Origin of the sequence: Mucilaginibacter pedocola (assembly GCF_002013915.1) — a bacterium.
Lineage (GTDB): Bacteria > Bacteroidota > Bacteroidia > Sphingobacteriales > Sphingobacteriaceae > Mucilaginibacter > Mucilaginibacter pedocola.
Genome location: NZ_MBTF01000012.1, coordinates 172,829 through 230,499, shown reverse-complemented (window position 1 = coordinate 230,499; position 57,671 = coordinate 172,829). Strand labels below are relative to the sequence as shown.

At 47.4% G+C, this 57,671-nt stretch carries 39 protein-coding genes and 1 tRNA gene (2 of these 40 running past the window's edge); 27 read left to right on the top strand and 13 right to left on the bottom strand.

Going from position 1 to position 57,671, the window contains the following annotated elements:
* Window positions 1-745 carry the 5' portion of an acetyl-CoA C-acyltransferase gene (locus tag BC343_RS13430; RefSeq protein ID WP_078348300.1) on the bottom strand. The gene continues 434 nt to the left of window position 1, outside the view, so only the first 745 of its 1,179 coding nucleotides appear in the window; its start codon is at window positions 743-745; its stop codon lies beyond the left edge, outside the window.
* A gap of 283 nt (window positions 746-1,028) precedes the next feature.
* Between BC343_RS13430 and BC343_RS31020 the strand changes: the two genes are divergently transcribed.
* From BC343_RS31020 to BC343_RS13420, 3 genes are read left to right on the top strand one after another with little or no spacing between them, the layout of a single operon-like run.
* Complete coding sequence (locus BC343_RS31020) at window positions 1,029-1,202, top strand: hypothetical protein (RefSeq protein WP_156088753.1); 174 nt, start codon at window positions 1,029-1,031, stop codon at window positions 1,200-1,202.
* The gene (locus BC343_RS13425) at window positions 1,202-2,575 is read left to right on the top strand and encodes an SAM-dependent methyltransferase (protein ID WP_078348298.1); all 1,374 of its coding nucleotides are present in this window, start codon (window positions 1,202-1,204) and stop codon (window positions 2,573-2,575) included. Before BC343_RS31020 ends, BC343_RS13425 begins: the two co-directional genes overlap by 1 nt.
* Entirely contained in the window at window positions 2,560-3,921 is a 1,362-nt protein-coding gene (locus BC343_RS13420) for a sulfatase-like hydrolase/transferase (protein WP_143822173.1), read from the top strand. Before BC343_RS13425 ends, BC343_RS13420 begins: the two co-directional genes overlap by 16 nt.
* Window positions 3,922-3,941: 20 nt before the next feature.
* On the opposite strand, the gene BC343_RS13415 is transcribed toward BC343_RS13420, so the two are convergent.
* Genes BC343_RS13415 through BC343_RS13405 form a run of 3 tightly spaced genes read right to left on the bottom strand, consistent with a single transcriptional unit; the run spans window position 3,942 to window position 5,509 of the window.
* On the bottom strand, window positions 3,942-4,109 hold the full coding sequence (locus BC343_RS13415) for a ribbon-helix-helix domain-containing protein (protein WP_078348296.1): 168 nt from the start codon (window positions 4,107-4,109) through the stop codon (window positions 3,942-3,944).
* Window positions 4,110-4,116: 7 nt separating this feature from the next.
* Window positions 4,117-4,650, bottom strand: coding sequence for a hypothetical protein (locus BC343_RS13410; protein ID WP_078348295.1), 534 nt, complete (start codon window positions 4,648-4,650; stop codon window positions 4,117-4,119).
* Between the two features lies 1 nt (window position 4,651).
* Window positions 4,652-5,509 carry an SPFH domain-containing protein gene (locus BC343_RS13405; RefSeq protein WP_078348294.1) on the bottom strand — a complete coding sequence of 286 codons (858 nt, stop codon included), beginning with the start codon at window positions 5,507-5,509 and terminating at the stop codon, window positions 4,652-4,654.
* 113 nt (window positions 5,510-5,622) lie between these two features.
* Here BC343_RS13405 and BC343_RS13400 point away from each other — a divergent pair, with 113 nt between their 5' ends.
* From BC343_RS13400 to BC343_RS13380, 5 genes are all read left to right on the top strand, one after another.
* Window positions 5,623-7,692: an HD family phosphohydrolase gene (locus BC343_RS13400; RefSeq protein WP_078348293.1), complete on the top strand. Its 2,070-nt coding sequence runs from the start codon at window positions 5,623-5,625 to the stop codon at window positions 7,690-7,692.
* 180 nt (window positions 7,693-7,872) lie between these two features.
* A tRNA-Ser gene (locus BC343_RS13395) sits at window positions 7,873-7,959 on the top strand.
* A 112-nt stretch (window positions 7,960-8,071) separates the two neighbouring features.
* Window positions 8,072-8,656 carry a Crp/Fnr family transcriptional regulator gene (locus tag BC343_RS13390; protein ID WP_078348622.1) on the top strand — a complete coding sequence of 195 codons (585 nt, stop codon included), beginning with the start codon at window positions 8,072-8,074 and terminating at the stop codon, window positions 8,654-8,656.
* Window positions 8,657-8,766: 110 nt separating this feature from the next.
* Window positions 8,767-9,624: an SDR family oxidoreductase gene (locus tag BC343_RS13385; protein WP_078348292.1), complete on the top strand. Its 858-nt coding sequence runs from the start codon at window positions 8,767-8,769 to the stop codon at window positions 9,622-9,624.
* 11 nt (window positions 9,625-9,635) lie between these two features.
* Window positions 9,636-10,040, top strand: coding sequence for a nuclear transport factor 2 family protein (locus tag BC343_RS13380; protein WP_078348291.1), 405 nt, complete (start codon window positions 9,636-9,638; stop codon window positions 10,038-10,040).
* Window positions 10,041-10,123: 83 nt separating this feature from the next.
* Here BC343_RS13380 and BC343_RS13375 read toward each other — a convergent pair whose 3' ends face one another.
* From BC343_RS13375 to BC343_RS13360, 3 genes are all read right to left on the bottom strand, one after another.
* A complete protein-coding gene (locus BC343_RS13375; protein WP_078348290.1) occupies window positions 10,124-10,336 on the bottom strand; it encodes a hypothetical protein in 213 nt (70 codons plus the stop codon).
* 108 nt (window positions 10,337-10,444) lie between these two features.
* A complete protein-coding gene (locus tag BC343_RS13370; RefSeq protein ID WP_078348288.1) occupies window positions 10,445-10,999 on the bottom strand; it encodes a dihydrofolate reductase family protein in 555 nt (184 codons plus the stop codon).
* Between the two features lie 588 nt (window positions 11,000-11,587).
* Window positions 11,588-13,609, bottom strand: coding sequence for a M13 family metallopeptidase (locus tag BC343_RS13360; RefSeq protein ID WP_238381771.1), 2,022 nt, complete (start codon window positions 13,607-13,609; stop codon window positions 11,588-11,590).
* Between the two features lie 303 nt (window positions 13,610-13,912).
* On the opposite strand from BC343_RS13360, the gene BC343_RS13355 reads away from it, so the two are divergent.
* The 6 genes from BC343_RS13355 (at window position 13,913) to BC343_RS13330 (ending at window position 30,292) form a co-directional block, all read left to right on the top strand.
* The gene (locus tag BC343_RS13355) at window positions 13,913-16,843 is read left to right on the top strand and encodes a ligand-binding sensor domain-containing protein (RefSeq protein ID WP_078348283.1); all 2,931 of its coding nucleotides are present in this window, start codon (window positions 13,913-13,915) and stop codon (window positions 16,841-16,843) included.
* 55 nt (window positions 16,844-16,898) lie between these two features.
* Window positions 16,899-17,546, top strand: coding sequence for a response regulator transcription factor (locus BC343_RS13350; protein ID WP_078348281.1), 648 nt, complete (start codon window positions 16,899-16,901; stop codon window positions 17,544-17,546).
* Window positions 17,547-17,844: 298 nt separating this feature from the next.
* Window positions 17,845-19,329, top strand: a complete 1,485-nt coding sequence (locus BC343_RS13345; RefSeq protein ID WP_078348280.1) for a collagen-like domain-containing protein — start codon at window positions 17,845-17,847, stop codon at window positions 19,327-19,329.
* 66 nt (window positions 19,330-19,395) lie between these two features.
* Entirely contained in the window at window positions 19,396-21,075 is a 1,680-nt protein-coding gene (locus BC343_RS13340) for a hypothetical protein (protein WP_078348279.1), read from the top strand.
* Between the two features lie 6 nt (window positions 21,076-21,081).
* Window positions 21,082-28,302 carry a hypothetical protein gene (locus tag BC343_RS13335; RefSeq protein ID WP_078348278.1) on the top strand — a complete coding sequence of 2,407 codons (7,221 nt, stop codon included), beginning with the start codon at window positions 21,082-21,084 and terminating at the stop codon, window positions 28,300-28,302.
* A gap of 1 nt (window position 28,303) precedes the next feature.
* Window positions 28,304-30,292, top strand: coding sequence for a fibronectin type III domain-containing protein (locus tag BC343_RS13330; RefSeq protein ID WP_078348277.1), 1,989 nt, complete (start codon window positions 28,304-28,306; stop codon window positions 30,290-30,292).
* A gap of 89 nt (window positions 30,293-30,381) precedes the next feature.
* On the opposite strand, the gene BC343_RS13325 is transcribed toward BC343_RS13330, so the two are convergent.
* The 6 genes from BC343_RS13325 to BC343_RS13300 all read right to left on the bottom strand — a co-directional run bounded on the left by BC343_RS13325 (window position 30,382) and on the right by BC343_RS13300 (window position 37,463).
* Window positions 30,382-30,636 carry a CHC2 zinc finger domain-containing protein gene (locus BC343_RS13325; protein ID WP_078348276.1) on the bottom strand — a complete coding sequence of 85 codons (255 nt, stop codon included), beginning with the start codon at window positions 30,634-30,636 and terminating at the stop codon, window positions 30,382-30,384.
* Window positions 30,637-30,800: 164 nt separating this feature from the next.
* Window positions 30,801-31,463, bottom strand: coding sequence for a collagen-like triple helix repeat-containing protein (locus BC343_RS31380; protein ID WP_202909786.1), 663 nt, complete (start codon window positions 31,461-31,463; stop codon window positions 30,801-30,803).
* 44 nt (window positions 31,464-31,507) lie between these two features.
* On the bottom strand, window positions 31,508-32,116 hold the full coding sequence (locus BC343_RS13315) for an RNA polymerase sigma factor (RefSeq protein ID WP_162276869.1): 609 nt from the start codon (window positions 32,114-32,116) through the stop codon (window positions 31,508-31,510).
* A 48-nt stretch (window positions 32,117-32,164) separates the two neighbouring features.
* Window positions 32,165-32,791: a response regulator gene (locus BC343_RS13310; protein ID WP_078348274.1), complete on the bottom strand. Its 627-nt coding sequence runs from the start codon at window positions 32,789-32,791 to the stop codon at window positions 32,165-32,167.
* Window positions 32,792-32,847: 56 nt separating this feature from the next.
* Window positions 32,848-35,877: a sensor histidine kinase gene (locus BC343_RS13305; protein WP_078348273.1), complete on the bottom strand. Its 3,030-nt coding sequence runs from the start codon at window positions 35,875-35,877 to the stop codon at window positions 32,848-32,850.
* A gap of 233 nt (window positions 35,878-36,110) precedes the next feature.
* Window positions 36,111-37,463 carry a Gfo/Idh/MocA family protein gene (locus BC343_RS13300; RefSeq protein ID WP_078348272.1) on the bottom strand — a complete coding sequence of 451 codons (1,353 nt, stop codon included), beginning with the start codon at window positions 37,461-37,463 and terminating at the stop codon, window positions 36,111-36,113.
* A 431-nt stretch (window positions 37,464-37,894) separates the two neighbouring features.
* Here BC343_RS13300 and BC343_RS13295 point away from each other — a divergent pair, with 431 nt between their 5' ends.
* From BC343_RS13295 to BC343_RS13235, 13 genes are all read left to right on the top strand, one after another.
* Window positions 37,895-38,989 carry a LacI family DNA-binding transcriptional regulator gene (locus BC343_RS13295; RefSeq protein ID WP_078348271.1) on the top strand — a complete coding sequence of 365 codons (1,095 nt, stop codon included), beginning with the start codon at window positions 37,895-37,897 and terminating at the stop codon, window positions 38,987-38,989.
* A 76-nt stretch (window positions 38,990-39,065) separates the two neighbouring features.
* The gene (locus BC343_RS13290; protein WP_078348270.1) at window positions 39,066-39,710 is read left to right on the top strand and encodes a carbohydrate-binding family 9-like protein; all 645 of its coding nucleotides are present in this window, start codon (window positions 39,066-39,068) and stop codon (window positions 39,708-39,710) included.
* Window positions 39,711-39,965: 255 nt separating this feature from the next.
* The gene (galE, locus tag BC343_RS13285) at window positions 39,966-41,006 is read left to right on the top strand and encodes a UDP-glucose 4-epimerase GalE (protein ID WP_078348621.1); all 1,041 of its coding nucleotides are present in this window, start codon (window positions 39,966-39,968) and stop codon (window positions 41,004-41,006) included.
* A gap of 3 nt (window positions 41,007-41,009) precedes the next feature.
* A complete protein-coding gene (locus tag BC343_RS13280) occupies window positions 41,010-42,974 on the top strand; it encodes an alpha-galactosidase (RefSeq protein WP_078348269.1) in 1,965 nt (654 codons plus the stop codon).
* Between the two features lie 51 nt (window positions 42,975-43,025).
* Window positions 43,026-44,222: a phosphotransferase enzyme family protein gene (locus BC343_RS13275; RefSeq protein WP_238381770.1), complete on the top strand. Its 1,197-nt coding sequence runs from the start codon at window positions 43,026-43,028 to the stop codon at window positions 44,220-44,222.
* A 1-nt stretch (window position 44,223) separates the two neighbouring features.
* Window positions 44,224-46,149 (top strand): glucosamine-6-phosphate deaminase, encoded by a 1,926-nt coding sequence (gene nagB / locus BC343_RS13270; protein ID WP_078348268.1) that lies wholly within the window; start codon window positions 44,224-44,226, stop codon window positions 46,147-46,149.
* A 183-nt stretch (window positions 46,150-46,332) separates the two neighbouring features.
* Window positions 46,333-47,718: a phosphoglucosamine mutase gene (gene glmM, locus BC343_RS13265; RefSeq protein ID WP_078348267.1), complete on the top strand. Its 1,386-nt coding sequence runs from the start codon at window positions 46,333-46,335 to the stop codon at window positions 47,716-47,718.
* Between the two features lie 336 nt (window positions 47,719-48,054).
* The gene (locus BC343_RS13260) at window positions 48,055-49,206 is read left to right on the top strand and encodes a phosphotransferase enzyme family protein (RefSeq protein ID WP_078348266.1); all 1,152 of its coding nucleotides are present in this window, start codon (window positions 48,055-48,057) and stop codon (window positions 49,204-49,206) included.
* 65 nt (window positions 49,207-49,271) lie between these two features.
* On the top strand, window positions 49,272-52,475 hold the full coding sequence (locus BC343_RS13255) for a SusC/RagA family TonB-linked outer membrane protein (protein WP_078348265.1): 3,204 nt from the start codon (window positions 49,272-49,274) through the stop codon (window positions 52,473-52,475).
* Between the two features lie 23 nt (window positions 52,476-52,498).
* Entirely contained in the window at window positions 52,499-53,962 is a 1,464-nt protein-coding gene (locus tag BC343_RS13250) for a RagB/SusD family nutrient uptake outer membrane protein (RefSeq protein WP_078348264.1), read from the top strand.
* A 41-nt stretch (window positions 53,963-54,003) separates the two neighbouring features.
* Entirely contained in the window at window positions 54,004-55,410 is a 1,407-nt protein-coding gene (locus tag BC343_RS13245) for a DUF4832 domain-containing protein (RefSeq protein WP_162276868.1), read from the top strand.
* Window positions 55,411-55,429: 19 nt separating this feature from the next.
* Window positions 55,430-56,293 (top strand): PKD domain-containing protein, encoded by an 864-nt coding sequence (locus BC343_RS13240; protein ID WP_078348262.1) that lies wholly within the window; start codon window positions 55,430-55,432, stop codon window positions 56,291-56,293.
* A gap of 196 nt (window positions 56,294-56,489) precedes the next feature.
* Window positions 56,490-57,671, top strand: the 5' portion of a protein-coding gene (locus BC343_RS13235) for a sugar MFS transporter (RefSeq protein ID WP_078348261.1). 93 nt of this gene lie beyond the right edge of the window; the window shows 1,182 of its 1,275 coding nt (coding positions 1-1,182); it begins with the start codon at window positions 56,490-56,492; the stop codon falls past the right edge of the window.

Here is a 57,671-nt window from a genome sequence, read left to right as displayed (position 1 = left end):
TCAGGGTAGAAGCATTGGCCGCGGTAACAGTGCCGTCTTTTTTAAATACCGGTTTTAGCGAGGGTATTTTATCGAACTTAACCGTGGCGGGCTCCTCATCAGTATCAAATAAGGTTATCTCGCCTTTTTTATCTTTCAGTTCAACGGGTGTTATCTCAGCCTTAAACTTGCCTGCTGCTTGCGCTGCCTGTGCGCGTTTGTACGATGCTATAGCAAAAGCATCCTGCTCCTCGCGGCTAATGTTGCAGTCTACTGCGCAAAGCTCAGCTGCGCTGCCCATGTGGTAATCGTTATAAACATCCCAAAGCCCGTCTTTAACAAGCCCGTCGGTTATTTGGCCGTGCCCAAGACGGTAGCCATTGCGGGCTTTATCAAGGTAGTAAGGTACATTGCTCATGCTTTCCATTCCGCCGGCCAGTACAATATCGTTATCGCCATTGGCAATGCTTTGGGCGGCGAGCATAATTGCTTTCATGCCCGATGCACATACTTTATTGATAGTAGTAGCGGGTAGGTGAGGCAGCCCGGCAAAAATGGCGGCCTGGCTAGCAGGCGCCTGACCCAGGTTGGCCGAAAGTACATTGCCCATAAATACCTCCTGTATGTCGGCGGGTTGTAACCCCGCTTTTTCTACGGCTGCTTTAATAACTACAGCCCCTAACTGCGTGGCCGATAAACTTGCCAAACTGCCGCCAAAACTGCCGATAGGAGTGCGTGTTGCCGAAACGATGTATACTTCCGTCATGATGCCTGAAATGCTTTATAATGGTGCGGCAAATTTATAGGTTTTAAGGAAAGAACAATGCCTTTTAGATAATTTATTATGCATGCATAGTATTTGCCAGCGCGTAGCTCACTTAGCTGCAATGGCATGGTGCGTATATCTAAAGCCGTTTTTTAAAGTAACAATTTTGATATAGTGGAGTGGTTTGGTGACTACATGAAGCCATTATTAATAAATTATTAAGCTATCAACAATAAAACATGTACTTTTACAACCGTAACTGCTAATACATTAAAATATAGTTATGCTAAACCATCTATCACTTATACTCGCCTACATCGATCCCGGATCGGGAAGTTTAATTTACCAGGTAATTTTATCTGCTGTACTTACGCTTTCTGTTTTTTGGAAAAATATTAAGCTTTATGTTTCTGCAATATTAAACCGCTCCAAAACACCAAAAGAGGACGAAGAATAATGGGGTTGCAGCAAACTATCTCTTATAAAGATCCCTCCGGTTTTGTTGTTAAGTTAGATGATGGCTATCACAGAATAGTTTCTAACAGCTATAAAAAAGAGTTTGACCATCTTGAAAATTCCGGGCTTTACCAGGAATTGATTGATAAAGGTTTGATGGTAAAGCACCAGGCTGTTGAATTGGCCGACGCTTACGCAGGTAACTACAAACAAATATATCCCGAGCAACTCAGCTTTATATCCTACCCGTTCGAGTGGTCGTACGGGCAATGGCGCCAAATGATAATTGCCTATTTGCGTATAAACGAAATGGCAATGGCGCATGGCATGATATTGAAAGATGCATCGCCCTACAATTTTACCTATGTAAATGAGCGCTGCGTACTGATAGATACGCTATCCTTCGATTTTTATGAGGATGGCACGCCATGGAAAGCGTACAGGCAATTCTGCGAAGAAATATTGTCGCCCTTTTTGTTAATGCATTATAAAGACCCACTTTGGGCAAGGTTATCGCGGGCGAGCATAACAGGGCTTCCGCTTCCGTTTGTAAGTGCGCAATTGCCTTTTTCTACCAGGTTTAACAACTTATGTTTAATGCACATACACCTGCATGCGAGGTTTAAAACCAAAGGCGGTAGCGGTTCCACAGCTTCGGCCGGTGGCGGCTTTAATAAACAGAAATTAAACTACCTGTTTGGCTCTATTAAAGATGGCGTAAAAAAATATAAGGCCCCTTTGCTTAGAAATAGCATTTGGGACGAGTATTACGAAAACGATATTGAGAGCGAAAAATATATGGCCGATAAAATATCGGTTATTAAAACATGGCTCGGAAACGCGAAACCGAAAGCAACCGTAGATATTGGCGCAAATACAGGTAAATTCTCGGTAATAGCAGCGGAGTTTTCTGAAAAGGTTTATGCGCTGGAGGGTGATATATATTGCGTAGAAGATATTTACAAGGCTATAAAAAAGATACCCGGCAATAAAATTACCACCGTGGTTGCCGATATTGTAGACCCATCGCCGGGTTTAGGATGGGCCAATACCGAAAAGGCATCGTTATTACAGCGCATTAATGGTGATATGATAATGGCCTTGGCCGTAATTCATCACCTGTGTTTAACCAGGAATATCCCGCTGCATTTTGTGGCTAAGCTTTTTGCGGATATGACTACCCGCTATGCTATTGTTGAATTTGTGCCGAAGGAAGACAATAAATCGCAATTGTTACTGAAAAATAAAGGTGATATTTTTGACGAGTACACCGAAGCGCATTTTGTTGAATGCTTTTCGCAACACTTTAAACCGGCTGCAGTACATAGCTGCGAAGACTCGTTAAGGAAGTTGTATTTATGGGAAAAACTGTAAATAGTTGGGCAGATAGGCCATTGTTTGTTTACTTATTTGGTTTGTTTTTCCTGTTGTTTAAAACAAGCCAATTTTTTCCTTCGTTTCAGCCGGCCGTATTTTTATTGCTGTTGTTAGCTTACTCAGCCATAAATTTTATCGTCATTTCAGTATTAAGACGCATTCCATCTTATAAATACGGGCTGAGCTGGCTACTTGTTTTATGGGTTGCCGTTTTATTTACCTATCCGATATTAGGCTACCTCGCCGGTTGGCTACCCGCTTCGTTTATCCATGCAAAATACCTGCTTATTGCTGCTGTTGCGGTTGGTCTTTTGCTGGGTTATTTTTATACACGCATACCTGCCGGCAAAATTATGATGCTTAACCGCGGCGCCAATGTATTTATCCTCATACTTACAGGCATGGTGGTGTTTTCGGGGCTTAAAACTGCTGGCATCGAAGCTAAGCATAAACAAGCCATCGAAGCCAAAAGCAATATCAAGGTATCGCGCAATAATAAAAGCGATATTATATGGATAATGATGGACGAGTATGCATCGCCATCGAGCCTTAAAAACGAATTGGGCTTTACTAATCCGCTTGTGGATTCGTTGAAGAAACTGGATTTTTTTGTATTCGATTCGCTTAAAAGCCGCAGCGATACCACCATTTACTCGGTTAGTTCTCTGTTTAATTTCGATGACAGCTTAAAAGTTTCTAACTATAATTATGCCGCCGGCTATTTACGGGATAGTAAATGGCCCGGAGTTTTGCAGCGCGACGGCTACTCGTTCATCAATCTGGAGTTTTTAGATATTGCCGGGCAGGATAAGGTATGGGCCTTGGGGATCTTCCCCGATGACTACCTTGGGCAGGTATTGTTTAACTCGATGTTTTATACCGGGTACAATAACTCTATCGACCCCGAGAAAAAACCTATCGACCACTACAATCAGTTTGTGATAAAGCAACTGGAAATAAAAGCTGCAGAAAAAAGGCAAGCGCCTGCCTTTATTTGGGCTCATCTTTTAATTCCGCATGCGCCTTTCTTTCGCAATGCAGCAGGCGATCCCAATAGCAACCCCATACAAGAAACGTCGGGTTACCCTAAGGATGAGTTAATAAAGCAATATATACCTTACCTGCTGTACGGTAACAAGGTGATATTAGATATACTGAACCACATACCCGACTGGCGTACTAAAACCATTGTTATATCGGGCGACCATGGCGCACGGATGCTTTTAAAAGCGGATGATGCCCGTAGGAAGGAAACTTTTGCCGCCGTGTATTACCCGAGGATGGATAGTGCCGAGTTGAGCCGTGTTAAATTCCTGCAACAAATTCCCCTGCATTTGCATTAACAGTTAAAAAGGAGAGCCCATTAGCTCTCCTTTTTCTTTCGCGCAGCTTTTTTGCGCCCGCTAAGCGCTTGCTGCAGCAGGTATTCTATCTGCCCGTTGGTGCTCCGGAACTCTTCCTCCGCCCAGGCTTCTATCTCCTTCAGCACATCGGGGTTTATCCTTAAAACAAATGCTTTTTTCTCTGCCATTATAAACTTATGCCGAAGCTGCTGCCGCCGCTTGCGCCTGCCTCAATAAAATTAAATTTACGCCTGCCAATACCAGTAACGGTATATTCAGCTTCACCTTTTTTGGCGATGGATCTACCTCTATGGTAAAAGGTTTTTTAATGCCGAAAGCTTTGGTAGCTATCCGCAGTATATCGCCCTCGGTATCGCTAACTAACGTAACCGCATTGGTAAATAGTTTTTTGTACAGGTAATTGCCTTCAAAACCATCGTCCAGCTTTATCAGTGTATCGCGTTTCCAGGTTTGCGGCTCCATGGTGCCAATGGTTTCGTCCTCGTTACGGTTAATGAGCATAGCGCGCTTGAACCAGCCTTTTTGCTTAACGGTCCATAGGCCGTCCGCTGTTTCTATAACGGCATGCCTGCGCCAGTGCCCCTTATAGCTTAGCTTACCGTAAATAAATTGCCCGTCGGTAAGCTCGTAGTAGGGGTAAAACCATTTGTTCTTGGTGATAAACAATTCGGTGGTTTTTACCTGTTCAAATTTTCTGTAGTCGTTCATCTTAGTGGTATAAGGTGCCTGTATTTACAATTGGCGATACTGCCTTTTCGCCGCAAAGCACAACCAGCAGGTTGCTCACCATGGCTGCCTTGCGTTCTTCGTCAAGCTCTACAATGTTCTTTTCGGTCATTTTAGCCAAAGCCATTTCTACCATGCCTACGGCACCTTCTACAATAAGCCTGCGGGCAGCAATAATGGCCGATGCCTGCTGGCGTTGTAACATGGCCTGGGCAATTTCCGGCGCGTAGGCCAGGTGCGATATACGGGCCTCTATTACTTCTATACCGGCGCGGCCAAGGCGTTCGTTCAGTTCTTTCTCCAGCATGTGGCTTACTTCTTCGGCGCCGCCGCGCAGGGTAATGCTGGCGGTTTCGTCTTCAATATGGTCGTAAGGGTACGAGTTTGCCAGGTGGCGCACAGCAGCCTCGCTTTGTATGTTTACGTATTGCAGGTAGTTTTCTACAGCAAAAACAGCCTGTGCGGTTTCTTTTACTTGCCAAACAATTACCGCGGCTATCTCTATAGGGTTACCCACACTATCGTTCACTTTCAGTTGCTGCCCGTTAAGGTTGAAGGCTTTTAACGATACCTTCTTTTTAGAAGTAAAGGGGTTCACCCAATAAAAGCCGCCCGATTTTACGGTGCCGAGGTAGTTACCGAACAGGATGAGCACGCGCGATTCGTTAGGGTTTACAATGATAAGCCCCGATAGCACTATTATGATGTCGAACAGGGTGATAGCCGCCCCAATGATCGGATGCCCCATAGCAAAATAATATCCGGCGGCGCCGCCTAAAACAAAGAATAGTAACAATGCAAAATAGCCCGAAGGCGCTGTGATAATTTTTTCAGAGTTCATGGTTTATGATGATTTAAAATGATATCATAAAGATATCAACTTTGAATTGAGAAAAGCAAGAAAAAATACATTTAACCGAAACTTATATTATTTTTGATAGGTTAAACTCGTCAATGGCAAAATTATCCACGTCGCGGCAGAAGGCATTATTGCGTAAATACGCCTTAAATGTTAAGTTTTTTATGGTGATAGCCAGCGTGAGCCTTATTGTTTACGCCCTGCCCAAACAAGCCAAATTTGGCTACGAATACGAGAAGGGCCGCATCTGGAACCAAAAGGACTTAATATCGCCCTATAACTTCGCTATACTGAAAACCGACCAGGAGATAGCTGCCGATACTAAAACGGCTTTATCAACCATTACGCCCATTTATCAACTGAACCCGCAGGAGGGCAAGCAATTAACAGAGGGCTTTAAAACCGACCTGGAGATAAAGTGGCATACCGCCGGCATTGCCGATAAGTTTAAAAACCAGTACCTGCAAACCGGCGTTAACTTGCTTACCGATATTTATAACCGCGGTATTTTTAAACCTAATGCCAAATACCAGCAGGGTAACCCCAACTATAAGATAACCATACTGGATAACAATGTTGCCACAGAACGCAATACCGGCGACTTGTTTACCCGCGAAAGCGCCATTACTTATTGCGATAACGCCATTAGCAAAGTATCCTCGTTAGACCGCGCATTTTTGTTGGACTTATTGCAAGACCGCCTGCAAACCAACCTTACGTACGACCAAAAGCTTACCCAACGCCTGGAGCAGGAGGTGGTAGATAACCTATCTATCACCCGCGGCATGGTGCAAAAAGGGGAGGTTATTATCAGCAAAGGCTCAGTGATAAATGATGAGGCTTTTCAGAAGCTAAACTCGTTCAAAAAAGCATTTGAAGATAATGCCCGTATCAACGGTAATTATAAACTGGTGCTGGGAGGGCAGTTCTTGTTGGTAGGCATGGTAATTACCTTGCTGATGATATTCCTGTACCTCTTCAGGCGCGACATTTATGAGGATAACCGTTTGGTGAGCCTGATATTATTGGTTGTTACCGCTATGCTGGCCACGTTATCGCTGGCTATTAAGCTGCAGTGGCCCGGCAATTTGTACTACATTCCTTATTGTATAGTGCCCATTATCGTGAGGATATTGTTCGATACCCGTTTGGCTTTGAACATCCACCTGCTGGTGGTATTAGTAGCAGGTTTTTTTGTGCCCAATAGTTTCGAATTTGCATTTTATGAGGTTACTGCCGGCATGGTATCTATCTATAGTATTAAGAACCTGCTGCGCCGCGAACAATTCCTTATTTCGGCGCTCATTATCACCTTTGCCTACTTTGTGTCGTTCACGGGTATATCGCTGGTGCGCGAGGGCACATTTAGCACTATCGACTGGACAGACTTTTTACCTTTTGCTGGCAGCGTAATGCTTACCCTGTTGGCCTATCCGCTCATCTACGCCTTCGAAAAGATGTTCGCCATTACGTCCGATATTACGCTTATCGAGTTGACCAATACTAACGCACCATTGCTTCGGGAGATGGCCTTTAGTGCGCCGGGGACCTTTCAGCACTCGCTGCAGGTGGCCAATTTGGCCGAGAACGCCATTTATGCCATCGGCGGTAATTCGTTATTGGTTAGGGCAGGGGCTTTGTACCACGATATTGGCAAGATGCAAAACCCCCTGTTCTTTATAGAGAACCAAACCTCGCATTTTAACCCGCACGATAAGCTGCCTTACGAGGAGAGCGCACAGATCATCATACGCCACGTAAGTAAGGGCGTAGAGATGGCCCGCAAAGCCAACCTGCCCGAAATTGTGATCGACTTTATTCGTACCCACCACGGGAATACCCGAGTAGATTATTTTTACCAATCGTTTTTAAAGAACTTCCCCGAGAAGTTTATCGACGAGAACATTTTCCGTTACCCAGGGCCTATACCATTTAGCAAAGAGGCTGGTGTATTAATGCTTGCCGACTCGATAGAAGCTGCTTCGCGCTCGCTGAAAGAGCCGGATGAGCAATCGATAGGAATATTGGTTGACCGCATTGTAAAATACAAGCTTGACCAGGGGCAGCTAAACGACAGTAACATTACCCTGAAGGACCTGGAAACCATCAAAACCATTTTTAAGCGCATGCTGATGAGTATTTACCACGTGCGGATAGATTATTAAGTGCTTGGTGAGTGGTTGATTTGGTAGAGTGGTGAGTGGTTTTTGGAGGGCGACGGCTCTTTTCGAAAATTAATTTGCAAGTAATCAACCCGATAGGGAATAAGTTAAATTTTTTTTTGAGAGGCAAGTTGATTTGCTATATTTGCAATCCCGAAAACGGGAAACGTATTTAAAAACACTGGTGAGGTGCCTGAGAGGCCGAAAGGATCAGTTTGCTAAACTGACGTACGGGAAACTGTACCGAGGGTTCGAATCCCTCCTTCACCGCTGAAGCCTGCATATCGAAAGATCTGCAGGCTTTTTTGTTATGGACCGTCAGTTTGCGGGCATTTTTTCCGAAGCCTTCATGATTTTGATCGGCCTGTATTATCTTCGGCTTATGTACGAAAACTTCCAGCGATATATTGACGAACGGGTGGCGCTTTGCGATGCAGAGAGCAAATTGGTGCGCTCGGTAGCGGTGATCAAGAAGATACGTAAACGGCAATACTTATTACAGGAAGGTGATGTTTGGAAATATGACGCTTTTGTGAGTTCAGGATGCCTGCGTACCTATTCTATTAATGAAAAGGGAAGCGAACACATTATAGGATTTAGTATAGAGAACTGGTGGTGCGGCGACCGCGAAAGTTTATTATCGGGCGAGCCCTCGCGTTTTAATATTGATGCTATAGAGGATAGCGAATTGGTGATGTTCACGCATACCAATTTCGAAATGCTATGCCGAGAGATACCGGCCTTCAACCAAATGGTCAATAATATCCTCAACAAGAGTTTCATCACCCAGCAAAACCGCATCAACGCATCCCTCAGCAATACCGCCGAAGAAAAATACCTGAACTTCGTTAAAAAGTACCCCGAATTTGCTTTACGCGTCCCGCAGAATATGATCGCATCGTACCTGGGCATCACGCCCGAAACCCTCAGCCGCATCCGCACGCAAACCGCGCGCAACAAAGGCTGATTGATCTACATCAATTGCTTTCTTATTTTATATCAATGTGCAGGCTCGGCCGGTGCCGCACCTTTGTAATGTTCAAACAAACATTTACAAAACATTAAAAATAAGAAATCATGTCAAAAACAATTTTTATAACCGGAACAAGCACAGGCTTCGGAAAACTCACCGCTATTACTTTAGCCAACGCCGGCCATTCTGTTATTGCCGGTATGCGTAATGTGGCCGGCAAAAACGCAGCTGTGGCTCAGGAGCTGAACGCCATCCCTAATATCGAGGTGGTAGAAATAGATATAATCAGCGACACATCTGTTCAGCAGGCCTTTGAACAGGTGCTGGCTAAATATGGTAAGGTAGACGTATTGGTAAACAACGCCGCCGTAAGCGGTTTCGGCCTGTTAGAAGGTTATTCGCTGGACCAGGTGAGGAACATGTTCGAGGTGAACGTTTACGGTGTACTGCGCACTTACCAGGCCGTGTTGCCCGGTATGCGTAAAGAAAAGAACGGGCTCATTATTAACCTTACCTCCGGTGCAAGCGGCCATACTTTACCTTTTATGGTGCCTTACCTCGCATCCAAGTTCGTGGTAGAAAGTATTACCGAGGGGGCACAGGGAGAACTCTCCGACTTCGGGATCGAGAACGTGAGTATACAACCCGGCGTTTATCCAACCGAAATGAACAATGGCTCAAAGGCCGGCGTACATGCCGATAAACCCGAAATTGTTGCCGAATACGGCAATGCGGCTACCGAAAGATTCAACGCTCTTGGCACTGCCTTATTTGGCAAAATGGAAAAGTTTGAAATGGACCCGCAAACCATAGCCGATGGTATCCTTGAACTGGTAAACATGCCGAAAGGTACCCGACCTTTGCGTATGCCATTGGATGCTATAGCGCAGGGCACCGATAAAGAATTCATTGAGACCCGCGCTGCGATAAAAGAGAAATGGTTAGCTGCTTACACCGCTTAATTACTACCAACATGAAAACTGCTAAAGAATTACTGCTGGATTACCTGAACAATATTGGCGATCCGGATTTTCAGATAGAATTATTTGCCGATGATGCTGTTTTTGAATTGCCATATTTGGCGAGCCTTGGTTTACCGGCGCGCTGGGAGGGAAGGGAGGTACTTTACAAGTTCCTGTCGAACCTGCCCAAAACGTTTCCCGGCTTTAAATTCAGGAATATCCAAATACATATCGACACACCTGAGCAAGCCTTCGGCGAATATGAAGCTACTGCGACCGTTGCCTCTAACGGCAAACCCTACGAACAGCATTATATGGGTAGAGTAGTGGCAAAGGATGGAAAGATAGTACTGATAAGGGAGGCCCTGAATATGGTTCCGGTTGTCAGAGATATCAAAGGCATCCCGATCTCCTAAACCGTTAGCTCTGAGATCAAATACCTCATTGAAAGTTCCGGTGGTTGAACCGGAACTTTTTTATTTTGTATGGAAATTGCAACCTATTCCCCCAGCACCACCTTCACCACCGCATCAATAAGCGGTTGCGACATATTCATTTGGTTGGAGTTGCCATTATGCCAGGCTTCTTCACCCTTTATAAGCGTATAAGGCGTGCCATACATGGATATTTGTATTTGGTTGGGCTTTTGGTCTACAATAGTAAAATAGAAGATACGGGTTTCTAATTGTGCAGCTAATTTTTCGGTACTCATGGGTGCAAAGATAGGAGGGTGGTTGGAAAAATCTTGCTGAAACAACCGTTCTCGACGCCTAAAACTGCCTGTTGCTGTTAAGATGCAGAGCGCCAATAAGATTTTTGGTTATCTTAAATTTACATAGTGCTGCGCCACGCAGCCGTTATCAAAAGTTTGTGTGCTCACGAGTTTTAAATTCAGTTGCTCATGCAAACTGCCTGATGGCAAAAGTTGCCTGCCATTGCCTACCAGCGCAGGGTGTATCACCAATTCAAATTCGTCAATAAGCCCTGCGTTTATTAATTCGGGCAGGAGGCTTACGCTGCTTACCGAAATTTTGCCGCCTTCGGTTTGCTTTAGTTTGCGTAGTTCATCCGCTGCGTTGCCGCTTACAATAGTTGTATTGTCGCGCGCTGTGGTCAAGGTGCGCGACATTACCACATTATCAATGACGCTCAACCTTTTGGCGAAACGATTCTCCGCAGGCGAACCCGACTCATGCCTCGCCACATCTTCCCAATAGGGAAACATCAATTCATAAGTTACCCGGCCATAAAATACCAAATCGATGCCCTCCATCATATCGGCAAAATATTCCATCAGTTGTTCGCTCGGGTTGGCAAAAGTATGGTCGCAATAGCCATCGAGGCTAAGGTTAATGGCGAAAGATACGGTTCTCATAGTTTTTGGGTTTTTGTAAAGGTAGGAGTTGGGAGGGGATTTTAAGAGGGGGAATTGCGGCAGGATGTGGGCGGAATGAACAAATTTAACTATAGCCAATATTCAACAAAAGGACTCAAACGTTTTGTTTATATCTTTAAGCCTAAGACAATTACCCTGTCGTTTTAAAATGGCAATAAGTACAAAGAGTTCAAGGCCGATTACCTGTAAAGGTAGGCAGTTTAGATGGACGATAGTCCCGTTCGATGACAAGTTGAAATTCGTTGCCGAAGGACTGTGGTGTGAAGGGCGTAAGATTGAAGTTTTGTTGAAGTCAGACATCAATCGCATGTGGGTGGAGTTTCCCTATGTTTCTCATTTGAATTTAAAGGTGGTTACACCTAAAGATGCATCATCATTCATATTATATGCATTAGAAAACGGATGGGATCCTACTGAGAAAGGAAACTCAATAAAATACAGGTTGACCGATGACGGCCTGTCTAAAGAAACGGCATGACTTTTTCCGGCTTTAATAAAAACTATACATAGGTCCACTTAACGAACAAGCCCGGAAGTGTTAGCCCGGGCTTGTTTGTTTTTATCGTCTTACCATATCTTTATTCGCTGTGCTTCCGCTTTATAATTCTTATCCCCCGGCTGCACATTAAATGCCTTGTAGAATGGCCCAAAGTTCATTAGCGGCCCATTCACGCGCCATGTAGCGGGTGAGTGCGGATTGTTATTTACATAGGTGCGCATGAAAGCGTCGCGGGTTTTTACGCGCCAGATGCGGGCTATAGACAAGAAGAAGCGCTGGTCGGGCGTAAAGCCGTCTATTTTTTCGTTGCCTTTGCCTTGCTCGGTCATTTTAAAGGCATCAAAGGCTATGGCAATGCCGCCGTTGTCGGCTGTGTTTTCGCCGAGGGTTAAGGCGCCTTTTACGTGTACGGTATCTAAAACGGTGAAGGTGCTGTAAAGGTCTACAACTTGTTTGGTTTTAGCTTTAAATTTCTCGTAGTCTTCTTTTGTCCACCAGTTTTTTACGTTACCGTCTTTATCGAACTGTGCGCCCTGATCGTCAAAGGCGTGGGTAAGTTCGTGGCCTATTACCATGCCAATGCCGCCGTAATTAATGGCATCATCCGCCTCGAAATCAAAGTATGGGTACTGCAATATACCGGCAGGGAAAACCACCTCGTTATACGATGGGTTATAATATGCCGTAACCGTAGACGGCGTGGTGCCCCATTCGCTTTTATCCACCGGTTTATTCAGCTTAGCCAATTGAAATTGGTAATCATTTTGGTTGAGCGAAAGGATGTTCTCGAAATATTTGCCGCGGTTAATTTGCACCTTATCGTAACTGCGCCATTTATCGGGGTAGCCCAGTTTTTTGGTGATAGCGTACAGTTTTTCTTTGGCTTTTACCTTGGTGCTGTCGCTCATCCAGTCGAGGTTGTTGATGCGGTTCTCAAAGGATTTTTGCAGGTTATTCACCAGGGCCAGTACGCGTTTTTTGGCGCCTTCATTAAAGTAACGCTTCACGTATATCTGCCCTAAGGCCTGGCCCAGGTAGCCATCAACCTTTTCGGTCATCACCTGCATACGGGTTTTCTGTTTACCCTGCCCGGTAAGCACTTTGTTGAATTCGAAGGTGGCATCGGTGAAGGGCTTGCTCAGTGTTTCTGCATAGTTTTGCAGCGTATTGGCTTTTAGGTAAATTTTCCAGCTGGCTAATGGTACGGTTTTCAGCGCGGCACTTAGCTTATTATAATAAGCAGGTTGTGCCACATCAATGGTATCGGTTTTAGCGCCAAGGTTAGCAAGCAAGGCGGCCCAGCCAATATTGGGTTGTTTTTTCACCATGGCGTTAACCGCCATTTTATTAAAGTTGGCATTCACATCGCGCAGTTCGATATTGGTTTTGTGCGATGCGGCGTTTTGCTTTTCAACGCTGTAGGCTATTTCTGCATTTTTTGCGGCAACTGCGGCCGTACTACCCGTTAAACGAAACAAGCTCGCAATGTATTTCTTATAAGCCTGTTGTACCTGCAGCGTGGCCGAATCGGTTTTAAAATAGTAATCCCTATCGGGCAGGCCAATGCCGGTCTGGTAAATATGGGCAATATTAATGCTGCTGTTCTTATTATCGGGCGAAATGCCGAAGCTGATGATAGAATAGTTGCCCGCCTTTATTTCGGACGCCACAAATTTAAGCAGCGCAGGTACGCTGTTAATAGCATCTATACGCGCCAGTATAGGTTTTACGGGCTGGTAGCTGCGGGCGTTCACGGTGGCTACATCCATACCCGAAGCGTAGAAATCACCCACTTTTTGGTCGATACTTCCCGGGGCGTTTTTGGTTTTCGATACACTGTCGAGGATGTTTTGCAGCAAGCGTTTTTGCGGTATGTTAAGGAAACTGTAAGAACCTACACCCGCCTGGTCGGCGTCAATTTTTACGGTATCGTACCAGCGCCCGTTCACAAAGCGGAAAAAGTTATCGCCGGGTTTTATGGAGGAGTCGAGGCCGGCTACGTCGACAAAGCGGCGTTTTTGGGCATTGGCGCTGTTCCATCCAAATAAAAATAATATCGCTAAACACAGGTAAGGTAGTTTTTTCATCATGATGAAGATTTTTTTAAAGGTAAGGATTTTTTTGAGGGACGCGGGCCTGAATTGGCAAATCAGGGGCACCTACGGAGCCTGATTTCCCTTTCGGGTTTTACCATAAACACGGTACTCCTACCGGAGTGTTAGCCAGCCTCGATTTGAACACCCCGGATGGGGTATCGTGTTTGTAGAAAAGTTTTAAAATACGATAAGGGCTCCGTAGGTGCCACCTGCTAAAATTTACAACCGTTTACTGCATTTCTTTTCCTCAATTTCTTTCTTATATTACAGCCATCTAACTACCTATAAACAAACATTATGCGTGCTCTCCGCCTTGCCACATTGTGTTTTCTGCAAATACTGCTTTTGGGCAGCAAATTGCTATTTGCCCAAACTTTGCCTTTAACAAGCTATTCCATTTACAACGGCCTGCCCGAATCTACCGTTTATGCTATCTATATAGATAGTAAGGGTTATCTGTGGGCGGGCACCCAAAGCGGTACCTGCTCGTTCGACGGTAAGCAGTTCAAAGTTTATGATTCGCAGTCGGGCTTGCCTGATAACCATGTTACCGCCATCACGGGCGGTGCAGGGGGCGATGTTTGGTTCGGCCACCGGGCGGGGGCATTATCGTACCTGCGCAATGGCGTTGTGAAAACATTACGGGCAAAAGGGTACGACAATAGTGCCAATATTAATACGCTGCTATACCTCGGCAATACGCTTTATGCAGGTACGCGGGGAAACGGGCTTTATGCTTTTACTTTCAACGGCGCAAGTGTTGCCGTGAAGCACTTCGATATTAAAAACGGGCTTGCCGATAACAACGTAAACAAAATAGAACCCCGCAACAGTACTGAATTATGGCTGGGCACCAATAACGGATTAAGCGTGCTGGATATAACCAAACAGACTATTGTGCCAACGCCGATCCCTGCCGCTTTAAAACAGCCGGTCACTGCGCTTTACAATTCGCCTGGTGGAGAATTATGGTGTGGCACGGCATCGGGTATCAGTATCCTTACAGGTTCCAACACACTTGATGAAGCAAAGGCCGCATTGGCAAATGGCGTTTTGCAGGACAAAAAGATAAACAGCATACGCCCCGGCCAAAACGGTGACATTTGGCTGGCAACGGGCAAGGGTGCGGCAAGGGTAAGCGGTAAAACGGCGCGGCTGTTCACCAAAGCGAATGGCCTACTGAGCGACATCGTGTACGATTTTGCGCTTGACCGTGAGCACGGGCTTTGGCTGGCGCAGGATGACGGTATCTCCTGCTTCCGCGAATCGCCTTTTGAACTTTATGATGCCAACGATGGCTTGGTTTACGACGAAACCTATGCGGTAGAAGAAGATACCGACGGCAATTATTGGGTGGGTACGGTAAAAGGCATCAGCATATTTGCGCCCTCGGCAGGTGGTATCCGTAAGGTTAGGGATATCACTACTAAGGATGGGCTGCTTGATAATTTTATATACGATATCTATCGCGATAGCCGGGGCAATATTTGGATAGCTTGTGTGGATAAGGGCGTTAGCTGCTACCTATGGCAGGAGAAACGCTTCCTCAATTTCGATAAAAATAATGGATTGCCCGGCAAGCAGGCAGTAAGCATTAATGAAGATGAACTGGGGCGGATATGGATAGCTACACTGGATAACGGCGTGGCCATGTACGACTATGGCAGCGATAAATTGCAAAACTTTACGCTGGGGCACGGCGTTCCGGCAAAATCTTTCTGGACCATTCATCGCGATAGCAAAGGAAAGCTATGGTTTGGTACGAGAGGGGCAGGGTTGGTAAGCCTCGATGCGCAGCAAACTGCGTTTAGCATTGTGCCCGGCCAGCAGAAATTGGTTAACCACGATTTTGGCTCTATCAGTAGTGATACCAAGGGGAACGTTTGGATAGCTACCATTGGCGATGGCGTTTACAAATATAATGGCAAAAGCTTTGAGCAATACGGCAACCGCAACGGCATCCGCTCCAACAACCCGTATTTTATTTTTTGCGACAAAGCCGATAATATATGGATAGGCACAAACAACGGTATCGACCGCTTCGATCCTGTAAAGCATACCACCATCAGCTATACCAAAAGCGATGGTTTTATGGGGATAGAAACTAACCAGAACGCCATCTATCAATCTGCAAGCGGCGACCTTTGGATAGGCACCGTAAAAGGGCTAATGCGCTACCGTTTTAGCGTGAACGCAGCCAAAACGCCCCCGCCGCCGGTATACATCGTAAACAAGCATCTTTTCTTTGAGAACGATAGCCTGAGCACCACCAAACTCTCCTACGACCAAAATTACCTCACTTTTGATTACCGGGGGCTGAGTTTGAGCAATGCCGATAAACTGCAATACTCGTACAAGCTTACGGGGCTGAATGCAGGCTGGTCGCCACCCGTGGGCGAAACGCGGGTGAGTTTTGCGAGCCTGCCGCCGGGTAAGTATACTTTTATGGTTCAGGCCGCATACCCGGGTGGCGAATGGGGCAAGGCGGCAACTTTTGCCTTCAGGATAACGCCGCCGTATTACCTTACCTGGTGGTTTCTGCTTTTGGTAGGTATTGCGCTGGTATCATTAGGTACCTGGCTGTACCGATACCGCGTAGAGCAATTATTGAAACTGGAACGCGTGCGCAACAAAATAGCTACCGACCTGCACGATGATATTGGCTCGGCACTAAGCAGCATCTCTATCTTCAGCGAGGTGGCCGACCAACAACTGAAGCAACAAGCGCCGCCCGAAAAAACGCGGGAAGTTATCGGGCATATATCTTTCCACTCGCGGGCCATGCTGGATGCTATGGACGATATTGTTTGGGCCGTAAACCCGCGGAACGACCATTTCGACGACCTTTCGGTACGTATGCGCGAGTTTGCCATTCCGCTGTTGGAACTGAGGGGAATGAAATTCGAATTCAATTTTGAGGACGGCTTGCAGGATACGCGTATATCTATGGAGGCGAGGAAGAACATCTACCTCATATTTAAAGAGTGCATTAATAATATCCTGAAGCATGCCGGCGCGAAGGCCATTTCTGTAAATGTATCGCGCGTGACGGATGGTTACGAGTTTGTGGTGGCCGATAACGGCAAAGGCTTTGATGTTACCGCGCCAACCAGCCGCAACGGGCTTAAAAACCTGCAAAAACGCGCTGCCGAAATAGGGGGTACGGTAGAGGTAATTTCTAAACCCGGCAAGGGTACCGCTATAACACTAAAAGTAAATATCATATAAACATATGATTGTATCGCTGGGCACATCCGAATACCTTTACTAAAATTTATATGCTTTGGAGCTAAGGGTAACTGTATTTGATGATAATAACGCATTGCGCGAAAGCCTGAACTACCTTATTTCGGGCACGCCCGGTTACACACTCGCAGGCGCGTACCCCAATTGCGACCATTTGATAACCGACCTTGCAAGCGCCGAAACCGATGTAGTTCTGATGGATATTGATATGCCCGGCATGAACGGCATCGAAGCTACAGCGCTCATTAAAAGCAATTTCCCGGATGTAAATGTACTGATGCTTACCTCGTATGATGATACAGGGAAAGTTTTTGATGCCATACAGTCGGGCGCAACGGGGTATTTATTGAAGAAAACCCCGCCTGCCCGCATACTGGAAGCTATTACTGAGGTTTACCAGGGCGGCGCGCCCATGAACGCCAACATAGCCCGCAAGGTGCTGGATTTCTTTAGAGAGAAAAAAAATGTTACTAACAACGAATACGACCTCTCTGCCCGCGAAAAAGAGGTTTTAAGCTGCCTGGTAAAAGGCGATAGCTATAAAATGATAGCCGATCATTGCTTTATTAGCATGGGTACCGTTTGCACCCACATCACCAATATCTACAAAAAACTTCACGTAAACTCCAAATCCGAAGCGGTGGCCAAAGCCATAAGGGAAAAGCTGATCAATAATTCGAAATAAGGCGATATTTAACCTTTATTACTTTTGTCATCCTGAGCGATAGCGAAGGATCTATTAGCGAATTATGCATTACCGTTAAGCATTACCGCTATTAGATGCTTCGTCCCTCAGCATGACAAAGCTCCCATTTTTCCATACACTTCAAACCCTCATCTGCACATCCCCAAAACCATAAGTTTATATGATTGACCCATAAGTGTGAACCTTGCAATTTCGTATCGTCGAAAAACAATAACCTCGATGCGGAAAGTTCCCTAATGCTTTTCGGTTGCCTTGATCTCAATTAAAAAACGGACTTATGAAACTGAAAACTTTATTTTTTGCATTAGTATGGGTAAGCATATTTAGCGCTTGCAGCAAAGAAGGCCTGCAGGGCCCCGATGGCTTGCAAGGACCCAAAGGCGATACAGGTGCCCAGGGCGCAGTTGGCCCGGCCGGTAAAGATGGCTCGGTAATATATAGTGGCACCGGCACACCCGCAACCACCATAGGCCAAAATGGCGATTACTACCTCGATCGCAACACTGGTGCGCTCTACGGTCCTAAAACAACCTCGGGCTGGGGAACACCATTACAACTTACAGGGGCAACAGGCGCTACCGGCGCAACTGGCCCGCAAGGCCCCGCCGGGCCGACGGGAGCCACTGGTGCTACAGGAGCTACCGGTGCCACCGGAGCGCAAGGCCAGCAGGGAGCTACTGGTGCTACAGGTGCCAACGGAGCCGCAGGCAGCCAAATATTGAGTGGTAGCGGCGCGCCATCAGAAACCATTGGCGCGGTTGGCGACTATTATTTAGATAAAGATAACTTACAATTATATGGACCCAAGAACCGCACCTGGGGCACACCTGTATTGCTTAAAGGTGCACAAGGCCCGCAAGGGCCCATTGGCCCGGCCGGTGCCGATGGTAGTATGATTTACAGCGGCAACGGCGCACCCGATGGCGCGCTGGGCAAAGCGGGCGACTATTACTTCGATAAAACTTCGCGCGCGCTATACGGCCCTAAAACTTTGGCCGGTGGTTGGGGCGTTGGTACATCATTAGTTGGCGCTACAGGAGCTACGGGAGCCACAGGCGCGACCGGCGCACAAGGCCCGCAGGGCGAGGCGGGTGCGAATGGTACCAATGGTAATACTATCCTCAGTGACCTTGGCCGTCCCGATAACACCATTGGCAATAATGGCGATTTCTACCTCGATGTTACCCACTATACCCTCTACGGGCCTAAAAATGCAGATGGCTGGGTACGCGGCGTACCCTTGCGCCAGGCAGTAGGCAGCACAACGGTAAATACTTATGAAACCGCCGACGGCACTTCGCTGCAATGGTATTCGATGCAGGGAGGAGACGGCAATACTGCGCCGCTTACCAACTGGAAACTGGTGCAAATGCGCCCCGAGAGCGATTCTACCAGCGTATTCCGCCTGCCCGATTCGGTGGCCAATGTAGTGAATACAGGCATAGTGCTGGTGTACATGCACCTCACAAACGAAACCAATAGCTGGGTACAACTGGCCTACAGTACCCTGCCCACCAATTTTGGCAGCCCGCAAACTTACAATTACGTAGCCTACACCAATGCCGACGGCGTATTTGTAAAAATATACGGGTATGCACCGAACGTTCGCATTGCCGAACAACTGCTTCAGGTTGATAAGATACGCATCATCACGGTGCCGCAAACCTCAACGGGGCGCTTAAATACCGTGCCGCGCATGCCGATGGAACAGGCCCTGCGCCAATACAGCAACATACAACAACACAAACTTACCGCCAACTAAAAGGTAGCAAATGGCCGGCGGAGAACGGCCGCCGGCATATTTCAAAACACACAGCTTTTACAAAAGATGAAACATTATAAACATGTTATCGTGCTGCTGCTTTGCCTGTTGGGTTGGTACAGGGGCGCCGCGCAGGATGTTGGCCAAATGCTTGGGGCAAAACCCTTTGCTATTGGCGGCACCGCCGGCTTGGGCTTGGGTACCTATACTTCGAGCGGTATTGATGCCCGTGAACGCAAGTTCTCGTACATGCTGGCAGGTTCGCCCTTTATTTCTATCTATGGCGTTACCTTCCCGTTCACCGTGGTAGTGAGCGATCAGCAGCGTGGTTTCAGGCAACCTTTTAATCAGTATGGTATTAGTCCGCAATACAAATGGGTTACCGTGCATGCCGGCTGGCAAAGCATTAGCTGGTCGCCTTATACCATGGGCGGTTACAATTTCCTGGGGGGCGGGGTAGAGCTTAACCCCGGCAAACTGCGCTTTGGCTTTTTATACGGCAGGTTCAATAAAGCTATCGAAGAAACCTCAACCGAGCCGCTTTCTTTCCAAACACCTGCTTATCGGCGCACCGGGTACAGCACCCGCATTGGTTACGGCACCGAGCTGAACCACGTGGATGTAACCTTCCTGAAAGCGAAGGATGATATCACATCGTTAACCAACCCGCCATTGGCCTCAGGGCTTTCGCCTGCCGAGAACGTGGTGCTGGGTATCAATTCGCGCTTTTCTATTCTGAAACATTTTACCTGGGACTTTGATGTTGCCGCCAGCATTTACACCCGCGATCAAAAGTCCGATTCGCTGAAGAACCTCGAACTGGATAAGATAGCTTTTATCCGTAGCCTTATCACGCTCAACGCATCTACCCAATTGCTTAAAGCCGCTGAAACAGGCATCGGCTATTCCAACAACAACTACAACCTGCGCCTGCAATACAAACGCATCGACCCTGACTACAAGTCGATGGGGGCCTACTACTTCGAAACTGATGTAGAGAATTACACCATGCAGGGCAATATCAGGCTAATGAATAACCTGCTCAACCTTAGCGGCAGCCTCGGCCTTCAGCACGATAATTTGATGAACGATAAGTTGGTAACCTCTAAACGCACCATCAGCTCGCTGGGCGTAAGCTACAATAAGCAAAAGTTTGGTGCCGATGTGCGCTACTCCAACTACGGCATCAGGCAGGATAGGGGGCTTAACCCCGTGATAGACACCTTCCGCGTAGCGCGAACCAATTATAATGTAAGCACCATGCTGCGCTACACCATGGGCCCTGCCGAAAAACAGCACAGTTTTATATTGGTGGCCAATATCCAGTCGCTGTCCGATCTTAACCGTTTTACATCGGCGCAAAGCCTCAGCAACAGCAAAACCGCCAATTTGAATTATAATCTCTCGCTTTCTAAACAAGGGCTTGGTTTAAACGCAGGCATCAATTACACCCTGGCGGATGTTTACCTGATGCATACCAAATTTTACGGGCCAAGCATTGGTATTGATAAGCAATTGCTGAAAAGTAAACTGACGCTTAACAGCTCGTTCAGCTACCAACAGCAAAAAAATAACGGCATTAATGCGGGCAGCCTGTTCAACCTTACCTTCAACAGCGGCTACCGCTTAAGCAGCCGAGATGCCGCCAACCTAACACTCATCTACCTCAAGAGCAACTCTAAAGATGCTACGCTACCGTCGTTCAACGAGTTCCGCTCGCAGGTTAACCTTACCCATAGCTTTTAACAGGATATGAGAAACACAATTTACACCGGTAAAAAATTAGCAAAGGCAACTGCGCTTTGCCTCGCTGTGCTGCTGATGCCACTTTGGCTATTTGCCCAAAAGGTGAATGTAAGCACCGCCATATTCCCGCCATATTCGCCTTATTATTCCGATTATTCGGGCAGTAATGCATCCAAAGTGCTGTTAGTGCTGCAGAACAATACCGGCGAACAACTGAACATAAAACTTACGGGCAAACTGGAGGGCGATAACGGCATACGCATTACCACCCGCGCCAACTATGTGCCGCTGCAGCCCATCGTGCTAAACCCGCGCGAAGTAAAGCAACTGAATGGTTTGGCGCTGAAGGATATCTTCAGTATTGATAACCTGAATGTTTACGGTATTAGCAAAACCACACTGGCCCAAACCTCGCGCATTCCCGAGGGGAACTATAATTTCTGCGTAACCGCGGTTGATTACAGCAGCAGCGAGATACTTTCGGCACAAGCACCACTGGGTTGTACCATACTCAATATTGTTTACCCCGAGCCGCCGGTGCTGATGAACCCCATGCCGCAGGCACATGTGCGCGCTACCAAAATACAGAACGTTACCTTCAACTGGGTGAACCCCGGCACCGTGCCCGTTGGTACGCAATACCAGCTCATCGTAGCCGAAATGCCCGATAATATCAAAGACCCCAACCAGGTGCTTAATTCGGTTACCTTCCCAACGCTGCGCAGAAACCTGCCATCATCAACCTATGTATATAACGCCCGCGACCTGGGCCTGAAGCCCGGCAAACGCTATGCCTGGCGCGTAGTAAGCAGCGACCCAACGGGCCGCACAACCTTCCGTAACAAAGGTGCAAGCCCCGGTGCCATGTTCTACTACGACCCTGAGGATAAACCCGATCTGGCAATAGAAGGTAACATGAAACTGGCGGTCCGCAAATACGAAGTTTCGGGGCATTTAACTTACCAATACCATCAGGATATTAAAGAGGTGCAGTTCGCATCGTTCCCCGGCCGCAAGTTGGATACCGTGCCTTTGCGCTATGCCGATGTGCAGCTTTGCTACGGCATATTTTTGGTAAAGATGGATATTAAGCCAAAGGCTTACAGTACCATAAATAAAAATGGGAGCAAAAACACCAATGGGCCCGCTTCGTCGATACAGTCGGGTGCTATCCCAAAATCGGCTAATGCTCCCGGTGCTTTAACTGATAAAGCGGCTATGTCGGTAAAGAACGGGCAGGTGAAAACTTTAGCACAAACACAAGCACTGCCCGACTCTATCCCCATGGATAGCATACCCACCATAGGGCAACCCATTGGCATAAACGTAGCCGGAAACAGCCAAAACGGTTTGGGCGAAGTACTGGCTACGGCAAAAACCGATACCAATGGTTATTACAAGTTCAACTTTACCACTATGCGCCCGTGCAAAATATTGCAGGAAATGGGGGATAACCGCGCATTGGTGTATGGCTACTACGTAAACATAAAAGACAAGCATTACACCGACCCTACGAAATACGTTTACATAAACCTGCCCGAAGAGGATGAAGTGGGTACAGGTGCCATGGGCGATGTGGGCGTGTTCGTGAAAAATTATAACCTCACCGTAAATATCGATCGCAATAAAGAGGCAGGCTCCAACACGGGTGCACAGCAAAATGCATCGGTAGAGAACAAGGATGGCGGCGTGGCCAACCTGTACATCTTAACTGAATACGGGCCAAAATCTACCATAAGGCCTTACGATGATGGCGATAACCTTGCCCGTCCTGCTTTTAAGCCCGCTGCCGATGCACAAAAATATTTTGGCTCGAAGAATTTTTATGTGGTTACCAAACGTGAGATAACGCTGAGCAAGGACAAGGACCTTGGCCTGTTCGATAAGTATTCGGGCCAGTATGTGTTGCAAAATATGGTGGATAACCCGCTTGGCGAAAACTATTGGGTGTATGTAGAATACAAATCATCAAAAGTGATGTTCGAGCCGGTGCAGATAGCTTTGCCCCTGGAAAGCCAGGAAGAATTTACGCCCGTGCTTGCCCAAAAAATACGTAGTCATAAAGTAGACCTGAAACCTGCTTATGTATCTATCATCGTTAAAGGCGTGCTGAAATATCAATTTAAGAACGGGACGGCCAAGCCGTTGGCTAATACTCAAATAACGCTGGAGTCGGTTTGGTATGATATCAATAACAAAGAGAAAGACCCTGCCAAACAGCATGTTTATGATCTGGATAACAAACAGGGCAATAACGAACTGTATAGCACGGTAACTACCGATGCCAATGGTTACTTTGAACTGAACGCCGGGCAAATGCAGTACGATAAGTACCATTCGGCATCAAACTTCCTTTTCGGCGGCTGGAACCAGTTTGTGCGTGTGCAAAGCCCATACTACGGTAGCCCCGATAAGGCCTACCAACTGGAAGCAGGTAATACCTACAACGTGGGGGAGTTAGTGGCCAATGTAAAAGAGCATGGTATGGTGCTTACGGTGAGAGGGCAAAACCTGGCCACCAATAAAGAAGAAAGCCTGCCCGGCCAGCGTGTATTCCTCTGCCGGAAAAAGGATGCTAATACCGCGGCATGGGGCGTTCCGAAGGATGAAGGTGAGCAAAATGCCTTGCCGCTGAAAACCATAAATGATAAAGATGGCGTACCCTATAAGGTAATTAGCTACGGCATGACGGACGAAACCGGCACTGCCCGGTTTAAGCACATGGTAGTGCGCGACCCGCTGAACGCCTCGGATGTGTATTACTTGTATTCCGAGTCGGGTATTTTATCTACCCTAAATTACTCCAGCGAGTATGGGAAAAAAATAGAGATGGCAGGTACTATGGCGGTTCATAAAGCTATAGACAAGTTCCCGGTGCTTAATTCGACGCTGGATAACGACCCCATTGGCATAGCACGCACGCTTATCAGCTATCCGCAAAAGCCGGTGATAGATGGGGGCGTGTATCCGTTCAGTAATACCAGCACCAATGCCATGTCGGGCGTAAATGTTCGCCTGTTCGATATGACGAAGTATAGCAAAACTCAATTTGAAGACTATGTAAAAAATACCGACCCTGAAACGGTAATATACAACCTGGTAATGTGGGGTGCTGCGCAAGTTCAAGCCTACCAAACCACTCAGGATAACGGCTTGTTTTTGTTCGATAATGAGTTAACCGATAATTACAAAGGCTGGAAACTGCTTACTTATTCAAAGGCCGGCTTTATTTCGGGCTACACCATTATCAACTCGGGCAACCCGCTTACCAAGGGTATGAAGCAGAATGTAAAGGGCTTTTTAATGCCTCCGCGTAAACTGAAGGTGAGTATAAAAGATGGCGATACCGGCGAGCCTATCAAATGCAAAATAGTGGTTGGTGATAACTTTAGCTGGGCGGCTACCAAATCCATTAAAAAGGACTTTACACCCGGCGACCCTGTACAAGGCGTTACTGTCGCCGAAGTTGCCGAATTACAGAGTACTTATGGCAGTGTGAAGTTTACCGTGCTGCCCGAGGATAATGTAAATTACAAACCAGTTGAGTTTACCCGCATAATAGCAGCACCAAAAAAAGATGCCAACGGGATACCACAGATGGACAACTCGGTAGAGGACCTGGGCGTAATAAACATTTACATGCCCTATGCGCAGGCCTCGGTTTACCTTAAGGATGCCAACACCGGCACACAATTACCGGGTTTGGTGTATGTTACCCAACTTCCGCAGAACGAAACCCCGCCTGTGGGCATTGCTACAGCAAAAAAAGGAGCTGAATTTAAATTCCGGACCAACTCGCCTCAGTATGGTGTACGTGCAACATCGCCCGGTTATGTAACGCAGGAAATAAACGTAAAGGTGGCAGGTGCCAACAGCATGTCGCTGGTTACTATTCAAATGGAGAAAGGCCTTACGCTAAGCGGCACCGTTACCGTTGATGGTAAACCGGTTTACAATGCCAAAGTTTATATCAAGGAGCTTGCGGGCCAATACCCCGATGTTACTACCAACGCGCAGGGTTTTTACAGCATGAAGGGCGTACCCATTACCTACAATACCGTTACCATGGCCGCGGTAGCGCCCGATAAAAATGCCGTGGGCAGCACGCAGCAGGTAGTACTTGCGCACCCGCCGGCCAAAAACGGGCAAAAACCTGTGGATGAAAAAACGGTGAATTTTGCACTCACATCTAACATGATATTCGATGTGTCTAAGTTATATGGCTTCCCGCTGGAGGTTGAATCGCTCGCAAAGAATGGCGATGGGTACCTGCTCAACGGGCGTGTTAAAATGCCGATGAACAATACCCTGCGCCCTATGGAAAGTAGCTACCTCACCCTGAAAAATGTGGCGGTGGCCGCACCCCAGGCAAAAAGCAGCCAACCCAAGGGCAATAGCAACAGCGGGCAGATAAGCGTAAATACCGATGTTTTAACTCCCCAGATGCAAACCATTAAGCCTACGGGTAAAGTGCTATCTCAGGAGCATTATATAGAGGCGCAGGTGTTCAATAAATATTATGTAGATATTTACGGCCCGCAGGGCGTTGAATTGCAGGCCAAAAACTCCGCCCAAACGCAGGGTAGCGTGTATGCCTCTCTGTTGATGCCGAGCGATGGCGTTACCAAGGCGGTAGAGTGGGAAGGCAATGTAATGCTGGTGCCGGTTTCGGTAGGCAGCGATGCGGTTGAGAAGGGTAAAAGCACGTCTCCTTCGTTTGGCGATGTGATGCCCTCAGATAAAGAAGTACAGGCGGCAATGGGTATTAACCCAACCACCATGTCGGTAGGGTATAGCACCAATACCAACAAAAAAACAACTACTGTTGATGCCAAGGCCGGAGGAGATAAGCAGGTATCTGCCGATGGTTTAGGCCTTGGTGCCAATGTTGGCCAGTATAACAACGATGCCAATAAACCCAAAACGGCCAACAACAGCAGTCAAACACCGGGTGCCAATATGGAAGCGCCTTTCGATATTATGTATTCGGCAGGCGGGGCAGCGCAGTTCAGCAAGCTGCAATTCAAAAAACGTTATGGCGGCGATTTTATCTATAAGTTGAATAATATTTACAATGTAGAAGCTCGCCCTTTTAGTTCTATAGATGCCGCAGGGTTGCATTTGTTCTCTACCATTCATACCAACCTGCAGAACGTGGCAGAACCCGACCTGTACATTAACGCAGGCGAAGTATTGGTGACCGATAAACCACTGTCGACCATCATAGGCAGCACTGATTTGAATATCCCGCTTGACGATTGGAACCTGAAAGGCAAATGGTACCTCCAAAAAGGGAATATCAAACTTACCGGTAACCTGTTCGCGGGTACCCTTACTTTGCCGGTAAGCGGGCTGGAAGTATCTGAAACCAGCCTCGGCTTCGGCGATATACAGGTTACTAATATTGGTTTAGCGGGTGTTTACAAAATGAACATCAATCCGGCGGAAACCATGACCTCCTTTGGCTTTGATAAGGCTGCCAAGTATGGTACGCTATATAACCAGGCCTATGGCGCATGGTCGCTCTCGCTGCTGCCAAAAGATCCTAAAAAGCCGCTGACTCAGTTAGCACATTTGAAGGACCTTGCAGAGAACGACCTGGTGAATATTATGAATATCTCGCTCTACAGCAAAGGTGGAGAATCGCGCGTGATGCTCATGCAGGATCATCCAACACTTACACTGAACGGCTTTGCATCCTTTAAGCCTTACGAGGCAGAAAACACCAAGGACTTCTTTAAGCTGAACGGTTCGCTTGATCTGAATATACCGGCCATTACCGGGCTTAGCGATAAAACCTACAGTGTTATGTATGCTGCCGAAGGCAACCAATTGGCGCATAAGCATCAGAACCTGCCTGCCTTAAATATGGTGAGCAATGGCGTGCGCGTAGAGTTTTATGATAAGTGGCAATCCTTTGTTAATGGCAAGTTGATGCTTAATGGTATAGTGCGCGATAAGGTGGCCGCATCGCCGTATAACCTGGCGGTAAGGCTCACCAAATATGCCCCCGGTTCGCAAAGCATTATGGTTCGCGATAGTGCCATCAACGTGGTAGATATGGGCAAGAACCTGCAAACCAACAAACCACAACAAATGGTGGCCATTAAGGGCGGTATGATAGGAACAGAACTGGCCTGGGATAACTTCCATTTTGAAGGTGACATAGTAGGTGCCGATGGTATGCGTGAAGAAGCTGCGGAAAAAGCCAAGAAAACCCACATGGCTTTTGAGGTAAAAGGCGACCTGGTAGCCAATAACGCAGAAATAGGGGTGAAGAACCTTTCGCTGGGCGCGGCCGACAACTTTAATATCACTTATGATTTTGAAAAGCAGGCCATTGTTGGCTCCTTCCATGTGCTGGAGAAAACAGAGAATGCCACTTTCGATACCGATTTTGAGTTTCAACTGGGTAGCGGGCAATGGTACTTGCTCGGCTCTGCCAAGATAAGCGACATTAAAAATACCCCGGTGCCTGTTAATGGTGCTGCAGGTGCGGTTTGTGTGGGGAGTTGTACCCTTACGCCGGATATGATGCAGATCATCCAGTCGAAGTTTCATGATGGTATTTTACCTAATGATTTCGAGGCTAACTTCCATACGCTGCATGGTACGCTGCTGGTAACCGCTGTAGACCTTAACCTGCCGCTGATACCGGATATCAACCTTAACCTGGGGCCCATTGCGCACGTTACGGTGGAGAAAGGTATTTACGCTAATGCCTACCTGGGCCTGCAATTTGAAGAGAAACCAAATGTAATAGGTGGTATAAAGGTTGGGGTTTATGTAAAGGTAAGCGCAGGGGCCAGTGTGTTGGTTGGCTGCGCAGGCTTAAAACTTGGTGCCGAGGTAAATGCGGCTGTAAATACCAAGATCATATTGCCTCCATATGGCGAATTTATTAAATTCCAGTCGCCGGATCAGTTGGTGGAGAAATCGGATATTACCATGGGGGCAGAAGCTAATGTGATATTAACCGGCGAGGCCTATTACGGCTGGGGCGTTTGCGACGACGATTGCAGTTCGATAAAGGTGTGGGGCGTAAAAATACCGCCGGGCTGCCATAAAAGCGGCATTGGCAAGGGTATGACGCTGACCTTCGGCGCAAAAGTTCAAAAGCCTGAAGGAACGCTAACACCTACAAGGGGAGAAGTGTATGTGAAATTATTCGACGAGCCGCATACGGCTCAAATAAACATCCCGGGATTTTCATTTAAGCAGCTATAAAATGAGGAATATATTTATCGCAGCCATGATGCTGCTTACCATAACAAATGCTACCGCGCAGGAAACTGCACCCAAAACCGCCTATGCAGGCGGCAACGCAGCATTCGTTTACCACGCTTTCCCGCCGGCATCGCCAAAGGCGCCTGACAATGGTTTTACAGGCGTGAAGTTAGAGCGCGAGGACCTCGCCGCACCCGGCAAATGGGTTACCATCAGCGAAACTCATTTCCCCGAGAATGCGGGCGAATTGATGTTGAACTACAGCCGTGCTGCCCGTTTCTTCCCCGGTGCAGCCGAACTAAGGTTCGACCCCGCTGCATCATTCAGTAAATACCAGCGCTACAAAACATTAGATTCGCTGGCCAACGAACTGGCCTACACGCCCGAGCAAATGGCCTTTAATATTTTACTTGCCGATACTACCGTGCAAAAGGGGCATAGCTACCGCTACAAAGTAAGCCAGAGCGGTGCGCCTAACGGCAAGTGGTTTTACACCAACAATATTAAATACCCCGATGTTATTGATACTAAAAAGCCGGTTTACGCACGCAGGCAGGTAGAGCAGGCAGCTATCCGTATAGAGTGGGCTGCCAAAGGAGAGTTTCGCCCTATGAAGATGCGTGTGTACCGCCGCAGCGATAACGATAAAGAGTTTAGCGAGATACGCCCTTACACTTCGGTCGATTTAAAAGGCGACTCCATCAAATACAGCATCCGCGACGAGAACGTGGTTTACAGCAACATGTACCACTACTATATTACCCCGGTGAATGATTTTGGCGGCGGGGGCAACATCGTTTCAGATACGGTGCACGCTACTTGCATGGAGTCGCGCAATTTGTTATCGCCCCAGTACGTTATCGCCGGCCCCGATTCTGCGAAACAGGCTGTAGTGGTCCGCTACCGCCTGCCCGAACCGCAATACATTGGCAGTGTAGCCATCATGCGCAGTGCTAATTACGACAAGGGCTACGAGCGCGTGGGACTGAATGCCGCTACTGACAGCACCTTTACAGATAACCGTATAGAGCCCGGCGTTAAATATTATTACTATTTGGTAATGACCGACAAAATGGGCCGCAATGCTACCCGCAGCGTAAAAACCTTTGGCTTTTACCAAAGCGCCGGTAACGATTTCCCTGCCCGCTTCGTCCGTGCCGAGCGCAAGGGTAAAACCGTACTGCTTAGCTGGCAATACCCCGACGAGCGTATGAGCGGTTATTACGTGTACCGCTGCGAGGGCATTGGCGGCCAAATGAAACGCCTCACCGTGCTGTTGCGCGAAAATGATAGCCTCTATGTAGACACCTTTAAATTCCGCCCCGGCTTTACTTACGGTTACGCCGTACGCAGCGAGAACCTGAGTAATAAAGAAAGCCGCAATTCTAACATCGCCTACATCCGTCCCGCCGGGGCAGACTCGGACATGGTGGCACCTAAAGATATACAGGCGGCTGCGCAGGGCAACGCTATCCGCCTCACCTGGGCCGATCTGCGCCAAACCAATAATACCGTTAGCGCTTACCGCATTGTCCGCTTTACCTCTGGTGAAACACAGCCGCAATTATTGCAGGCCAATTACCCTTCGGCGTTTTCTACGTATGTAGATTCCACCGCTGTGGAAGGGAAAAGCTACGTGTATGCCATCGCTGCGGTAATTAACGGCAGTGTAAGCCTTGCTAACCAAAGTAACACCGTTCAGCTAAGGGTTGAGAATATGCCGCCACCTGCCGCGCTAACGGCCTATTCATCGGCCAAGGGGGTAAACCTGCGCTGGGGTAAGGTGGTTGATGAGCGCGTGAAATACTTTGTAATATACCGCTACGTAAATGGCGGGCAACCGGCTGCCATAGCCACATTGCCGGCAAATACCTATGCGTATACCGATGCTGCGGCTGCTAAAGGTGTTTCTAACTATTATTTCATCCGCTCGGCCGGGGCAGATAAAGTAGCATCGGCAAAAAGCAGTAACGAGGCTTTTGCCGATTAGAATAATTTTTGGATAGAGGAGTAATGCAAAAAGCGCTTGTGGCAACACGGCGCTTTTGCCGTTATACGCCTACAATGTAAGTTTCAAACTTACAACGGGAAGCCTTGTTTGGCCAGTCCGTTAACTATTTCGGTGCGGCTTTTATTTTCAATACGCATTAAAAACTCAATGGGGCCACCCTCGGCACCGCAGCCAAAACATTTAAAAAAATTGTTTTGCGGGGTTATCATCAAAGAGGTGGTATCATCTTTATGAAAAGGGCAGCGGGCCTTCAGCGCTTTACGGCTTTGCTGCAGCAATACGTGTTTAGAGGCTATTTCAACCAAGTTTAAATTTTCGGGCATACAGGGTCAGTAAAATGTGCCCTCAAACATAGCTAAAGCGGTTTTTGGCTGCAATGGGTGTGGAAAAGTTAGTTGTTCGCTCGTTGCCAAACCCTTTGAAAAAGCAAAGCCTCACTCGGGGGCTTTGTAACTAATTGTGATGTAGGTATATTAATAAGCGGGGCTTAATTACCTTTTGTTGCACGCTCCACAGCTTGCAGATCCTTCACATTTAAACTGCCGTTTCTGATGAGGCCCACTACGCCGCTGGTGGCTTCTATCAATACTATTTTAATATCTACACGATAGTTGCGCAGGTATTGGTCGCTGTCGAAATCGGCAGTTAGCAAACCTTTAACCTGCACGGCATCGCGCCCGGCGGCCGATGAATATTCTATGTTTCCGCTGCCTATGCCGTCTGTCATAAAGGGCAGGCCTTTCATGGTGCTCAGGTTCCAGATATCGTTGGCGGCAAGGCGGTCTTTGATGTAAACAAGCACTACACCGCTGTTGGCAATGGCCAGGTAACGGTCGGGCGTGTAATTTTTACTTGCCGAAAAGCGGTACAGCCCATCGGCTAAATTATCGAACCTTATGTTCTCCAGTGCCTGGTTGCTGTAGGTATAACTCCATGCACTGCCGGTGCCGGGTGTTCCGGGAGCGCCTGGTGCACCTGTATCTCCGGTGTCGCCTTTATCACCTTTGTCTCCCTTGTCGCCTTTGCTGCCCTGCGGGCCTTGTGCACCGGTATCGCCTCTGTTGCCTTGCGGGCCGGTAAGCCCGTCTTTACCGCACGATGCCATCATGGCGGCGGTTACTATCATTATTGCTAATAGTTTTGTTTTCATTGTAACGGTGTTTATGATTTGTATAGGTATTTATTTGCGTTGTTTTAGGCCGACAGGCAGAATTCGTTGCAACGGGCAGGGGCAATGCTCGCCAATGCTTTTTTGAGCATGGTGCGTGCCCGGCAAACGTTCACGCGCGATTGCAGTATGCTGATGCCCGTCATCTCGGATATCTCCTGATGCGAGTAGCCCTCAATAGCAAACAGGTTGAAGGGTACGCGGTAATGCGCAGGCAGGCGGTTGAGGGTATACAGCAGGTCGTCGGTATCGTGGCTGCTGGTGTGGGTAGCGACGATGTCTGCGTGGTTGTCCTGCATTTCGGTGGTTTGCATGCCCGCTTTGTTTTTGCGGTAGGCGCTTATAGCGGTGTTCACCATTACACGCTGTAGCCAGCCTTCAAAACTGCCCTCGCCGGTGTATTGGGTTATTTTGGTGAATATCTTTACAAAGCCTTCCTGCATAATGTCTTCCGCTTCGGCCGTAGTGTTGGCGTAGCGGCGGCATATAGCAAGCATTTTACCCGCAAAGCGGTTGTATAGTTGTTCCTGTGCCTTGCGGTTTTGGCTTTTGCAACCGGCAAGCAGGTTTTCAATTGTGATGGTGGTGGTCATGTGGCGTATTGCTTTATTGAAAGCAAAATTAGCTTTGGCCATAACCGGCATCAATCACATAAAAATGGGATATGTAAAAGGAGGGATTTCTTAGTAATTGTTTTTCAGGGCTTTGGCTACGGCCTCGCTCTTGGAGTTCACATGCAGTTTCTCGTATATCTTTTTAATGTGCGAGCGCACGGTATCAATGGAGATGAACAAGTCGGCAGCTATCATTTTATAGCTGTGCCCGTTCACCAGCAGGCCAAGCACGGTACTTTCCCTTTCGGATAGGTTGAATTGCTCTACCGGGTTGCTATGGCCGCTGAACATTTTGAGTACCTGCGCGGCTATGGAGGAGGTCATGGGGGCGCCGCCTGTTTGTGCATCCTGTATATATTCCAATAGCTTGGCAGGCGGGGTTTTCTTCAATAAATAGCCGTTAGCGCCGTTTTTTATAGCTTCGAAAACGTTTTGGTTATCGTCAAAAACCGTCAGCATCAGTATTTTAACATCGCTGTTTACTTTGCGGATGCGTTTTAATCCTTCCAGCCCATCAACATTCGGCATGTTAATGTCCATCAGTATCACGTCAGGCTGCAGGCTTTGGCATTGCGCTACAATATCGCTGCAATCGGGGAAAGAACCCACAAACTCAAAGCCTTCGGTACCGTTCAGCAGTATCGATATCCCATCTCGCAGTTGCGAATTATCTTCATAGAGTAGAACTCTTATCATAGGTAAAAATTGATAATGCAAATTAGCCAAGCTTTGCCGGCTTAGCAATCACATATTTATGTTATGGGTATTTTTAGCCTCAGGCGCGTGCCACTGCCGGGTTGCGATGATATCTCAAAATTACCGCCCATGGCCTGCGCCCGGTTACGCATGTTGGATAACCCGTTTCCGCTGCTTGCGGTGGCCTGATCAAAGCCAATGCCGTTATCTGTAATAGTTAGTTGCATGCCCGACTGGCTTACCACAAATTCTATCTTCACATGCGTTGCCCCCGAGTATTTTACCAAATTATTCAGCGCCTCCTTAAATATCAGGAACAGGCTGCGTTTTACGTCCATATCCAGCTTTACTGCGGTAAGCTTGTCGTCGTTCAAAACGGTATAATCGATATCGCGTGGCTCCAGCACGGTGGCCGCGTACTCGCGCATGCGGGCCACAATTTTGGGCATGGTATCGTTTGCGGGGTTTATACTCCAAACAATATCGTCCATGGCATCCATCATTTGGTTACTGTTGGTGCTTATGCGGCTCAGGTAATCTTTCACGGTGCTATTTTCGGCGGGGAGTTTTACGTTGGCCATCTCGCTGAGGATATTGATGGAGGTAAGGGTGGATCCCATATCATCGTGCAGGTCGCGGGCCACTTTTTCGCGCAGCCGCTGTACCGCCAGCAGCCTGTTTATACGCAGGCGGTAGATGATATAAACCGGGATAGCTGCTAAAATGCAAATCAACACCACAAACCACCAGGTTTGCCAAAAAGCTGGTTTAATGTAAAAACTAAAGCTGGTTATATGTGCCGATGAAACCCCATCCGGGCTAACGCATTTAACCGAGAAGGTGTAATGCCCGGGCGAAAGTGCCGCGTAAGACGCCGTGAGCGTATTCTCTGCTCTTATCCATTCTTTACCGGCACCATCCAACATGTAATAGTACCGCAATTTATCGCGCAGCTTAAAACTAAGCGATGCAAACTGTATGGTGATATTGTTCTGGTCGTGCAGTAATTCCAATCCGTTGATAGTATTGGTGTTCAGGTAACGGTCGAACACTTTTACATCAGTAATGGTAACATCGCGCGGGCGAATGATATCGCGCAGGGCATCAGGGTTAAATATTACAAAACTGCTGCCACCGCCAAATACCAATTCTCCGGTGGCGAGCCGGCAGCTATGGTCGAGCATGTTACGAAAATCTATGGTACTTAATAGGCCATCCTTTTGATCGTATGCCCTAAACGTTCCCGACTTAAAGTTATATCGCGCTACGCCGGCCGTCGTTGCCATCCACAATTGCCCGCGCTTATCCATCTGCAGGGTATTCACAATGGGTTGTGGTAGCCCGCTGAAAACATCCAGCGTGCGTACAGTATTGCTTTTAAAGTTGAGCAATTGGATATTCTCAGAGCAGGCAACGGCGAACAGGCTATCGTTCACCTCTACAATATCGCGAATGCGGCCGGTGAAAAGGCTGTTGCCACGGCCAGGGTTATATTGGCGAAGTACCTTGTTGGTTTGCGGGTTAATGATGGTGATGCCTTCGTTATTATTGCCTATCCATAAGCGGCCTTGCTTATCGAACAGTAAGCGGGTAACAATAGGGGCCGGGCGCTGCATAAAGGTGAACTTGCCATTAATATCACGTTTGATCACGCGCCCGCTTTGCAGCCCGAACCACAAGTTATTTTGCTTATCGATAGCTATTTGCCTGATGGTACTTTTGCGGAAGATGGTATCATCTATCACCACGCTTTTGCCGGTTGCGGGGTTCAGGTCTATTAATTTACCTTCCTGGCAGCCAAACCACAGGTGATAAGTTAGAGGATGCTCCAGCATATCCCAGGGTGTCATAAGTGCAGCTTCATTATTAGCAGCTCTCGCATATTGTATTTGCAATTCGGTATCGGGTGTAAGCCGCAGATTTTTCGCCATAAGTAGGGGATACAGCCCCTTTCCCCAGGTGCCAAATACCAGTTTTCCATTGTGCAGCTGCTTCGCAAAGGTGATATCGTTGTTAGTGGTCTGTACGTTGCCATGGCGTATTTTATCCTCTATTACGTTGCCGTAATACAAGCCATGGTCGGTAGCTACCCAAACATTTTTGTCGGTATCTTCAAAAAGCTGGCGCACGGTAGTAAAACTTATGCCGTAGTTTTGGTCGGCACTGTTGTAAAACTGGTAAAAGCTATCGCTTTCATCATCGGCTACGTTGAGCAAATTACGTCCGTAAGCCCACATAAAGTTGCCGTACTGTGCCATACCGTTTACTTCGTAATAGCCGGGTACGTTGGGCTCTACCATCTTCTCTGCTATTTTATTGGTACCGGGGTCTACGCGAAGCACCCTTTGCGCCCCGGTGGGCGGCCAGCTGGTATACCAAAAGCGCCGCTGCTTATCCATGTGGATTTGCAGTATGTATTTGGTATCGATGGCATTTAATAAACCAATCTTCAGCGGGTTGTAATTGTGATGATAAAATTGGCGGGTTTTGCTGTCGTACACGCCAACACCCTCCACACCGCCTATCCAGTAGCGGCCTGTTTTGATATCTTCAAATACCGCAAAGGGCTTCCAATTGGCCGGCATGCCTTTCAGCGCCTGCCAGGGCTCAAATTTGTTATTAGCCGGATTATAAGCGAATATACCGAAGCCGAAAGCTGTGGCAAACACCTGCCCGTGGCTATCTGCCCAGATACCATAATTATCATTGGGCATGGCCGATACATTGGCCATCTGGAAGGTGTTGTTGGCAAAATTATAACGGCCAATATTTTTACCCATGCGTAGCCACATGTGATTGTCGCTATCGCCAATAATTTGGCTCACAGGCAGTGCAGGCAGGCCACGGTTGGTGGTTTCTTTATATATGTGGATGAATTTATTGCCATCGTAGCGCTGTAGCCCGGCTTCGGTGCCTACCCAAATGTACCCTGTTTTGTCCTGCCAAACACAGTTAACAAAATTGGAATTGAGCCCGTCGTTTATGGAGAGCCGCGAAAAGATGATCTCGTTACCCCGGCAACAAAAGGCGCATAAAACAAGCGTAATTATGGTAAAAAGGAAAGGTTTTAAGCGGGCGGCAACCATGTTTTTGGTTTAAATATGCAGCAAGCCTAAAAATAACAGAATTTTTGGTAAAATGGCATCACATAAATATGTGATTATGGGTGGCTAATTCGTGATTTTTACCGCAAAGCACGCAAAGAAAAAACGCAAAGAGCGCAAAGTTTTTTAAGCTATACACTTAAATCTTTGCGCTCTTTGCGTTAATCGAATATGCATTCTCTGCGGACTTTGCGGTTAAATAACCACCTTACCTATCAGAACCCGCTATCATCCAAAGCAAAAGTATTCTTGCGCTCTTTCCATTTGCCTTTGGTAAAATCAGGGAACTCAATAGAAGCGTTGCCTTTTTTAAGCGACTCGGTTGATAGTGGCGTAATTACACTCATGGTAACCGAATCATAAACATCTATAGGGGTTTGTTTTTTCTGTTTAACGGCCTCGATGAAGGCGTTGAAAACGAACCAGTCCATACCGCCGTGGCCTGCGCCTTCGGCTTCTTTCTCGTATTTCTTCCACAGCGGGTGGTCGTACTTGTCGAACCAAACTTTCGCCGGGTCCCAAACATCATCCTGTTTCGATTGATGGTCGATGTATACGCTCTTGTTCACATCCATCCAGATGCCTTTGGTACCCTGTACCCTAAAACCCAGCGAGTAGGGGCGGGGCAGGTGCGTATCGTGGCTCAGCAATAGCGTCTCGCCGTTGGCGCAATTGATCATGGTGGTGGTAACGTCGCCATTCTTGTAGTTTATTTTGGCGTTTTTATGGCCGGGGGCTTGTTCTTCTACATAAGCCGCCAAGCCGCGTGCTTTTGAGCTGAACGATACCAGGTTGGTAAAACGGTTACCCGCATTAATATTGGCGTAGTGCATGCATGGGCCAGCACCGTGGGTTGGGTATATATCGCCATCCACATCAATATTATATTGAGTGCGCCATTGGGCCTCGCTCAGGGAGTTAGGGCCAAACTCTACACCACCGCCGTAGTATTGCTTACCATTGTTGAACAATACATTGCGCAGGTTGTGCTGATAGCCGCCTTCAAGGTGTACTATCTCTCCAAATAAACCCTGGCGCACCATGTTCAGCGCGGCCATTACATCGCGGCGGTAGCAAACGTTCTCTAAGGTCATGTATGGTACGCCCGTTTTTTCCGACGTGCGAACAATGTCCCAGTGCTCTTCAACCGTTAAACCTGCAATAACTTCGCAGCCAACATATTTGCCGGCCTTCATAGCATCTATCGATTGCTGGTAGTGAAATGCCCATGGGGTAGCAATAATAACGGCATCAAGCCCTTTATGCTCAAGCAGGCGTTTGTAGGCATCAAGACCGCCGGTGTATTCTTTAACCGGGCCATGGCCTTGCTTGGCAATAAATTCGCGGCATACCTTCAGCGAACTTTCCTGTATATCGCAAACCGCGGCAACTTCTACATCGTCGCGCAGCAAACCTTCGGCAACGTGGCTCATACCGCGGGCACCAACGCCAATGTAACCTACTTTTACTTTTGTGGCTGCAGTTGCGGCAAACAAAGTACCCGAAGGCAAAATAGTAAGGCCCGCAGCGGCTATGGCACTATTCTTTAAAAACGTTCTTCTTTCCATAATTAAATGATATGTATGCTGGTTGTTTTGTTTACAATTTGTTGCCGTGGCGTTTAGGCTGCATGGCTATTTTACTCACCCCGGGTTCGCTGTCGCTGTCCGACCCTCTCTTCCTGCGGAAAAGAAGGTAAGCTTCAACTCCTGCACCCTCTTTGCGAAGCAGAGAGGGTCGACGCCCGCGAATGGCGGGCCGTCGGGGTGAGTTGCCTCGCCGGGAAGGCACGCTACCGTTCCTCACTTTCCAAATGTATAAATTTTAGTTGTGTGTTCGCACACATCAATAAATATTTTACAAATTTTTATTTTCGATAGCTGTTTTGAGCCCCATTAAATGCCCGCCTTGTATGTGTGTGCGAAATACATTTATTGTGTGCGATGGTACACACATTTAACATATATTTGCACAGCTTTAAACCAACCACCCGTAAAAGATGCCTGCGCCAAAAAACACCATCGTTAGAATTAAAGATATCGCCGCCAAGGCCAAAGTGTCTACAGGAACGGTTGACCGTGTTATACATAACCGTGGCCGCGTGGCAGAGGATGTTAAAGAACGCGTACTAAAGATACTGAAAGAACTTAATTACGAGCCAAACATTATGGCCCGTATGCTGGGTAGTAAAAAACAGTATGTGTTTGCCGCGCTACTGCCCGATCATTCGTACGATGCCTTTTGGATGGCACCAAAACTGGGTATAGAAAAAGCTGAACATAACCTTAAGCAGTACGGTGTAAGCGTAGAGCAGTTTATGTTTAACCCGCACGATCCGCAGGATTATGTAAAGATGGCCACCAAGCTTACCAAGCGCCAGCCCGATGGTATTTTGCTTTCGCCGATCTATTATAACGAGACGCTGCCATTCTTTGAGAAATGGAACCAGGAGAATATTCCCTTTGTGTTGTTTAACACGCAGATAGCCGAGTATGATCCGCTGAGCTACATAGGGCAGGACTCCTACCAAAGCGGCTTGCTGGCCGCCAAGTTGGTGCACTACGGCCAGCCAAACCCATGCTCGATACTGATAGCGCACATTGACGAAGAGATACACAACGCGCAGCACCTTGTTAAAAAGGAGCAGGGCTTCCGTAACTATTTTATACAGCAAGGGCTGGAGCATCATTATAATATCATCAGCGTAGAGCTTAACCGCTCGAGCCAATCGGGCTTTATTAAGAAGCTTGATGATATTTTAGAAAGCACGCTCGACCTGAAACAGATATTTGTAACTACATCGCAGGCTTATGATGTTGCCAAATACCTTAACCAAAAGCACGTTAAAAACATCAAGCTGATAGGGTACGATTTAATAACCCCGAACCTTTACTACCTCGAAACCGGCGAAATAAGCTTCCTCATCAATCAAAACCCGAAAGGGCAGGGGTACTGGGGTATACAGCAACTGGCAGAGCACCTGGTGTTCAAAAAAGAAGTTCCTATCCTGAAATACCTTCCGCTGGATGTGGTGACCAAAGAAAACCTCAATTACTTCCGCGACGAAAAGGACGACAATTTTGTAGAAATTTAATTTCTGCCGGGTATTGCCCCGAAAAGAATTTTGATATATTTGTGTGCGGACACGCAAAATATCATCCATACTTTTTATGCCGCCAAAACTCACCTGCTCAAAATTACCCGAAGAGTTCAATGACTCCGGGCTTCCTGTTGTTTCTGTTGCTTTGGATGGATCTCCACAAACCGAGCTCGCTAATGCACCCTGGGGTGTCACCGGGCAAATGCCTGATGTCCAGTTTTCGCTGGCTTATGACAATGGCGCTATTTATTTGAAATATTTGGTAATTGAGCCAACCGTTAGGGCAGAGGTAGAAGAGATCGGTGGCCCGGTATATGAAGATAGCTGCGTAGAGTTTTTTATTGCCTTTGGCGATGCTGAGGCCTATTACAACTTCGAGTTCAATAGCCTTGGCGTTTGCCTGGCGGGTTTTGGTCCGGGTAAGCAGCGGCAGGTATTTCCTGTTGAAGCAGTATCAAAGATAAAAGTACACGCCGTTTACCCTGAGCAAGACGAACTAACGGGCTTATTCCACTGGTCGATAACTATCAAGCTTCCGCTGGATGCATTCATCCATCATCAAATAACAAGCCTGCTGGGGCAGAGCGCCCGCGTTAATTTCTACAAATGCGGCGATCTGCTGCCAAACCCGCACTTCCTCACCTGGGCACCCATAGAGCACCCATTTCCTGAGTTTCACTTGCCACAGTTCTTCGGTAAGTTGGTGTTCGCCTGATCAAGGCCTAAACGATTCACTTTAGTGTGGATTTAGCCTATTTCTAATCGGTGAAATCACCTCCCTGTATCCGTGTAATCCCCAAAAATAAAAATATTTTCAAAAATGTGTGCGCACACGCAAATAAATCGTATGTTTGTGAAGTGAATGATTTGAAGTTGTATAAATGAACTCGTTTTGAACTCTGATGAGTTATTTTCTAAATGCGTGTTCGTGCACTAAATGATATCCATATCAATACTAAACCAAATAAAAATGAGCGATTTGAAACAAGGGAAAATATTAGTCACCGGTGGTACGGGCTACATTGGCGCGCACACGGTGGTAGAGCTGCAGAATAGCGGCTATGAGGTTATTATTTTAGATAACCTATCCAACTCTAATATTAAAATACTCGATCAAATAAAAGCCATCACCGGCAAAGCGCCGGAGTTTATCAAACTCGATTTGCGCGATAAAGCGGAATTGTTTGAGTTTGTTGCTACTTATCTTGATATAACCGGGCTTATACATTTCGCCGCCTCTAAATCGGTAGGCGAATCGGTTAAGCAGCCTTTGCTGTATTACGAGAATAATATCTCTACATTGGTAAATCTGTTGGGCGCTTTCGCCGGGCGCAAGGTTAACTTCGTGTTCTCTTCATCCTGCACGGTTTATGGCCAGCCGGATGTGTTGCCTGTTACCGAAACCGCGCCCGTTAAAACCGCCGAATCGCCGTATGGCAATACCAAACAAATAGGCGAGGAGATACTGCGCGAAACTGCCCATGCAAGCGATGGACTAAACGTTATCGCCCTGCGTTATTTCAACCCTGTTGGTGCACATGCTTCGGCTTTGATAGGCGAGCTGCCAAATGGCGTACCCCAAAACCTGGTGCCTTTTGTAACCCAAACCGCCATATGCAAGCGCGAAGTACTCACCGTTTACGGTAACGATTTTGACACGCCCGATGGCAGCTGCATCCGCGATTATATACACGTGGTGGATCTGGCGAAGGCCCACGTAGCTGCCCTCGCACGCATGGAAGCCGGCAAAATGGCCTCGCCTTATGAAACCTTTAATATTGGCACGGGTAACGGTAATTCGGTTTTAGAGGTGGTGCAGAAGTTTCAATCGGTTAACAAAGTGCAGCTGAATTACCGCATTGGCCCGCCGCGCGAAGGCGACATTGTAAAAATATGGGGCAATGTAGATAAGGCTGCTGCTGAATTAGGTTGGAAAGCCGAACTGGGCATAGAAGATATGCTGAGCTCGGCCTGGGCATGGGAGAAATACATCAACAGTAATCCTTTTTAAACCATGGCAAAGTTAAAAGGTATCATCATCTTATCGGCACTGCTTTGCTTTGCGATTAATTTGCGTGCGCAGGTGAGCTACAGCGGCTTGCAACCGGGCAAGGCATCGGTTACCCAGGCGAACGGGCAGGTAACCTTGCAAAACAATGTGCTCAGTTTAAAGCTGGCAGCAGGCAGCAAGCTAAGCCTTACTTCGTTCCGCGATAAGGTTACCGGTTTGCAGCAAGCCTTTGTTAATACTCCACTTTTCGAACTTACTCTGGCTGATGGGAGAACCGTTACCTCGAACGAATTTTCGGTCGGTACAAAACCACAACTGGTCGATGGTAACAAGATAGTGGCTATGCTAACAAATACTGCCCAAGGCATTACGGTTAAGTGGTCGGCCAGCCTTGTCGATGACGATAATTTTGTGAAGCAAACTTTTACTTTTTCGGCAAAGGATTCGGTTAAGGTAACAAATGTGGTTTTGGTGAACCTGCCTTCATCAGCCGCAATAAAGCAAGTGGGTACGGTAGATGGTTCGCCGCTGGTTAAAAATACCATGTTCTTCGCGCTGGAACACCCCATGAGCCAGGTGAGCCGCAATGGTAAAACCGTTTCCATCCTTTTACCAAGGCAAGGCGCATTAACCGATGCCGAGCCGCTTACCCTCTCTGCCGTTTATGGCGTTACACCCAAAGGGCAATTGCGCCGTGGCTTTTTGTACTATACTGAACGCACAAGGGCGCTGCCGTTCCGTCAAATGCTGCACTACAACTCCTGGTTCGATCTTTCCTGGGTTGACCGTAAGCTGGATGAAGCCAGTTGCCTGGCCCGCATCAAAACCTTTACCGATAGCCTTATCAACAAACGCCACGTAAAAATGGATGCCTTTTTGTTTGATGATGGTTGGGATGATAATAAGTCGCTCTGGCAATTCAACAATGGGTTCCCCAATGGTTTTACCAAACTTGCCGAAGCAACCAAAGCCAGCGGCGCTGCATTGGGCGTGTGGGTATCGCCATGGGGCGGGTATGATGAGCCTAAGTTACAGCGATTGGCTTACGGCAGACAGCAAACACCACCGTTCGAAACTAACGAGAATGGTTTCTCGCTCACCGGTCCGGCTTACAACAAGCGCTTCCGTGCGGTAACCACTTCGTTTATTAAGGACTATAACGTTGGCATGTTCAAGTTCGATGGCGTGGGTGCGGGTAACGGTGCCAATGGTGCCAGCATCACTTATCAAAAAGATATTGAGGCCTTCCTGAAGCTAATCAATGGGCTTCGCGAAGAAAGCCCCAACCTGTACCTCAGCCTTACTGTGGGCACCTGGCCATCGGTTTATTGGCTCAAGTACGGCGATGCCATTTGGCGCGCGGGCGATGATACGGGCCTTGCCGGCAATGGCGCTAAACGCCAGCAATGGATAACGTATAAGGATGGGCAGGCCTATCAAAATATCGTAAAACGTGCGCCGCTGTTTCCGCTAAATTCGATAATGTACCACGGCGTTTGTATTGCCGCCAACGGCCTGCCCGGCAAGCTGGAAACCGACGATAAAAACATAGCCGACGAAATTTGGGCTTTCTTCGGCAGCGGCACCGGCTTGCAGGAGCTTTATGCGGATCCTAATAAACTTAATACTGCTAATTGGGATTGCCTGCAGTCGGCGGCTAACTGGTCGCGCGCCAATAAAGCCGCCCTTGCCGATGCGCATTGGGTAGGCGGCAACCCGTTAAAAGGCCAGGTATACGGCTATGCCGGCTGGGCTAATGGCACGGGTGTACTTACGTTACGCAACCCAACGGCCAAAACGCAGGTATTTACGGTTAACGTAAAGGATGTGTTAGATTTGCCCGCCGCGGCTGCCTACCGCTTTTACAATGCGCGTAATGCCAAACACCCGCAATGCTATGTGGGGCGCAGTTTTAAAGTAAGCCTTGCGCCTTACGAGGTAAAGGTGATGGATGCCAAACCATTTTAAATTACTGGCAATTAATATATATCATAAAGGATAAATTAACTTGCAGCACAAATGCATAAAGAGGAGATGAAGTATAATTTTTCGGATATCATTGCACAGTTCAGCATCGGTGCCGATGCTTTTGAGCTGGTGCCATTTGGTTCGGGCCATATCAACGATACCTATCGTGTGAAAACCCCTGCCAATGGCCGCGACTACCTGCTGCAAAAGATAAACGATTATGTATTTAAGGATGTGGACGGGCTGATGAATAATATGCTGTACGTAACCAACCACCTTAAACAAAAGGTTGCCAAAGCAGGCGGCGACCCCGATAAAGAGGTTTTAACGCTGATACCCTGCAATAACGGCTTGTACTACTGCCGCGATGCCGAAGGTGGCTATTGGCGCATGACCACCTTTTTGCACAACACCAAAAGCTACGACTTGGTTACTACCGGCAACCAGGCCTACCAGGGAGGCATGGCCTTTGGCAGGTTTCAGTATTTGCTGTGCGATATGAGTGCGGCTATGCTGGTAGATACCATCCCTAATTTCCTGAATATCGAGTTCAGGCTGCAGCAATTGGCCGACGCTATTCGGCACAATGCGGCGGGGCGGCTCGAAAAGGTAAAACCCGAGGTGGATTTTTTATTGAGCCGTGCCGATGGGATGCGGGATATTTTGCAATGGGGCAGGGCAGGCATACTGCCGCTGCGCATTACCCATAACGATACCAAATTCAACAACATCTTGCTGGATGAGCATGATAATATTCAATGCGTGATAGACCTGGATACCGTGATGCCCGGCTACGTAGCTTACGATTTTGGCGATGCTATCCGCAGCATCATTAGCACCGCGGCGGAGGATGAGGCCAATTTGGATGCCATACAATTGAATATCCCGCTGTTCGAGGAGTTCACCAAGGGCTATCTCAATCAAACCATTTCGTTTTTAAGTGAGCAGGAACTTAAATCGCTCATTAAAGGCGTGTTGTTGCTGCCCTACATGCAAGCGGTAAGGTTTTTAACAGACTACCTCAATGGCGATGTTTACTACAAAATTCATTCGCCTAACCATAACCTGCAGCGTACGCTTGCCCAAATGCAATTGCTGAAGATGCTGGAGTTGAATAAGGTAAAGCTAACGGCTATTATAGAGCGCGAGTGGTTCGGTTCGTACAATAACCGCGTTTTGTCGCCCGACCACGAGCTGATGCCTGCCTTCCAGAAATCAACCCTGAATTATCAAACTCAAAAAATATAGAATGCCACGTTTAAATCTTTTAGAAGAAACAAGGTTCGAAAAACTTCCCGTAACGGTATACCCTGATATGCTCACCGCATCAAAAGTGGTGGCGGGGCGTATCGCTGCCATTATTAAAAAGAAGGCCACTGAAGGTAAGGAAGCCGTTTTGGGCTTAGCCACAGGCGCTACGCCAATTGTTGTTTATAAAGAGTTGGTGCGCCTGCATACCGAGGAAGGGCTGAGCTTTAAAAATGTTGTCACCTTTAACCTCGATGAGTATTACCCCATGGCCGCCACCGCCGCGCAAAGCTACAAGGTGTTCATGAATAAGCATTTGTTTAGCCATGTAGATATTGAGCCGCAGAATATCAATATACCCGATGGTGAACTGGCGCAGGAAGATGTTGCTGCCTTTTGTTTGGAGTACGAACGCAAGATAAGCGAATACGGTGGGCTCGACCTGCAGATATTAGGCATTGGCCGTACAGGCCACATCGGTTTTAACGAACCGGGTTCGGCACCAAACTCGGGTACGCGTTTGGTATCCTTAGACGAGCTTACCCGCCATGATGCCGCACACGATTTTGGCGGCAAGGCCAATGTGCCCGCTAAAGCCATTACCATGGGGATAGGCACTATCTTCAAAGCCCGCGAAATTATCCTGATGGCCTGGAACGAAAAGAAGGCAGGCATTGTGAAAAAAGCAGTAGAAGGAGAGGTTTCGGCCGAGATACCTGCTACCTACCTGCAACTTTCAGAGAATGTGGAATTTGTTCTGGATACCGACGCTGCATCGCTGCTAACCCGTTTTGATACCCCCTGGTTGGTGAAGGATTGCGTTTGGGATACACGCCTCATTAAAAAAGCGGTAATATGGCTGGCTAAAACGCTGAATAAGCCTATCCTGAAACTTACTGAGGATGATTACAACGCTAATGGTATGGCACAGTTGGTGATTCAGAACGGACCGGTTTATAATATCAACATCGATATATTTAACAAGCTGCAGCACACCATTACCGGCTGGCCGGGTGGTAAGCCAAATGCGGACGACAGCCAGCGCCCCGAGCGCGCCCTGCCGGCCAAAAAACGTGTTATTTTGTTCTCTCCGCATCCCGATGATGATGTAATATCGATGGGCGGTACGTTTATACGCCTGGCCGACCAGGGGCATGATGTGCACGTAGCTTATCAAACATCGGGCAATAATGCCGTTTGGGACGATGACACATTGCGTTTTGTAGAGTTTAGCGTAGATATGGCAAAAGCACAAGGCGATAATACCGACAAGCAGCAAGCCAGCTACAATGAGATGCGCGAGTTTTTCAAAACCAAATCGCCAAACCAGCGCGATCCGCATTACATCGAAACCATAAAAGGGCTCATCCGCAAAGGCGAGGCTATTGCCGGCGCACGTTTTGTTGGGCTGGATGATAACCATATCCATTTTCAGGATCTGCCGTTTTACGATAAACGCAAGGTGAGCAAAGACGTATCGTACGAAGCCGACATACAACAAACTATGGACCTGCTGCAACAAGTAAAACCGCACCAGATATTTGCCGCCGGCGATTTTGCCGACCCGCATGGCACGCATAAAACCTGTTTCGATATTATCCACGAAGCCATCATCCGCCTGGCCAAAACCGAAGAATGGGTGAAAGATTGCTGGCTGTGGCTGTACCGTGGCGCATGGTTCGAGTTCGAGACCTACGAGATAGAAATGTGTGTGCCGCTATCGCCATCAGAAGTGGAGCGTAAACGCCTGGCCATCTTCAAACACCAAAGCCAAAAAGACCGCCCCGTATTCCCCGGCGATGATGCCCGCGAGTTTTGGGTTCGTGCAGAAGACCGCACCAGCGAAACCGCCCGCATTTATAATCAATTGGGCTTAGCGGAGTACGAGGCAATGGAGGCGTTTGTGAGGTTTCCTTTAGCCCCCTAACCCCCTAAAGGGGGAACTTTTGAAAGGCAAGAATACCTTACCAAAGTAATCAGCGGAATCAATTAATCATTAAAACGGCGAAGCCCTCTTGAGCGCCAAACAGAAATAAATTAACAGCGAAAAATCAACGGTTCAGATCGGTGAAATCATTTAAATCGGTGGAATCGGTGCAATAAAACAAACATGACGTTAATCAAATCAATATCAGGCATACGCGGCACCATAGGTGGCTTGCCGGGCGACGGTTTAACCCCCGCCGACGTTGTAAAATTTACGGCAGCTTACGGCCGCTGGGTTATAGAAACTACAGGCAAACGCAAAGTAGTTATCGGCCGCGATGCACGTATATCGGGCGCAATGGTAAACCATTTGGTAACCGGCACGCTAATGGGCCTGGGCATTAATGTGGTTGATCTTGGCCTATCAACAACGCCTACAGTAGAAATAGCCGTGCCCGATGAAGAAGCGGGCGGCGGCATCATCATCACTGCAAGCCACAACCCAAAACAATGGAACGCCTTGAAATTACTTAACTACAAAGGCGAGTTTATTAATGATGCAGAAGGCAAAAAAGTATTAGAGTACGCCGAAGATACTTCATGGGCATTTGCCGATGTGGATGAACTGGGCGAAGTAACTAACGACGATAGTTACCTGCAAAAACACATCGACAAAATACTGGCCCTGCCATTGGTTGATGTGGAAGCTATAAAAGCCGCCAACTTTAAAGTGGTGATAGACTGTGTAAACTCTACCGGCGGTTTGTATTTGCCGCCATTGCTGAAAGCTTTGGGTGTGGCTGCGGTGGATGAATTGTATTGCGAGCCTAATGGCCATTTCCCGCATAACCCCGAGCCACTGCCCGAAAACCTAACCGCAATTGCCGGTAGAGTGGTGGAAGCAAAAGCCGATTTAGGTATAGTAGTTGATCCGGACGTTGACCGCCTTTGCTTTGTGAACGAGGATGGCAGCATGTTCGGCGAGGAATATACGCTGGTGGCTGTTGCCGACCATGTGCTGAGGAATACACCGGGCAACAGCGTTTCCAATTTATCATCCACCCGTGCCCTGCGCGATGTTACCGAAAACTTGGATGGTGTTTACGAAGCTGCCGCAGTAGGGGAGGTGAACGTGGTAACCAAAATGAAAGAAGTAAATGCCGTTATAGGCGGCGAAGGTAACGGTGGTATCATTTATCCTGAACTGCACTACGGGCGCGATGCGTTAGTGGGTATAGGTTTATTTTTGACTTTGCTGGCCAAATCGGGCAAAACCATTTCGGAACTGAGGGCCACTTACCCGGAGTATTTTATCTCTAAAAATAAAATTACCCTTACCGAGGGTATGGACATTGATGCCCTGCTTAAAAAAGTAGAAGCAAAATACAGCGAGCAGCCTTACAGCACCATCGATGGTTTGAAGATCGAGTTCGGCAAACAATGGGTGCACTTACGCCGGTCGAACACAGAGCCTATTATCAGGATATATTCCGAAGCTAATTCGATGGATAACGCCGATAAACTGGCTAACCAAATTATTGAGGATATTAATTCTATCCTTGGTATTTAATATAGTCTTAATCGCACCATGCGAATATTCCCACATCTTTTACCACACCGCACACACGCCAAATTAAATTAAGCCAAGCCCGCCTGCCGGAACGCTTAATTTCATAAATGTGTTCGCTTACACTATTAACGGCCATTTTATTTGTAATAAAGTGGCTGTTTTTTTGAAATAAATATAATAATCATATTTCCTGTTAAGTTTTTGTAAAATTTATTTGCTTTTGTGTGTGCGAACACGCTATATTTAGAATATAATAATCAATCAGCTATAAACATATATAGTGTGCGAGCACATAGCTGAAGCATAAAGCCAATTAAGACCCTACTTTATACAGAAATGAGTTTAACAGGTACTAACACTTTTAACATAACAGCCATAGTGAAGCATTTTAATATAGCCGGAGAGATTGCCGGGGCGGAAGCCTTCGGTAACGGGCATATTAATGATACTTTTTGGCTAAAGAACCAAACGTCCGGTTGCCCCGACTACCTGTTGCAGCGCATCAATCACCATGTGTTTAAAGATGTGCCTGGCCTTATCGAAAACATACGCCTGGTAACCGCATACCTTAATAGTAAAATGCCGGGCGAAGATTCGGGTAAGAGCCAAAAGGTGCTTAAGCTTATTGATACTACCGATGGTGAGTTGTTCCACCGCGATGCAGATGGCAACTACTGGCGGGTATACCTTTTCCTTGCGGGTTCGCGCAGTTACGATATTGTGTTGACCGAGCAGCAGGCCTACGAAGGGGGGAAGGCATTTGGCTATTTCCAAACGCTGCTTTCGGATATGGATCCGCAGCAACTATCGGAAACCATTGTCGATTTCCACAACATCCGCAAACGCCTGCGCGATCTGCACAAGGCCATCGTAGAAAACGCAGCGGGCAGGGTCGATGAAGTGAACGCGGAGATAAAATTCGTGTCCGAACGCGAGAAAAGCATGGCCGTAATTTACGATCAGGGCTGCGAAGGCCTCTTGCCTAAACGAATTACGCATAACGATACCAAGTTCAATAATATCCTGTTCGATGCCGATGATAAAGCCGAATGTGTGATCGATCTGGATACCGTTATGCCCGGCCACGTGGCTTATGATTTTGGCGATGCTATACGCACCATAATCAACACCGCTGCGGAAGACGAACCCGATTTGGATAAGATACAGATCAATATCCCCCTGTTTAAGGCTTACGCCGAAGGGTATATCAATGAGGCACACGCCTTTTTGACCGATGCCGAAGTAGAATCGTTGTTTTTGGGCGCTATGCTGCTGCCATACATGCAGGGCGTACGCTTCCTCACCGATTACCTGCAGGGCGACACTTATTTTAAAACCGCCTACCCCGGCCATAACGTGGTAAGGGCAAGGGCGCAGTTTAAGTTACTCACCAAATTAGAAGAGCAGGCCACATTGCTTCGGCAGATCATTATTGATACAGTGGCGGCCCATAAAAGCAGATATAAGGAGGAGCAAAATTTAGGATAAAACTTATACATACTAACCCCAGCCAATCAACACATAAAATTTTTATTGCACCTAATTCTTACAATATGAACAAAAATTACTCACTTAAAATGAAGCTCTGTTGCGCTATGGTGCTGCTGCTTAATATGCAGTACCTGAGCGCCGATGCCAACAGCATTGCAAAGGGCATAGCCGATACACGCCGGTTCGCGGTTATTACCGGTACGGTTATCGATAGTAAGGGCCTGCCTGTCCCCGGCGTGGTGGTATCGGTAAAAGGCACTACCACTGCCGCGCCCACAAATGTTAACGGTAAGTTTACCATTAATGCCAACCCCGGCGATGTGCTGGTGTTTAAAATGGTGGGCTTTACTACTAAAGAGGTTATCGTAGGTTCGCAAACGGTTATTAATGTAACCATTGAGGAATCAAACACCGGCCTTAACGAGGTAGTGGTAGTTGGTTACGGCACGCAAAAGAAACGCGACCTTACCGGTGCGGTTTCATCCGTAAAAACCTCAGAATTAGTAACCAGCCAGGGCCCCGAGATAGGTACCATGCTAAAGGGTAAGGTTGCCGGTGTTACTATTCGCCAAAACAGCGCCCAGCCGGGTGGCGGTTTTGATATATTAGTGCGCGGCGCAGGTTCGGTGAATGCCAGTAATGCACCGCTGTATGTGGTAGATGGTTTCCCGATAACCGAACTGCAGCAACCCGAAACTTTGGGTGGCCGTTACCAGGCGGGTACACAAAGCCCGCTCAACTCGTTCAACCCTAACGATATCGAATCGGTAGATGTGTTGAAAGATGCGAGTGCAACAGCCATATACGGCTCGCGTGCGGCCAATGGTGTAATTTTAATTACCACCAAGCGCGGTAAAGAGGGTAAGGCAACGGTAGATTATTCATACAACTATACCTTCCAAAAATATAACAACTCATTTGATGTATTGCCGCTTAACGAGTGGATGCAGGTGCGTAACGAAGCAGGGCAGGAGCAGTGGGATTTTGATAATCACGTTATACCCTACGGAACAGCCACACGAGCTGATGTTATTGCCGGCGGCGTTAGCCCATATCGCAGACTGTATACTCAAAATGCAATTAATAACGTAGGCCGCGGTACCGATTGGTTAGCACTGGTAACCCGCAACGGGCAAACCATGCAGCACAACGTTTCGGTATCGGGCGGTTCTAAAACCACCAAATATCTTATCTCGGGTAACTTTTACGATCAGGATGGTATCGTTAAAAACTCGGGGCTGAAAAGGTACTCTATCCGCACTAACATCGATCAGGAACTGAGCAAGATATTTAAGCTTAGCTTAAACCTTACCACAAGCCGTATTGATAACCTGAACAGCCAGTTAGGCGGCGACCAATACGAGAACTCGGGTATCATTCGTGCAGCTATACAGCAAGGCCCGCACATACAGGCAATTGATGAGGATGGCAATTATCCGCTTAACCCGCAATTGGCACTACAGCCAAACCCATACTCGCTGCTTACCATTACTGATGAAGGACGTATAGAGCGCTTATTGGCCAATACCTTCCTGGATATTACACCTATCGACGGGCTGCTTATCCGCCTGAAGGCCGGTATAGATAGAGGGTACACCAGGCGCCAAAGCTATATCCCTAAAACGGTACTGGCCGGTGCATTAGAAGGCGGCCGTGCATTTATCGGTAACTCCGATAACAGTAACTACCTGTTAGAGGGTACCATTACTTACAAGAAAACCATTGCAACCGACCATAACTTTGAAGTGCTGGCGGGGGTATCTGAACAGAAATTTAAAGACAAATACCAAACTGCAGGGGCAACCGGCTTTATTACCGATGCCTTCCTGTGGAATAACCTGGGTGCCGGTACAAACCAGCAAACCTCAACCTCATCAGGCCCGCAAAACGTTATCGCATCATATTTCGGTAGGTTGAACTATAATTTCAAAAGCAAGTACCTTTTCACCTTTACGGTACGTACAGATGGTGCCAGCGTATTCGCCAAAAACAATAAATGGGGTACCTTCCCGTCGGCGGCCGTGGGCTGGAATGTGGCAGAAGAGCCATTCTTTGCCGGGATCAAAAACGTATTGTCGCAATTTAAACTACGCTTTAGCTATGGCCAAACCGGTAACGCTACCATCAACAGTAATGCATTTGCTGCCTACGGTGCTTACCCTGCATGGTTATCAGCTGCCGATACCAAGCTTATCGGTGTATCGCTTACCCGTTTAGAAAACCCCGACCTGAAATGGGAAACCACTACCGGCGCCAACTTAGGTTTAGATTACTCGTTGTTTAACGGCAAGGTAGAAGGTTCGGTAGAGTTATTTAGGAACGTGATATCAGACCTGTTGGATATTAAGCCGCTAAACTCTTACCAGGAAGTGAACACCATCATTGCCAACGTTGGTAAAACGCTTAGCCGCGGTATAGAGGTTACTATTCGTACCCGCAACATCACCAGGCCTAATTTCACCTGGACTACCCAGTTGAACTTATCAAAATACAAAGATACCTGGAAAGAACGTGCACCGGATTGGAAGCCATTTGTTTACCAAAACGATACCGACCCTATCCGCTCGGTGTACAGCCGCGTAAGCGATGGTATTTTGCAAGTTGGCGAGGCTCCGCCGGTATCGCAGCCCGAGTTGAAACCCGGTATGATAAAAATTAAAGATATCGACGGCTACCAGCGCGATGCCAACAATAACCCAATGGTTGATGCAAACGGCAGGTTTATCCGCACCGGCTCGCCCGATGGTATCATTGATGACGCCGATACCAAACTATTGGGTACATCTGACCCAAGCCTGATGGCAGGTATTACCAACATCATTACCTACAAAAGCTTTAGCCTTAACTTCGATTTTAACGGCCTGTTTGGCCGCAGCATGGTCGACCCTAACTACGTCACTTACGGCGTAAGCGCTTATGGTGTTTATTCAAATGGTTACAATGCCTTGCGTACTGTAAAAAACAGGTGGACGCCAACCAACCCAACCAATACGCAGCCAAGTTCGTTCTACGGTTTCTCGCCATACGGCATAGGCGATATATTTATGCAGAAAGCATGGTTTATTAGGCTGCAAAACGTATCGTTGGGCTATACCCTGCCAAAGAGCTGGACCAAAGGCGTGTTCCAGTCGGTACGTGTGCATGCAGATGGCTCTAACCTGTTCGTAATAACGCCTTACAAAGGTGTAGACCCTGAGACAGATTCATATACAGCTGCTTATCCGTTCATCAGGTCGTTTGTAGCGGGTGTTAACCTTACTTTTTAATTGAACCGTTAAAGGATATAACAATGAAAAAATATAAATTATTGATAGTGTGTTTGGTGCTGGCAATGTGCAGCTGTACCAAAGACCTGGTTTCTCTGGATTACTCGGAGATAAACCCCAATATATTCCCCAAATCGGCGGCCGATTTGGAGGCCATGGTAAATGCCGCCTATTACCCGGTTAGGGGTTCGTATGGCAATGGTATCTTCTCTACATCCGAAAAAGGCGTGATGTTTTTGAGCGATGCAACTACCGAAATTTTATACGGCCCTTATGGCGACCAATTTTTGGCCACCATGCACAATTTCCGCTCAAGCGATCTTGCCTTTACGCATTACTACGACGATTATTATAACAAGATCAGTATGATGACTAACACCATCGACCTGATCGAAAAATCGACCGTAACCGACGATCTGAAAAAGAGAGCCATTGCTCAAGTAAGATGCGCCCGCGGCTTGCTGGCCTACACCCTGTATGACTTGTATGGGCCCATTGTAATTGCACCGTTAGATTTGTTGAAGAATCCCTTGAAAGAAGAGCCACTGGCACGTTTATCTAACGATGAGATGGTAGCTTACATTAAAGCTGATTTGGTAGCTGCCGCCGCCGACTTGCCTGCACCGGCAGAAGCCGAATATGGCAGGTTTAACAAAGCTTTGGCTAAAATGATACAGATACGCCTGGCCTTGCACGAAAAGAACTGGCAGGAAGTTTTAACCCTGTGCAATGATATCATCGCTTACGGTTATTACAGCATCGACCCTGATTATGTAGGCATGTTTGGTTTAGAGGGGGCTAAAAACAGCCGCGAAACCATCTGGGCTATCCCTTGCGATTACCAGGGCACCAGCGAGAACCAATGGCAACTGATGGTTTTACCTGCCGTGTTTGCCCCTAAAGGTGGTTTTGGTACCATACAAAGCACCTGGTATTTTTATGACAGCTTTGAGGCTGCTGATAAACGCAAAACCCTGCTGCTATCTGAGTTTACCGGTACCGATGGTATTACCTACAACCGCGCTAACCCGGGTACGCTTATCAACTTCGGCCCAATACCATTAAAGATAGACCAGGATGCTAACCGCACCACGGGTTTAACTACTGTGGATATTATGATGTACCGCTACGCCGATGTATTATTATCAAAAGCAGAAGCTATTGCCAATATATCGGGCCCTAACCAGGAAGCCATGGATTTGATTACCCGTGTACGTACCCGCGCAGGCCTTACCGCCAAGCCGCTGGCGAGCTATGCTTCGCTGGCGCAATTTAACGACCTGATACTGCTGGAACGCAGCCACGAGTTTTGGTGCGAAAACGGCCAGTACCGCGCCGACCTTATCCGTATGGGTAAATTTGTATCGCGTACGCAGGAAGTTAAAAATTCCACTTATACGGGCCCTAATAAAGTGGTTTACCCATTCTCGCAGGCACGTATAGCCGAGGGTAAGGGCAAGTTCATACAAAACCCCGGTTATAATTAATACCCGGGCCTAAGAAGCTATTTTGTAAACAAAAGATGATAATGATGAAGAAGAACAAGAGGGGAGTAATTGCAACAGCGCTGGCCGCCACATTGGTTGCAGGCTGCGTGATATTAATGGCATGCGGCAAAGGCAGCAAATCTACACCGGAGCCAACACCCCCTACTACCGAAACAGGGGTTACGTTCAGCTCGTCGAACGAGATATTTGCCAACCCCGAGCGCGGGTTTACCAAAACTTATACTGCGCGCACAGCTTTAGATGCAACTACATTGGCCAACTACAGGATAAATGGTAACACCACGCTTGCCGTGCGTGTATTTTACCTTGAAGATTATAAAGCCAAGCCGCTTGACCAGGCAAAGCTGGATTTTATACAGGCCGACCTTAACGCTATGCGCACCGCGGGTATAAAAGGTATTATTCGTTTTGCTTATGTAGAGGATATGACCGGCTCTGACGCGCCTTTGTCAATAGTGTTGCAACACATCGACCAATTGAAACCCTTGTTTGAAGCTAATAAAGACGTTATAGCATTTGTGCAGGCGGGCTTTATAGGCGCTTATGGCGAATGGCACACTTCATCAAACGGGTTGGCCACAACCGAGAACGAGAAAACCGTTTTGCTGAAACTGCTGAGCGTGCTGCCTCAGGATATTATGGTGCAGGTGCGTACACCGCTGCAAAAGCAAAACGTTTTTGGCACGGCGGTTTCAATAGCGGCAGCGCAGGGTTACTCGGGTAGCGATATTGCCCGTGTTGGCCACCATAACGATTGCTTTTTGGGCAGCGAAGATGATTATGGTACTTATGTAAACATCCCGGTAGAGAAACAATACATCAGCAACGAAGCGCTTTATGTACCTGTTGGTGGCGAAACCTGCCCGCCTATAGGTGGCTACTCGGCCAGTTGCGATAACGGCCGTACCCAAATGAAACTGCTGCGCTGGACCTACCTCAACCTCGATTACTATCAGCCAACGCTTAGCGCCTGGAGAACATCGGGTTGTTTCGATGAATTTGTACGCAACCTGGGTTACCGCATATCGTTGGTGAACGCCGTTATACCGGCCACAGCAAACGTAAACGGCAGCCTAAAGTTGAACATCAACATCACCAACACAGGTTACGCCCCGCTTTACAATAAAAAAAGCACCAGCCTCATCTTAAAAAACAAAACAACAGGCTCTTATTACGAAGTGCCGCTTACTTACGATATACGTACCTGCAAGCCGGCAACTACAGCGGTAGCTAACTTTAATATTGGCGAAACCGTTAGCCTGAGCAGTGTTCCCGCCGGCGATTACGCACTATACCTGCGCGCTGCGGACCAAGCCGCCAGCCTGAAAAGCAAAACAGAGTATGCCGTAAGGTTTGCCAACACCGGTACATGGGTTACCGATAACGGCGGCATGAACGACCTTAAATCAAGTTTAAAGATTCAATAAAATTTAAAAGCATAAAACGATGAAAAAGAATTTTACCTACTACCTGTGCGGCATCGTTATAGCCGCACTGGCCTTAGGCTCTTGTAAAAAGAGCGGCGAAAATGGCAACGGCACCAAAGCCGTATTCAGCTACGTAGCCGATGGCTATAACGTTAACTTCACCAACTTCTCTACCAATGCCACCGAGTATAGCTGGGATTTTGGCGACGGCAGCGCCGAAGGTTCAACAAAAAAAGCGCCTCAGCACATTTTTAAAAGCAAAGGCGATTTCCTGGTAACGCTTACCGCTAAAAGTGGCGAAGCTACCAGTACCTTTAAAGATACCGTGAGCATCATAGGCCCCAATATTAAAATAGACGGCGACTTTACCGATTGGCAGTATGTAGACTATGCGTACACCAATACGCTACCATCTGGCGGTACGCTAACGGGCATTAAAACCTTTGCCTCGTCGACAGATATATTCTTTTTGCTGGAAGGTACGGCAGATATGAAGATGGAAATTTTGGATGTATACATTGATGCCGATAATAACAACGCTACCGGTTATACCGTTGGCTCGTATCCGGCTGCATCAGGGGCCGACTATTTGTTAGAAGGCAGCCTTACAGGTGGTTGGGGTAATTTATTCCAGCATGTGGGCGGGCAAAACTCATTTAGTTTCAATGTAGTTGGCGATTTTCCTGATGTGTTCCATTATTCCACTGTTAAAACAGTAGCCGGCAAAAACATCATCGAGCTTTCTATAAAGAAAGATAAGCTGGGCACCACCAAAAACTTCGTGAATTTTGCCTTTATGGAAAGTACAAGCGGCTGGGCAACCATTGGTATTATGCCCGAGAACGGTGCACCAACTTCGGCATTTTTGAAAGTAACGTTGTAGACGCCTGAATTTTTTATTCCCTCCTTAGGGAGGGGTGTGCCGGGTTGTGTGCAAATGCAGGGAGGGGTTAGGTAGTTACGCATTAACGAATTGCCTTATGGCTAAACCCCTCCCTGCCTTTGCGCTCCGGCAACCGCACCCCTCCCCAAGGAGGGAATGTGTATGCTGATATTATATTTCCATCCAAATCACACTCATGTCAACCGCAACCATCGCAACAAAAAAGCCCGCCTTAAACCCGATCATCATTATCGGCGCGTTATTCTTCGTGTTCGGCTTTGTTACCTGGCTTAATGGTACACTGATACCCTTTTTGCAACTGGCCTGCCAGTTGAGTACATCCGAAGCCCTGCTGGTAACCTTTGCCTTTTACATGGCCTACTTTTTCCTTTCAATTCCATCATCATACATTCTTAAAAGAACGGGTTTCAAAAATGGTATGTCGCTGGGGCTTTTGGTGATGGGGATAGGGGCTTTGGTTTTTGTACCGGCTGCCAATACAAGGGCATTCCCGTTGTTCCTGGCAGGCTTGTTCATACAGGGGATGGGTTTGTCGTTATTGCAAACAGCATCAAACCCATACATTGCCATTGTTGGGCCTATAGAGAGTGCAGCGCAGCGCATTAGTATTATGGGTATTTGTAATAAAATAGCAGGGGTACTTAGTCCGCTGGTTTTAAGTGCATTGGTATTGAAAGGAGCCCAGGGTATAGAAACGCAACTGAAAGCCACCACCGACGCCGCCCAAAAAGATGCCTTACTGAGCGAACTTGCCGGCCGGGTTATTGCGCCTTATGTGGTGATAGCTGTGGTATTAGCAGTGTTAGCTTTGTTGATCAAATCTTCATCGCTACCCGAAATAAATACCGATGGCGATGCCGTAGCCGATGATGGAACCGTTGTTGCCGCCAAACCGAGCGTGTTTAGTTACAGTAACCTTAACCTGGGTATCATCTGCATATTTCTGTATGTAGGCGTTGAAGTGATGGCCGGCGATGTGATAGGCAGCTACGGCAAAGCCCTGGGCATGAGCCTCGATCAAACCAAGATATTTACATCTTACACTTTGGCATCTATGGTGGTGGGTTATATCATCGGTATTGTAGCCATCCCCCGTTACCTTAAACAGGATAAAGCGCTGATGCTATCAGCATTAACAGGTGTGTTGTTTTCTGTATTAGCGTATTTTACTACGGGTTATCTCAGTATAATGTTTATTGCCTTACTGGGTTTGGCCAACTCGCTTATGTGGCCTACTATTTGGCCGCTTGCTATTAAGGGGCTGGGCAAGTACACCAAAATAGGTTCGGCATTGCTGGTGATGGGTATTGCCGGCGGTGCCATATTGCCGCAGGTTTACGCTTCATTGGCTAAGAGT

Coding starts and splice junctions, on each gene's coding strand:
- BC343_RS13405 (WP_078348294.1), bottom strand. CDS start 5,509: ATGAACTCTGAAAAAATTATCACAGCGCCTTCGGGCTATTTTGCATTG.
- BC343_RS13355 (WP_078348283.1), top strand. CDS start 13,913: ATGCGTGCTCTCCGCCTTGCCACATTGTGTTTTCTGCAAATACTGCTT.
- BC343_RS31380 (WP_202909786.1), bottom strand. CDS start 31,463: ATGAAAACAAAACTATTAGCAATAATGATAGTAACCGCCGCCATGATG.
- BC343_RS13370 (WP_078348288.1), bottom strand. CDS start 10,999: ATGAGAACCGTATCTTTCGCCATTAACCTTAGCCTCGATGGCTATTGC.
- BC343_RS13250 (WP_078348264.1), top strand. CDS start 52,499: ATGAAAAAATATAAATTATTGATAGTGTGTTTGGTGCTGGCAATGTGC.
- BC343_RS13385 (WP_078348292.1), top strand. CDS start 8,767: ATGTCAAAAACAATTTTTATAACCGGAACAAGCACAGGCTTCGGAAAA.
- BC343_RS13345 (WP_078348280.1), top strand. CDS start 17,845: ATGAAACTGAAAACTTTATTTTTTGCATTAGTATGGGTAAGCATATTT.
- BC343_RS31020 (WP_156088753.1), top strand. CDS start 1,029: ATGCTAAACCATCTATCACTTATACTCGCCTACATCGATCCCGGATCG.
- BC343_RS13425 (WP_078348298.1), top strand. CDS start 1,202: ATGGGGTTGCAGCAAACTATCTCTTATAAAGATCCCTCCGGTTTTGTT.
- galE (WP_078348621.1), top strand. CDS start 39,966: ATGAGCGATTTGAAACAAGGGAAAATATTAGTCACCGGTGGTACGGGC.
- BC343_RS13255 (WP_078348265.1), top strand. CDS start 49,272: ATGAACAAAAATTACTCACTTAAAATGAAGCTCTGTTGCGCTATGGTG.
- BC343_RS13315 (WP_162276869.1), bottom strand. CDS start 32,116: ATGGCCAAAGCTAATTTTGCTTTCAATAAAGCAATACGCCACATGACC.
- BC343_RS13300 (WP_078348272.1), bottom strand. CDS start 37,463: ATGGAAAGAAGAACGTTTTTAAAGAATAGTGCCATAGCCGCTGCGGGC.
- nagB (WP_078348268.1), top strand. CDS start 44,224: ATGCCACGTTTAAATCTTTTAGAAGAAACAAGGTTCGAAAAACTTCCC.
- BC343_RS13305 (WP_078348273.1), bottom strand. CDS start 35,877: ATGGTTGCCGCCCGCTTAAAACCTTTCCTTTTTACCATAATTACGCTT.
- BC343_RS13415 (WP_078348296.1), bottom strand. CDS start 4,109: ATGGCAGAGAAAAAAGCATTTGTTTTAAGGATAAACCCCGATGTGCTG.
- BC343_RS13330 (WP_078348277.1), top strand. CDS start 28,304: ATGAGGAATATATTTATCGCAGCCATGATGCTGCTTACCATAACAAAT.
- BC343_RS13360 (WP_238381771.1), bottom strand. CDS start 13,609: ATGATGAAAAAACTACCTTACCTGTGTTTAGCGATATTATTTTTATTT.
- BC343_RS13380 (WP_078348291.1), top strand. CDS start 9,636: ATGAAAACTGCTAAAGAATTACTGCTGGATTACCTGAACAATATTGGC.
- BC343_RS13325 (WP_078348276.1), bottom strand. CDS start 30,636: ATGCCCGAAAATTTAAACTTGGTTGAAATAGCCTCTAAACACGTATTG.
- BC343_RS13260 (WP_078348266.1), top strand. CDS start 48,055: ATGAGTTTAACAGGTACTAACACTTTTAACATAACAGCCATAGTGAAG.
- BC343_RS13275 (WP_238381770.1), top strand. CDS start 43,026: ATGCATAAAGAGGAGATGAAGTATAATTTTTCGGATATCATTGCACAG.
- glmM (WP_078348267.1), top strand. CDS start 46,333: ATGACGTTAATCAAATCAATATCAGGCATACGCGGCACCATAGGTGGC.
- BC343_RS13290 (WP_078348270.1), top strand. CDS start 39,066: ATGCCGCCAAAACTCACCTGCTCAAAATTACCCGAAGAGTTCAATGAC.
- BC343_RS13420 (WP_143822173.1), top strand. CDS start 2,560: ATGGGAAAAACTGTAAATAGTTGGGCAGATAGGCCATTGTTTGTTTAC.
- BC343_RS13240 (WP_078348262.1), top strand. CDS start 55,430: ATGAAAAAGAATTTTACCTACTACCTGTGCGGCATCGTTATAGCCGCA.
- BC343_RS13335 (WP_078348278.1), top strand. CDS start 21,082: ATGAGAAACACAATTTACACCGGTAAAAAATTAGCAAAGGCAACTGCG.
- BC343_RS13280 (WP_078348269.1), top strand. CDS start 41,010: ATGGCAAAGTTAAAAGGTATCATCATCTTATCGGCACTGCTTTGCTTT.
- BC343_RS13295 (WP_078348271.1), top strand. CDS start 37,895: ATGCCTGCGCCAAAAAACACCATCGTTAGAATTAAAGATATCGCCGCC.
- BC343_RS13390 (WP_078348622.1), top strand. CDS start 8,072: ATGTACGAAAACTTCCAGCGATATATTGACGAACGGGTGGCGCTTTGC.
- BC343_RS13375 (WP_078348290.1), bottom strand. CDS start 10,336: ATGAGTACCGAAAAATTAGCTGCACAATTAGAAACCCGTATCTTCTAT.
- BC343_RS13400 (WP_078348293.1), top strand. CDS start 5,623: ATGGCAAAATTATCCACGTCGCGGCAGAAGGCATTATTGCGTAAATAC.
- BC343_RS13410 (WP_078348295.1), bottom strand. CDS start 4,650: ATGAACGACTACAGAAAATTTGAACAGGTAAAAACCACCGAATTGTTT.
- BC343_RS13245 (WP_162276868.1), top strand. CDS start 54,004: ATGATGAAGAAGAACAAGAGGGGAGTAATTGCAACAGCGCTGGCCGCC.
- BC343_RS13340 (WP_078348279.1), top strand. CDS start 19,396: ATGAAACATTATAAACATGTTATCGTGCTGCTGCTTTGCCTGTTGGGT.
- BC343_RS13310 (WP_078348274.1), bottom strand. CDS start 32,791: ATGATAAGAGTTCTACTCTATGAAGATAATTCGCAACTGCGAGATGGG.